This is a genomic window from Pseudomonas arsenicoxydans (genome assembly GCF_900103875.1).
Lineage (GTDB): Bacteria > Pseudomonadota > Gammaproteobacteria > Pseudomonadales > Pseudomonadaceae > Aquipseudomonas > Aquipseudomonas arsenicoxydans.
In genome coordinates this window covers 3978891-4036561 of sequence record NZ_LT629705.1, presented here as the reverse complement: position 1 = coordinate 4036561, position 57671 = coordinate 3978891, and the positions used below count along the sequence as shown (strand labels likewise).

The 57671-nt window shown below is 57.8% G+C and carries 49 protein-coding genes and 1 tRNA gene (1 of these 50 only partly in view); 25 read left to right on the top strand and 25 right to left on the bottom strand.

The window, feature by feature from the left end:
• Positions 1–7: 7 nt before the first annotated feature.
• On the bottom strand, positions 8–766 hold the full coding sequence (locus BLQ41_RS18970; RefSeq protein WP_090183231.1) for a class I SAM-dependent methyltransferase: 759 nt from the start codon (positions 764–766) through the stop codon (positions 8–10).
• Between the two features lie 65 nt (positions 767–831).
• Between BLQ41_RS18970 and gloB the strand changes: the two genes are divergently transcribed.
• From gloB to fabI, 8 genes are all read left to right on the top strand, one after another.
• Positions 832–1599 (top strand): hydroxyacylglutathione hydrolase, encoded by a 768-nt coding sequence (gene gloB, locus BLQ41_RS18965; protein ID WP_090183230.1) that lies wholly within the window; start codon positions 832–834, stop codon positions 1597–1599.
• Positions 1600–1698: 99 nt separating this feature from the next.
• Positions 1699–3153, top strand: a complete 1455-nt coding sequence (locus tag BLQ41_RS18960) for a transglycosylase SLT domain-containing protein (protein ID WP_090183228.1) — start codon at positions 1699–1701, stop codon at positions 3151–3153.
• Positions 3154–3368: 215 nt separating this feature from the next.
• Positions 3369–5183: an extracellular solute-binding protein gene (locus BLQ41_RS18955; protein WP_408003514.1), complete on the top strand. Its 1815-nt coding sequence runs from the start codon at positions 3369–3371 to the stop codon at positions 5181–5183.
• A complete protein-coding gene (locus BLQ41_RS18950; protein ID WP_090183225.1) occupies positions 5180–7021 on the top strand; it encodes an extracellular solute-binding protein in 1842 nt (613 codons plus the stop codon). Before BLQ41_RS18955 ends, BLQ41_RS18950 begins: the two co-directional genes overlap by 4 nt.
• A gap of 3 nt (positions 7022–7024) precedes the next feature.
• Positions 7025–8098 carry a microcin C ABC transporter permease YejB gene (locus tag BLQ41_RS18945; RefSeq protein ID WP_090183223.1) on the top strand — a complete coding sequence of 358 codons (1074 nt, stop codon included), beginning with the start codon at positions 7025–7027 and terminating at the stop codon, positions 8096–8098.
• Position 8099: 1 nt separating this feature from the next.
• A complete protein-coding gene (locus tag BLQ41_RS18940; RefSeq protein ID WP_090183221.1) occupies positions 8100–9119 on the top strand; it encodes an ABC transporter permease in 1020 nt (339 codons plus the stop codon).
• A 1-nt stretch (position 9120) separates the two neighbouring features.
• On the top strand, positions 9121–10731 hold the full coding sequence (locus BLQ41_RS18935) for an ABC transporter ATP-binding protein (protein ID WP_090183219.1): 1611 nt from the start codon (positions 9121–9123) through the stop codon (positions 10729–10731).
• Between the two features lie 21 nt (positions 10732–10752).
• Entirely contained in the window at positions 10753–11547 is a 795-nt protein-coding gene (gene fabI / locus BLQ41_RS18930; protein ID WP_008152082.1) for an enoyl-ACP reductase FabI, read from the top strand.
• 60 nt (positions 11548–11607) lie between these two features.
• Here fabI and BLQ41_RS18925 read toward each other — a convergent pair whose 3' ends face one another.
• Entirely contained in the window at positions 11608–12279 is a 672-nt protein-coding gene (locus BLQ41_RS18925; protein ID WP_090183217.1) for a Bax inhibitor-1/YccA family protein, read from the bottom strand.
• Positions 12280–12402: 123 nt separating this feature from the next.
• Here BLQ41_RS18925 and BLQ41_RS18920 point away from each other — a divergent pair.
• Positions 12403–12490: transfer RNA gene (locus BLQ41_RS18920), tRNA-Ser, on the top strand.
• Between the two features lie 375 nt (positions 12491–12865).
• A complete protein-coding gene (locus tag BLQ41_RS18915; RefSeq protein ID WP_090183216.1) occupies positions 12866–14161 on the top strand; it encodes an NRAMP family divalent metal transporter in 1296 nt (431 codons plus the stop codon).
• Positions 14162–14285: 124 nt separating this feature from the next.
• Here the strand turns inward: BLQ41_RS18915 and BLQ41_RS18910 are convergent, their stop codons facing one another.
• From BLQ41_RS18910 to BLQ41_RS18835, 16 genes are all read right to left on the bottom strand, one after another.
• Entirely contained in the window at positions 14286–14501 is a 216-nt protein-coding gene (locus BLQ41_RS18910; RefSeq protein ID WP_090183215.1) for a hypothetical protein, read from the bottom strand.
• Positions 14502–14717: 216 nt separating this feature from the next.
• Positions 14718–16037, bottom strand: coding sequence for an outer membrane protein transport protein (locus tag BLQ41_RS18905; protein WP_090183214.1), 1320 nt, complete (start codon positions 16035–16037; stop codon positions 14718–14720).
• A 163-nt stretch (positions 16038–16200) separates the two neighbouring features.
• Positions 16201–18102, bottom strand: a complete 1902-nt coding sequence (locus BLQ41_RS18900) for an acyl-CoA synthetase (protein ID WP_090183212.1) — start codon at positions 18100–18102, stop codon at positions 16201–16203.
• Positions 18102–19058, bottom strand: coding sequence for a fumarylacetoacetate hydrolase family protein (locus BLQ41_RS18895; RefSeq protein ID WP_090183210.1), 957 nt, complete (start codon positions 19056–19058; stop codon positions 18102–18104). The genes BLQ41_RS18900 and BLQ41_RS18895 overlap by 1 nt, the downstream gene beginning before the upstream one ends.
• 91 nt (positions 19059–19149) lie before the next feature.
• The gene (locus tag BLQ41_RS18890; protein WP_090183208.1) at positions 19150–20241 is read right to left on the bottom strand and encodes a VOC family protein; all 1092 of its coding nucleotides are present in this window, start codon (positions 20239–20241) and stop codon (positions 19150–19152) included.
• Between the two features lie 85 nt (positions 20242–20326).
• Positions 20327–20941, bottom strand: coding sequence for a TetR/AcrR family transcriptional regulator (locus tag BLQ41_RS18885; protein ID WP_090183206.1), 615 nt, complete (start codon positions 20939–20941; stop codon positions 20327–20329).
• A gap of 343 nt (positions 20942–21284) precedes the next feature.
• Positions 21285–21932, bottom strand: coding sequence for a TetR/AcrR family transcriptional regulator (locus BLQ41_RS18880; RefSeq protein WP_090183205.1), 648 nt, complete (start codon positions 21930–21932; stop codon positions 21285–21287).
• Between the two features lie 2 nt (positions 21933–21934).
• Positions 21935–23593 carry a bifunctional 3-(3-hydroxy-phenyl)propionate/3-hydroxycinnamic acid hydroxylase MhpA gene (gene mhpA, locus BLQ41_RS18875; RefSeq protein ID WP_090183203.1) on the bottom strand — a complete coding sequence of 553 codons (1659 nt, stop codon included), beginning with the start codon at positions 23591–23593 and terminating at the stop codon, positions 21935–21937.
• Positions 23594–23898: 305 nt separating this feature from the next.
• Entirely contained in the window at positions 23899–24834 is a 936-nt protein-coding gene (locus tag BLQ41_RS18870; protein ID WP_090183201.1) for a Ppx/GppA family phosphatase, read from the bottom strand.
• Positions 24835–25015: 181 nt separating this feature from the next.
• Complete coding sequence (locus BLQ41_RS18865) at positions 25016–26434, bottom strand: aldehyde dehydrogenase family protein (protein WP_090183200.1); 1419 nt, start codon at positions 26432–26434, stop codon at positions 25016–25018.
• Between the two features lie 13 nt (positions 26435–26447).
• Positions 26448–27488: a homoserine dehydrogenase gene (locus tag BLQ41_RS18860; RefSeq protein ID WP_090183198.1), complete on the bottom strand. Its 1041-nt coding sequence runs from the start codon at positions 27486–27488 to the stop codon at positions 26448–26450.
• A gap of 113 nt (positions 27489–27601) precedes the next feature.
• Positions 27602–28039 carry an Lrp/AsnC family transcriptional regulator gene (locus BLQ41_RS18855; RefSeq protein ID WP_090183197.1) on the bottom strand — a complete coding sequence of 146 codons (438 nt, stop codon included), beginning with the start codon at positions 28037–28039 and terminating at the stop codon, positions 27602–27604.
• Positions 28036–29424 carry a threonine synthase gene (gene thrC, locus BLQ41_RS18850; protein ID WP_090183195.1) on the bottom strand — a complete coding sequence of 463 codons (1389 nt, stop codon included), beginning with the start codon at positions 29422–29424 and terminating at the stop codon, positions 28036–28038. Before thrC ends, BLQ41_RS18855 begins: the two co-directional genes overlap by 4 nt.
• An 18-nt stretch (positions 29425–29442) precedes the next feature.
• Entirely contained in the window at positions 29443–30333 is an 891-nt protein-coding gene (locus BLQ41_RS18845) for a LysR substrate-binding domain-containing protein (RefSeq protein ID WP_090183194.1), read from the bottom strand.
• A 50-nt stretch (positions 30334–30383) separates the two neighbouring features.
• A complete protein-coding gene (locus BLQ41_RS18840) occupies positions 30384–31823 on the bottom strand; it encodes an amino acid permease (RefSeq protein WP_090183192.1) in 1440 nt (479 codons plus the stop codon).
• A gap of 140 nt (positions 31824–31963) precedes the next feature.
• Positions 31964–33232 carry a cystathionine gamma-synthase family protein gene (locus tag BLQ41_RS18835; protein WP_090183191.1) on the bottom strand — a complete coding sequence of 423 codons (1269 nt, stop codon included), beginning with the start codon at positions 33230–33232 and terminating at the stop codon, positions 31964–31966.
• Between the two features lie 456 nt (positions 33233–33688).
• Between BLQ41_RS18835 and BLQ41_RS18830 the strand changes: the two genes are divergently transcribed.
• Complete coding sequence (locus tag BLQ41_RS18830) at positions 33689–35548, top strand: ABC transporter ATP-binding protein (RefSeq protein ID WP_090183189.1); 1860 nt, start codon at positions 33689–33691, stop codon at positions 35546–35548.
• 33 nt (positions 35549–35581) lie between these two features.
• On the opposite strand, the gene BLQ41_RS18825 is transcribed toward BLQ41_RS18830, so the two are convergent.
• Positions 35582–35911, bottom strand: coding sequence for a DHCW motif cupin fold protein (locus BLQ41_RS18825; protein ID WP_090183188.1), 330 nt, complete (start codon positions 35909–35911; stop codon positions 35582–35584).
• Positions 35912–36308: 397 nt separating this feature from the next.
• Between BLQ41_RS18825 and BLQ41_RS18820 the strand changes: the two genes are divergently transcribed.
• Entirely contained in the window at positions 36309–36743 is a 435-nt protein-coding gene (locus tag BLQ41_RS18820; RefSeq protein WP_090183186.1) for a DUF2721 domain-containing protein, read from the top strand.
• Between the two features lie 95 nt (positions 36744–36838).
• Here the strand turns inward: BLQ41_RS18820 and BLQ41_RS18815 are convergent, their stop codons facing one another.
• The 4 genes from BLQ41_RS18815 to BLQ41_RS18800 form a co-directional block, all read right to left on the bottom strand.
• Positions 36839–38428: a DHA2 family efflux MFS transporter permease subunit gene (locus tag BLQ41_RS18815; protein ID WP_090183185.1), complete on the bottom strand. Its 1590-nt coding sequence runs from the start codon at positions 38426–38428 to the stop codon at positions 36839–36841.
• Positions 38425–39522: an HlyD family secretion protein gene (locus tag BLQ41_RS18810; RefSeq protein ID WP_090183183.1), complete on the bottom strand. Its 1098-nt coding sequence runs from the start codon at positions 39520–39522 to the stop codon at positions 38425–38427. Before BLQ41_RS18810 ends, BLQ41_RS18815 begins: the two co-directional genes overlap by 4 nt.
• A 96-nt stretch (positions 39523–39618) precedes the next feature.
• Positions 39619–40032, bottom strand: coding sequence for a cupin domain-containing protein (locus tag BLQ41_RS18805; protein WP_090183182.1), 414 nt, complete (start codon positions 40030–40032; stop codon positions 39619–39621).
• A gap of 82 nt (positions 40033–40114) precedes the next feature.
• Positions 40115–40876, bottom strand: a complete 762-nt coding sequence (locus BLQ41_RS18800; protein WP_090183180.1) for an SDR family oxidoreductase — start codon at positions 40874–40876, stop codon at positions 40115–40117.
• Between the two features lie 257 nt (positions 40877–41133).
• Between BLQ41_RS18800 and BLQ41_RS18795 the strand changes: the two genes are divergently transcribed.
• A complete protein-coding gene (locus BLQ41_RS18795; RefSeq protein ID WP_090183178.1) occupies positions 41134–42729 on the top strand; it encodes a winged helix-turn-helix domain-containing tetratricopeptide repeat protein in 1596 nt (531 codons plus the stop codon).
• 43 nt (positions 42730–42772) lie between these two features.
• Here the strand turns inward: BLQ41_RS18795 and BLQ41_RS18790 are convergent, their stop codons facing one another.
• Complete coding sequence (locus BLQ41_RS18790) at positions 42773–43948, bottom strand: XylR family transcriptional regulator (protein WP_090183176.1); 1176 nt, start codon at positions 43946–43948, stop codon at positions 42773–42775.
• Between the two features lie 176 nt (positions 43949–44124).
• On the opposite strand from BLQ41_RS18790, the gene xylA reads away from it, so the two are divergent.
• The 4 genes from xylA to BLQ41_RS18770 all read left to right on the top strand — a co-directional run bounded on the left by xylA (position 44125) and on the right by BLQ41_RS18770 (position 49388).
• Complete coding sequence (gene xylA, locus BLQ41_RS18785) at positions 44125–45441, top strand: xylose isomerase (RefSeq protein ID WP_090183175.1); 1317 nt, start codon at positions 44125–44127, stop codon at positions 45439–45441.
• Positions 45442–45590: 149 nt separating this feature from the next.
• Positions 45591–46592, top strand: a complete 1002-nt coding sequence (xylF, locus tag BLQ41_RS18780; RefSeq protein WP_090183173.1) for a D-xylose ABC transporter substrate-binding protein — start codon at positions 45591–45593, stop codon at positions 46590–46592.
• A gap of 102 nt (positions 46593–46694) precedes the next feature.
• Positions 46695–48251 carry a D-xylose ABC transporter ATP-binding protein gene (gene xylG, locus BLQ41_RS18775; RefSeq protein WP_090183171.1) on the top strand — a complete coding sequence of 519 codons (1557 nt, stop codon included), beginning with the start codon at positions 46695–46697 and terminating at the stop codon, positions 48249–48251.
• Complete coding sequence (locus BLQ41_RS18770; protein WP_090183169.1) at positions 48252–49388, top strand: sugar ABC transporter permease; 1137 nt, start codon at positions 48252–48254, stop codon at positions 49386–49388.
• Between the two features lie 186 nt (positions 49389–49574).
• Here BLQ41_RS18770 and BLQ41_RS18765 read toward each other — a convergent pair whose 3' ends face one another.
• Positions 49575–50477 (bottom strand): LysR family transcriptional regulator, encoded by a 903-nt coding sequence (locus tag BLQ41_RS18765; RefSeq protein WP_090183167.1) that lies wholly within the window; start codon positions 50475–50477, stop codon positions 49575–49577.
• Between the two features lie 140 nt (positions 50478–50617).
• Here BLQ41_RS18765 and BLQ41_RS18760 point away from each other — a divergent pair, with 140 nt between their 5' ends.
• From BLQ41_RS18760 to BLQ41_RS18725, 8 genes are all read left to right on the top strand, one after another.
• Positions 50618–51235: an FMN-dependent NADH-azoreductase gene (locus BLQ41_RS18760; protein WP_090183166.1), complete on the top strand. Its 618-nt coding sequence runs from the start codon at positions 50618–50620 to the stop codon at positions 51233–51235.
• A 220-nt stretch (positions 51236–51455) separates the two neighbouring features.
• Positions 51456–51896 (top strand): tryptophan-rich sensory protein TspO, encoded by a 441-nt coding sequence (gene tspO / locus BLQ41_RS18755; RefSeq protein ID WP_090183164.1) that lies wholly within the window; start codon positions 51456–51458, stop codon positions 51894–51896.
• 496 nt (positions 51897–52392) lie between these two features.
• Positions 52393–53244 carry a sugar phosphate isomerase/epimerase family protein gene (locus BLQ41_RS18750; protein ID WP_090183163.1) on the top strand — a complete coding sequence of 284 codons (852 nt, stop codon included), beginning with the start codon at positions 52393–52395 and terminating at the stop codon, positions 53242–53244.
• 14 nt (positions 53245–53258) lie between these two features.
• Positions 53259–54329, top strand: coding sequence for an isopenicillin N synthase family dioxygenase (locus BLQ41_RS18745; RefSeq protein ID WP_090183161.1), 1071 nt, complete (start codon positions 53259–53261; stop codon positions 54327–54329).
• A 47-nt stretch (positions 54330–54376) separates the two neighbouring features.
• Entirely contained in the window at positions 54377–55168 is a 792-nt protein-coding gene (locus BLQ41_RS18740; RefSeq protein ID WP_090183160.1) for an ABC transporter substrate-binding protein, read from the top strand.
• A 64-nt stretch (positions 55169–55232) separates the two neighbouring features.
• Positions 55233–56780, top strand: a complete 1548-nt coding sequence (locus BLQ41_RS18735; RefSeq protein WP_090183158.1) for an amino acid ABC transporter permease/ATP-binding protein — start codon at positions 55233–55235, stop codon at positions 56778–56780.
• A gap of 45 nt (positions 56781–56825) precedes the next feature.
• Entirely contained in the window at positions 56826–57614 is a 789-nt protein-coding gene (locus tag BLQ41_RS18730; RefSeq protein ID WP_090183156.1) for an SDR family oxidoreductase, read from the top strand.
• A 48-nt stretch (positions 57615–57662) separates the two neighbouring features.
• Positions 57663–57671: the start of a Mut7-C RNAse domain-containing protein gene (locus BLQ41_RS18725; protein WP_090183155.1), read on the top strand. It continues 732 nt past the right edge of the window; 9 of the gene's 741 nt are visible here — the first part of the coding sequence; the start codon lies at positions 57663–57665; the stop codon falls past the right edge of the window.

Below are 57671 nucleotides of genomic sequence, written 5' to 3'. Positions count from 1 at the left end.
GTGTGTATTACGGGTCGATGCGGCGGCGATTGACCTTGGCCATCGGCAACGGAATCAGCTTGCCCATCGGTTCGCGCCGTTCCTGACGCAGCGGCCGCAAGCCCACCACGATCTTGCGCGCAACCAATAAATAGAAGCCGCCACCCGACAGTTGCCAGTCACCGGCCTTGCGCTCCCAGCCAGCCAGACGAGCCTGCCAGGCGGGTGACGCAAGCGGCGGACGATAGCACCCGAAGCGGCGTTTCTCCAGCGCGAAGCCCAGCAGGTTCAACCAGTCACCGACCCGCGACGGCGAGATGCAGCGAGCCTTGCGCAAACCATCGTGAGCGAACACATGGCGCAGGCCCCACGTGCTCCAGGGATTGATTCCGATGATCAGCAAATGCCCGCCGGGCCGCACGCTGCTGGCCGCTTCACGCAGAAGGCCGTGGGGCGACAGACAGAAATCCAGCCCGTGCTGCAACACCACCACGTCAGCGGCATGCTCGCTCAATGGCCAGGCCTGCTCTTCGCAGACGATCTCGACGCCCGGCAATGGTGCGCCAAGCCGCACATTGCGCTGCACCTGAGGCGCCGACGGCGGCGTCTGGGCCGACGGACCGTAATGCACCAGGTAGCCGCCGAAGAAGCGCCCCAACTCGTCTTCGAGCATGCGCCGCTCTTCGTCCAGCAGAAATTGCCCAATGGGGCCGGACAGCCATTCACGGGCCGCGCTGATCAATGTCAGCCACTCAGGATCGGCCTGAGCGAACGCTTTATCGGTCATTGCATTCTCCAACGCGCCAGGAAGTTCTAAGATGCGCCATTGTTTTCCGCTTGGCGAATCCGACGATGATACAGATCAGTGCCCTGCCCGCCTTCACCGACAACTACATCTGGTTGTTACAAGACCATCGCACCCAGCGCTGTGCGGTGGTCGATCCCGGCGATGCCGCGCCCGTGCAAGCCTGGCTGGCGGCGCATCCGGGATGGGTATTGAGCGATATTCTGATCACTCATCACCATCATGATCATGTCGGCGGTGTCGAGCAGCTGAAAAAAGCGACAGACGCGACCGTCTATGGCCCCGCCAGCGAAACCATCCCGGCGCGGGACGTGGCGCTCAAGGACAATGACCGCGTCAGCGTGCTCGGCCTGGACTTCGACATCTTCGCCGTGCCCGGCCACACGTTGGGACATATTGCCTATTACCATCACGGGCTGCTGTTCTGCGGCGATACCTTGTTTGCCGCCGGTTGCGGGCGCCTGTTCGAAGGCACGCCTGAGCAAATGCACACCTCGCTGTCGCGCCTTGCCGCGCTGCCGGAGGATACGCTGGTCTACTGCACCCACGAATACACCCTGAGCAATCTGAAATTCGCCGCAGCGGTCGAACCGGGTAATCCGGACACCACCGCACGTCTGGAAAAAGTCACCGCACAACGTGAAGCCGGAATCATGACGCTGCCCTCTACTCTGGCGCTTGAAAAGCTTACCAATCCGTTTTTGCGAGTCGACGAAACATCCGTTAAAGAAAAAGTGGACGAACGGAATGGAACCGATAACCGGGCTCCGAGTGCGGTTTTTGCTGCCTTGCGGGCGTGGAAAGATAAGTTCTAAGCAGGCTATCTATTGGTACAAAAATTCTGAATGGTTGACCGCAGGGGGTACGCTTTCTAGAATCGCCCGACATTTTTGCCCGGAACTTACTTCCAGCCAATGTCGTCATCTATTCGTAAAGCCATCAATTCAGACGCATTGACCCGCTTGGCTCAAGCCATAGCGGTGGCTGTGTCCGCCACTCTGGCGGGCTGTTCCAGCCATGTGCCGCAGACCGAAGCGACACACACTCCGAATATCGCCGCGCGAGCCAAGCAGAAACCCATCTGGCTCAGCGAAAAACCAACACCGCAAGTACCACAGGACGTCTGGGAGCGCATGCGCCAGGGCTTCCAGTTGCAGGACGGCCTGGGCGTCAACCCGCGTATCGAGCAACAGCGCCTGTGGTTCGCCAGTAATCCGTCCTTCCTCGAAAACGCCGGTGAACGCGGCAGCCTCTACATTCACTACATCATCGAACGCCTTGAAGAACGCAACATGCCGCTGGAACTGGCGCTGCTGCCCGTGATTGAAAGCGCCTACAACCCGATGGCCTATTCCCGGGCCGACGCGGTGGGTCTTTGGCAATTCATCCCGTCCACCGGGCGTTACTACAACCTGCGTCAAACCCGTTTCTACGATGGCCGCCGCGACATTACCGCCTCAACGACAGCGGCCATGGATTACCTGACCCGCCTGCACGACATGTTCAACGGTGACTGGTTGCTCGCCCTCGCCGCCTACAATGCCGGTGAAGGCACTGTCAGCCGCGCCATCGAGCGCAACGAAAAGCTCGGCTTGCCAACCGATTACTGGAACCTGCCACTGCCAGCCGAAACCCAGGCCTATGTGCCGAAGCTGCTCGCCCTGTCGCAGGTCGTACTGGCTCCCGAAGCCTACGGCGTGAATCTCAACCCGATCGCCAACGCACCGTATTTCCAGGTCGTCGAAATCAATCAGCGCATGGACCTGTCCAAGGTTGCCGCGGTGGCCAACATCGACGAGGACGAACTGTTTCAGCTCAACCCGGCGTTCAAGCAACGTACGACCATCGACGGCCCCCAGCATTTGCTGGTGCCGACGTCCAAGGCACAGTTGCTGACCGCCAGCCTGTCGACCATGCGTCCTGAAGAGCTGATCAGCAAGAAATCGTTCAAGCCGGTCTTTGAAGGCGCCGACGAGTCCGAAGTCGCCAGCCTCAAGCGCGCCTACCGGGTCAAACGTGGCGACAACCTCGCGGCCATCGCCAAGGCCAACAAGGTCGACGTCAAGGACCTGCAGCGCTGGAACAAGATGAGCGGCAAGGACCTCAAGGTGGGTCAGACACTGGTGATGCAGGACACCACCAAGCGCAGCGGCGGTCGTGTCAACACGGTCGTGGCGGCGAACAGCAAAAACGGCAGCAAGGCCGCCAAGGCAAAACCGCCGACCCAATACAAGGTTCAGCAAGGCGACTCGCTGTATATGGTTGCCAAACGTTTCAACGTTGAAATGCAACACCTCAAGCGCTGGAACCCTCGGGTCGGCCAGGCGCTGAAGCCGGGGCAGATGCTGACGGTTGCGTCGCCACGCTAAGAATGGGCCCCTGATTTCAGGGGTTTTTTATGCCTGCTGATCGGGTTTTCAGGAAAGTCCGCTCCCACAGGATCTGCGATCCGCACGGCTGTCCAGTCCACCATTAACAGCGCATTAACCCCCTGTCTTTTTCCTGTCGATACAAGCTGTTACTGTACGGCCCACAAAGCCCAAGCCGCCTGGATCGGATCTCTGACTTGAAGCGTCCCCTCCTCCTGCTCCTGATCAGCCTGGCCTTGAGCTCCACCGCAAGCGCGACGATCAGCGAAAGCCACGGTTATGCGCAGTTCGGCACGCTCAAGTACCCGGCCAGATTTACCCACTTCGACTGGGTCAACCCGCAAGCGCCCAAGGGCGGTACGTTGCGGGTGATGGCGTTTGGCACCTTCGATACGCTCAATCCCTACACGTTCAAGGGTTCAAGCCCGGTTTCCACCCCCAATTTCCTGCAATACGGCATCAACGAGCTCAACGAACCGTTGATGGTCGGCACCGGCCAGTACGCACCGTCCGGCGACGAGCCGACCTCCAGTTATGGCCTGATTGCCCAATCGGTGGAATACAGCGAAGACCGCAGCTGGGTGGTGTTCAACCTGCGCCCCGAGGCACGGTTCCACGATGGCACACCGATTACTGCCTACGACGTGGCGTTCTCCTACCGTTTGCTGCTCAAGGAAGGTCATCCGCAATACCGCACCAGCCTTCAGGAAGTATCGCGGGTCGACATCCTCAATCCGCAGCGCATCCGTTTTGTTTTCAAGCGCGCCGGCAATCCGTTGCAGATCCTGCGCATGGGCGAGTTACCGGTGCTGCCCCAGCATTACTGGAAAGGTCGCGATTTCAAGGCCACCACCTTCGAACCGCCACTGGGCAGCGGCCCGTACCGCATCACCTCGGTCACGCCTGGACGTCAAATCGTTTTCGAACGGGTCAAGGATTACTGGGGCAAGGACCTGGCGGTCAATCGTGGCAAGTACAACGTCGATCGCATGGAAGTCGAGTTCTACCGCGACAGCGATGTGGCCTTCGAAGCTTTCAAGGCTGGCGAATTCGACATCTACATCGAGCACCAGGCCAAGAATTGGGATAACGGTTACAACTTTCCGGCCATCACTCGCGGGGACGTGATCAAGGCGCAGATCCCGCACCAGATCCCGACCCAGACCCAAGGCCTGTTCATGAACAGCCGCCGCCCGACCTTTGCCGATAGCAAGGTCCGTGAAGCGCTGGGGCTGATGTTCGATTTCGAGTGGACCAACCGCACGCTGTTCAGCGGTGCTTACAAGCGCGCCTTGAGTTATTACCCCAACAGTGAATTCTCTGCCTCCGGGCTTCCGATCGGGCACGAATGGCTGATGCTCAAGCCCTATCGCGATCAATTGCCCGCCAAGCTTTTCACCGAGCCGTTCAGCCTGCCTGAGACCGAAGGGCGCGGCATCCCCCGGGAAACTATGCGAAAGGCCCTGGCGCTACTCGCAGAGGCCGGCTGGAAACTCAATGGCCAACGGATCGAGAACGCCAAGGGTCAGCCACTCAGGCTCGAGATACTGCTGGTCAACCCGAACCTGGAACGCATCCTTCAGCCTTATGTCGAGAACCTCGCCAGCATAGGCGTCGACGCGCGGCTGCGCACGGTCGACCGCGCCCAGTACAAACAACGCCTGGATCAGTTCGATTTCGACATGATCCTCATGACCTTGAACCAGACCCTCAGCCCGGGGCTGGAACAATGGCAGTATTTCCATTCCAGCCAGGTCGGGGTCAAGGGCAGTAAAAACTATGCCGGTATCGCCAACCCGGTGGTCGATCACTTGCTCGAACAGTTGCTCGCCGCCCAAACACGCGATGAGCAAGTCGCCGCCGGCAAAGCCCTGGACCGTGTACTGCTGTGGCAGCACTACATGATTCCCAACTGGTACCTCAATTATCACCGCCTGGCCTACCGCAACCGGTTCGCCTTCGTCACCACGCCGCCCTACACTCTGGGGCTGTCCGCGTGGTGGCTGAAATCTTCGGAGAAAGATCGATGAAACCCGTCAGCGCCCTGCTCTTGCAGGCCAGCGGTCTGCTGTTTGCCGGGCTGGCCTGCGCCGCCCCGCAACATGCCGTGACCCTGTACAACGAGCCGCCGAAATACCCGGCCGACTTCAAGCATTTCGATTACGTGAACCCGGACGCGCCCAAGGGCGGGATCTTTCGCCAGGCCGGATTCGGCGGCTTCGACAGCCTCAACCCGTTCATCAGTAAAGGCGTGCCGGCCGACGACATCGGCATGATCTACGACACCTTGGCCAAACAGGGCCTGGACGAGCCTTTCACTGAATACGGGCTGGTCGCCGCCAAGATCGAGAAAGCCCCAGACAACAGCTGGGTGCGTTTTTACCTGCGACCCGAAGCACGTTTCCACGACGGTCATCCGATCCGCGCCGAAGACGTGGTGTTCAGCTTCCAGACGCTGACCAAGGACGGCGCCCCGCTCTATCGCGGTTACTACAACGACGTCGACGAAGCGGTCGCCGAAGACCCGCTCACCGTGCTGTTCAAGTTCAAGCACAGCAACAACCGCGAACTGCCGCTGATTCTCGGTCAGTTGCCCGTCTTGCCGAAACACTGGTGGGCGAACCGCGATTTCAACAAGGGCAACCTTGAAATGCCGTTGGGCAGCGGCCCGTACAAAGTCAGCGAAGTGAAAGCCGGGCGCTCGGTGCGCTATGAACGGGTCAAGGATTATTGGGGCAAGGACCTGCCGGTCAACCGTGGGTTCTACAACTTCGACGTGATGACCACCGACTACTACCGCGACAACACCGTGGCCCTGGAAGCGCTCAAGGCCGGGCAGTTCGATTACTGGCTGGAAATGACCGCCAAGAACTGGGCCAATGCCTACAATATCCCGGCCGTTACCGAGGGTCGGTTGATCAAGGAACAGATCCCCAACGGCAACCCTACCGGCATGCAGGGGTTTGTGTTCAACCTGCGTCGCCCGGTGTTCCAGGACGTGCGCGTGCGTCAGGCGCTGACGCTGTTGCTGGATTTTGAATGGACCAACAAGCAGCTGTTCAATGGCGCCTATGTGCGCACCCGCAGCTTCTTCGAAAACTCGGAAATGGCCGCCACTGGCCTGCCCGACGCCGATCAGTTGGCGATCCTCGACCCGTTTCGCGGCAAGATTCCCGAGCAGGTGTTCAGCGAGGCGTTCCAGAACCCGGTGACCGACGCCAGCGGCATGATCCGCACGCAGCAGCGTAAGGCCTATCAGCTGTTGCAGGAGGCTGGCTGGCGGATCGTCGACGACAAGATGGTCGATACCAACGGCAAACCGGTGACCATCGAGTTCCTGCTAGCCCAGACCGAATTCGAACGCGTGCTGCTGCCGTTCAAGCGCAACCTCAGCGACCTCGGGATCGACCTGGTGATCCGCCGGGTCGATGTGTCGCAATACATCAACCGCGTGCGTTCACGGGACTTCGACATGATCGTCGGCAGCTTCCCGCAGTCCAACTCGCCGGGTAACGAACAGCGTGAATTCTGGATGTCCGCCGCCGCCGACAAACCCGGTAGCCGCAATTCCATGGGTTTGAAAGATCCGGTCGTGGACCAACTGGTCGAGCAGCTGATCAACGCTGATTCGCGTAAAAGCCTGGTGGCTCACGCCCGGGCGCTGGACCGCGTGTTGCAATGGGGTTATTACGTGATCCCCAACTGGCACATCAAGACCTGGCGCGTGGCTTACTGGAACCACATCGGTCATCCAAAAATCTCACCCAAGTACGACATTGGCATCAACACCTGGTGGGTCAAGCCCGACGCTAAACCGGCGGTAGAAGTCGAAACCAAACTGCAAGCCGACCCTGCGGGCACGGAGTAATAGATGCTGGCGTATATTTTTCGGCGACTGCTGCTGATCATCCCGACCTTGCTCGGCATTTTGCTGATCAACTTCGTGATCATCCAGGCCGCCCCGGGCGGCCCCGTAGAACAGATGATCGCCAAGCTCGAAGGCTTCGAGGGCGCCACCAGCCGCATTGCCGGCGGCGGTGCCGAAGTGTCGGTGGCCGGATCGGCGTACCGCGGTGCGCAAGGCCTGGACCCGGCGCTGGTCAAGGAAATCGAGCACATGTACGGCTTCGACAAATCGGCGCCGGAACGCTTGTGGATCATGATCAAGAACTACGCCACCCTGGATTTCGGCGACAGCTTCTTCCGCGACGCCAAGGTCATCGACCTGATCAAGGAAAAGATGCCGGTGTCGATCTCGCTCGGGCTGTGGAGCACCCTGATCATGTACCTGGTGTCGATCCCGCTGGGGATCGCCAAGGCTACGCGGCACGGCAGCCACTTCGACGTCTGGACCAGTTCGGCAATCATCGTCGGCTACGCGATCCCGGCGTTCCTGTTCGCCATCCTGCTGATCGTGGTGTTCGCCGGCGGCAGCTATCTGGACTGGTTCCCGCTACGGGGCCTGACCTCGAACAACTTTGCTGACCTGAGTACTGGCGGCAAGATCCTCGATTACTTTTGGCACCTGGCGCTGCCGGTGACGGCGCTGGTCATCGGCAACTTCGCGACCATGACGCTGTTGACCAAGAACAGCTTCCTCGACGAAATCAACAAGCAATACGTCGTCACGGCCAAGGCCAAGGGCCTGACCAATCACCGCGTGCTGTACGGCCATGTGTTCCGCAATGCCATGCTGCTGGTGATCGCGGGCTTCCCCTCGGCGTTTATCGGGATTTTCTTCACCGGTTCGTTGCTGGTCGAGGTGATCTTCTCGCTTGATGGCCTCGGCTTGATGAGTTTTGAAGCGGCGATCAACCGCGATTACCCGGTGGTGTTCGGCACGCTGTTTATCTTTACCTTGCTGGGGCTGGTGGTGAAATTGATCGGCGACCTCACCTACACCTTTGTCGATCCACGCATCGACTTCGAAAGCCGGGAGCATTGAGATGAATCTGTCCCCGCTCAATCGCCGGCGTTTCGAACTGTTCAAGGCCAACAAGCGCGGCTGGTGGTCGCTGTGGCTGTTTTTGGTGCTGTTCGGCCTGAGCCTCGGCGCCGAGCTGATCGCCAACGACAAGCCGCTGGTGGTTCATTACGACAATGGCTGGTACTTCCCGGCGCTCAAGCGCTACCCGGAAACCGCGTTCGGCGGCGAATTCCCGCTGGAAGCGAACTACAAGAGCCCTTACATCCGCGAACTGCTCAAGGCCAAGGACGCCTTTGTCCTGTGGGCGCCGATTCCCTACAGCTACCAGAGCATCAACTACGACCTGAAAGTCCCGGCACCAGCGCCGCCATCCGCCGACAATCTTCTGGGCACTGACGATCAGGGCCGTGATGTATTGGCACGGGTGATCTACGGTTTCCGCATTTCGGTGCTGTTTGCCCTGACACTGACGATTCTCAGCTCGATCATCGGCGTTATCGCCGGGGCCTTGCAGGGCTTCTATGGCGGCTGGGTGGATCTGGCCGGACAGCGTTTCCTGGAAATCTGGTCCGGGTTGCCGGTGCTGTACCTGCTGATCATCCTCGCCAGCTTCGTCCAGCCCAACTTCTGGTGGCTGCTGGGGATCATGCTGCTGTTTTCGTGGATGAGCCTGGTGGACGTCGTGCGCGCGGAGTTCCTGCGTGGGCGTAACCTCGAATACGTGCGAGCGGCACGGGCACTGGGGATGCAAAACGGTGCGATCATGTTCCGTCACATTCTGCCCAACGCCATGGTTTCGACGATGACGTTCATGCCGTTCATCCTCACCGGCGCCATCGGCACCCTGACCGCGCTCGACTTCCTGGGCTTCGGCCTGCCACCGGGCGCACCGTCGCTGGGTGAGCTGGTGGCCCAGGGCAAATCCAACCTGCAAGCGCCGTGGCTGGGCATGAGCGCGTTTGCGGTACTGGCGTTGATGTTGAGTCTGCTGGTGTTCATCGGCGAGTCCGCTCGCGATGCCTTCGACCCGAGGAAGTGAAATGAATCAGGACAATCTGATCGAAGTGCGCGACCTGGCCGTCGAATTCGTCGTTGGTGATCGCATTCAGCGCGTCGTCGAAGGCGTGAGCTTCGACATCAAGCGCGGGGAAACCCTGGCGCTGGTAGGCGAAAGCGGGTCCGGCAAATCGGTCACCGCGCACTCGATCCTGCGGCTGCTGCCCTACCCGCTCGCCCGTCATCCGTCCGGGACCATTGAGTATTCCGGGCAGAATTTGCTGAGTCTGAAAGAGAAAACCATCCGCCATATCCGTGGCAACCGGATCGCGATGATCTTCCAGGAGCCGATGACCTCGCTCAATCCGCTGCACTCGATCGAGAAACAGATCAACGAGGTGTTGGGCATTCACAAGGGCCTGATCGGCAAAGTGGCGACCAAGCGCACGCTGGAGTTGCTGGAAATGGTCGGCATTCCCGAGCCGCACAAACGTCTCAAGGCCCTGCCCCACGAATTGTCCGGCGGGCAGCGCCAGCGGGTGATGATCGCCATGGCCCTGGCCAACGAGCCGGAACTACTGATCGCCGATGAGCCGACCACTGCACTGGACGTGACCGTTCAGCTTAAAATCCTCGAATTGCTCAAGGAATTGCAGGCCCGTCTGGGCATGGCGCTGTTACTGATCAGTCACGATTTGAACCTTGTGCGAAGAATTGCGCATCGCGTATGTGTCATGCAGCGCGGTTGCATCGTCGAACAGGCATCGTGCGAAGAGCTGTTCCGCGCGCCGCAGCATCCGTACACTCGGGAACTGCTGGCAGCGGAGCCCAGCGGCAAGCCGGCAACCAATGTCATTGGCCCGCCGCTGCTGCAGGTCGAGGACCTGAAAGTCTGGTTTCCGATCAAGAAAGGCTTGCTGAAAAAGACCGTCGACCACATCAAGGCGGTGGACGGCGTCAATTTCAGCCTGCCCCAGGGTCAGACCCTGGGGATTGTGGGAGAAAGCGGTTCAGGCAAGTCGACGCTGGGTTTGGCGATTTTGCGACTGATTGCCAGCAAAGGCGCGATCCGTTTTGAAGGCAAGCAGCTAGACTGCCTGACGCAGCAACAGGTTCGGCCATTGCGTCGGGAGATGCAGGTGGTGTTCCAGGACCCGTTCGGAAGCCTGAGCCCGCGGATGTGCGTGAGCCAGATCGTCGGCGAAGGCCTGCGGATCCACAAGATGGGCACCGAGGCGGAACAGGAACAAGCGATTATTGCGGCATTGAAGGAGGTAGGCCTGGACCCGGAAACCCGGAACCGCTACCCCCACGAATTTTCCGGAGGGCAACGGCAGAGAATCGCCATTGCCCGGGCATTAGTGCTAAAACCGGCGTTGATTCTGCTGGACGAGCCGACTTCGGCCCTCGACCGCACCGTGCAACGCCAAGTGGTGGAGCTGCTACGTTCACTGCAAACCAAGTACAACCTGACGTATCTGTTTATCAGCCATGACCTGGCTGTCGTCAAGGCGCTGAGCCACCAGCTGATGGTGGTCAAGCATGGCCAAGTGGTCGAACAGGGAGACGCGCAAAGTATCTTTGCCGCCCCCCAACATCCGTATACACAGCAGTTGCTGGAAGCCGCTTTCCTGGCACCAGCCACTGCGCAATAACCTGAAAGAGAGGAGCAACACATGGGTTTTCTCGCCGGTAAGCGCGTACTGATCGTCGGTGTCGCCAGCAAGCTGTCCATCGCATCCGGCATCGCTGCCGCCATGCATCGCGAGGGCGCTGAGCTTGCCTTCACTTATCAGAACGACAAACTCAAGGGTCGTGTCGAAGAGTTCGCACAAAGCTGGGGTTCCAACCCTGACCTGTGCTTCCCGTGCGACGTGGCCAGCGATGAAGAAATCGCCAAGGTTTTCGTTGAACTGGGCAAGAAGTGGGACGGCTTGGACTGCATCGTGCACTCCGTCGGCTTCGCCCCGGGCGACCAACTGGACGGCGACTTCACCGAAGCCACCACCCGTGAAGGTTTCCGCATCGCTCACGACATCAGCGCCTACAGCTTCGTGGCCCTGGCCAAAGCTGGTCGCGAAATGATGAAAGGCCGCAACGGCAGCCTGCTGACCCTGTCGTACCTGGGTGCAGAGCGCACCATGCCGAACTACAACGTGATGGGCATGGCCAAGGCTTCGCTGGAAGCTGGCGTCCGTTACCTGGCCGGCTCCCTGGGCCCGGACGGCACCCGCGTCAACTGTGTATCGGCTGGCCCGATCCGCACCCTCGCGGCTTCCGGCATCAAGAACTTCCGCAAAATGCTGGCGGCCAACGAAGCGCAAACCCCGCTGCGTCGTAACGTCACCATCGACGAAGTCGGCAACGCCGGCGCCTTCCTGTGCTCGGACCTGGCGTCCGGCATCAGCGGCGAAATCATGTACGTAGACGGTGGCTTCAACACCACTGCGATGGGTAGCCTGGAAGAGTGATCTTTCGCTAGCCAAAAAAAACCCGCCTAGGCGGGTTTTTTTATTACTCAAAGCTGGCGATTAATCATCGCGGCTCATGATGCCGAACAGCTGCAACAAGCTGATGAACAGGTTGTAGATCGATACATACAGGCTGATGGTCGCCATGATGTAGTTGCGCTCGCCGCCCTGAATGATGGCACTGGTCTGGAACAGAATGCAGACCGAGGAGAACAGCACAAAACCTGCGCTGATCGCCAGTTGCAGGCCGCTGATCTTGAAGAAGAAGCTTGCCAGCGTCGCACCCAGCAACACGAAGAAGCCAGCCGTGATGAAACCACCGAGGAAGCTCATGTCCTTGCGGGTAATCAGCACGTAAGCCGACAGGCCGCCAAACACCAGCGCGGTCATCGCGAAGGCCGAACTGACCACTTCAGCGCCGCCCTGCATGCCCAGGTAGCGGTTGAGGATCGGGCCAAGCAGGAAACCCATGAAACCGGTCAAGGCAAATGCCGACACCAGGCCCCAGGCCGAATCACGGAGTTTGTTGGTGAGGAAGAAAAGGCCGTAGAAGCCGATCAGCACCACGAAAACGTTCGGGTAACCGACATGCATCTGCTGAGCGACGAACGCCATCACGCCGCTGAATGCGAGGGTGAGAGCAAGCAAGCCGTATGTGTTGCGCAGGACGCGGCTAACCTCTAGCTGCTCAGCCTGCACGCTGTTATTAACTGCGTAATCCTGTTCGCGCATGGCGACACTCCTGTTGGTTTGAAACGTTCAGTCGCAAAGATCATAACAGACGCTCTGTAACAAGCCATGCAGAGAGTTTGACAGTGTGTTTCATTCAGGTATTATGGCGCCCGCAACGCAAACGGAGGTGTGGCCGAGTGGTTTAAGGCAACGGTCTTGAAAACCGTCGACTGTAACAGGTCCATGAGTTCGAATCCCATCGCCTCCGCCATCTTTATACGACAAAGCCCTGATTATTCAGGGCTTTGTCGTTTCTGGGGTTTGGCTGGCAACGCTTCTTTTTGGAGGCGTTACAAAATCATTAGGTTACCGTCACAAAAACTTCCGGTTTTCCCCATCCCGCGGCGTCCTGCCGATCGTTAAACATCCTTCATGTAACGCGATCCTACGCTGTCCTCCAACAGAGGATTTGCGATGCCCAATCCAGACCTGCTCCCTTCCCTGCTTTTCAAAATCAACAAAAACCAACTCCCCTCAAGGCAGCGGTAGGACTAACCTACATAGGTAACAAAACAGTCCGGAAGTCCCGTTAAAGGCCCTAAGTCAAAACTTAGGTGCGGCACCCAGTGCCCCTGAGAAATCAAAAATGAACAAGAAAGAACTCGCAGGCACGCCTTCGGTTGTTGCCCATCGCTCGTGGATAAGGAAACTGGGGCCTGGCCTTATCACGGGCGCGGCAGATGATGATCCAAGCGGTATAGCGACCTATTCGCAAGCTGGCGCGCAGTTTGGCTTGAATACACTCTGGACCTTGTTTTTCACCTTCCCCCTGATGGTCGGCATTCAGATCATCAGTGCCAAAATAGGCCGCGTCAGCGGGCACGGGCTCGCGACCAATATCCGCCATCATTACCCCAAGCCTTTTTTGTTCGTCATAGTCGCGCTGTTGATGCTTGCCAACACCATCAATATTGCCGCGGACATCGCCGCGATGGGCAGTGCATTGAAACTGCTGATCGGTGGCTCCGCACATCTCTACGCGGTCGGCTTTGGTGCGATTTCACTGCTGCTGCAAGTGTTCATTCCATACAAACGCTATGTGCGGGTACTTAAATGGCTGACACTCGTGTTGCTGGCGTATGTGGGCACTGTGTTCGCGGTGCATATCCCCTGGGGCCAGGTCGCTCGCCAGACCGTATGGCCGCAGCTGTCCTGGAAGCCGGAATACATAACCATGGTGGTGGCCATTTTTGGCACCACCATCAGCCCCTACCTTTTTTTCTGGCAGGCATCGCAGGAAGTTGAAGACATGGCTGCCTCCCCCAGCGCCCGGCCACTGATTGATGCGCCCGTCCAGGCACGAAGCAGCTTTAGTCGCATTCAAGTAGACACGATCGTGGGTATGGGCTTTTCTAACATCATCGCTTTTTTCATCATGTTGACCACGGCCGTCACACTCAATATGCATGGTGTCACAGACATTCAAACATCCTCCCAGGCGGCCAGTGCCTTGCGGCCGATTGCAGGGGAGTTCGCTTTTTGGTTGTTCAGTGGGGGCATCATTGGCACCGGCATGTTAGCGGTCCCTGTGCTGGCCGGCTCGGCCGCTTATGCAGTGTCCGGCGCATTCAAATGGGACAATAGCCTGGCAGCCAAGCCAAAAGCGGACAAGGCGTTTTACGGCATTATCAGCGCGGCAACCTTGGTGGGCGTGGTGATCTGCTTTGCGCCGATTGACCCCATTAAAGCGCTGTTATGGAGCGCCGTAATCAATTGTGTGATCGCGGTACCTATCATGTTCATCATGATGTTGATGGCGTCGCGCAAGGACATCATGGGCACGTTCGTCATTCACCCTGGGCTGCGAACATTGGGCTGGTGCTGTTCGATCGCAATGGCGCTTGTGGTGATCGCGATGTTCTGGGGCTTCATGGCGGTGTAGAGCATCTTTCTGGCGATACCCCATTCGCCGATTCAGGAGCCAGTCGAAGAAGCACACCAGATCACTATCAGCTTCCGTGAAATCGACTGTATGCATAAGGACCAAGAAACGTCACCGAGACCGGTCACGCGAGCTTTATGGCTCCGCCCTGGATATCGTCACGCGCCATTCGTAAGTCAATAGCGTCCTGGTTAAGTCGGTGAATCATGTTGAGCAACCGTTGGCGCAGCACTTCGTCTTGGAGTTGCTCTGCTGCGCGCATCATATCGAGCGCCGCTGCCTCATTGTTAGTGGCGACGGAGTCGAGCAGTTTGCGCAGGCTTCTTGATGGTCGGTTCATCTCCAACCTCCTGGATTTCAGTGAGGCGAATCATAAGGCCGGAATGTTTCGTAAGTATTTCAGCTGCACGAACAGGCTGGAATCATCGGCTCCGGCTCATTTGGCGTTAGCTGGAGGTACAACCTGGCGGTTGATACGCGTGCAGCAACCCGTCATTGATGCGCCCGTGGATTCGGTAAAAGACATCGGCGTCCCACGCAAGGTGTGCTTCATACGTTAGTACCGATAGGTAGCCTGCACTGAAACTCCATTCGCACTATTGTCGTAACTGGCACTGTATTCCGGTTGAACACCGGAATTGTTTGCCTGCTTTACCGAGACTTTGGAGTCCCAGAGATAACCATAAGCGAAGTCTATCGTCAGATCGGAACTCGGCGAATAAGCGCCACCCAAGGTCACGGCTTGGCGATTCCCGACCGGAATGCGTACGCTGCGATCGGCATTCCTGACTGGCGACGGATCATAGGCGTAGCCTGCGCGTAGCAGCCATTGTTGGTTCAATTGATAGGAGGCGCCCACTGCGGTGCTCCACGTGTCGCGCCAGTTCATTTCTTCAATCACATGCCCCAGACCCGCCGCCTCGCCGATGGGGGAAAGACCGCTGTTGACTGCCTCGACTTTCTGGATCCGGCTCCAGCGTTTCCAGGTGGTTCCCAGATAACCCGTCCAGCGACTGTCGAAATGATGGGTGATAGACGTGTCCACGGACTCGGGCATGGTGAGGTCTATCTTGCTGTCATACTTTCCGTTCAGAGGAATGGCGCTCGGGGAGCCAGAAATCTCGGTATGCCCTTCAAGTTCATAATCCACCTTCGAGTGATAGTTAATCCCCCAAGTGGTTGCCTCAGTAAAGTCAATCAACAGGCCGACGTTGTAGCCAAGTGCAGTGTCATCACCCTTGATGGTGACCAGCGTGTCCTCGCCGTTGTTCAGGGCGCCGGTCGCCAGGTAATTCTGAAGCTTTGCATTGAAATGATTTATGGTCGGGCCGCCACCAATGGACACGTAATCATTGATCCGCCAGGCAATGGTGGGTTGCAGGGTTACTTCCTTGGTCGTGCTATAGGAGCCATGGTAGCGCCCCTGAAAAGTGCTCTCGTAATCATTGATCAGACCACTGGGGGCATAGAGGCCCAGTCCCATCGAAAAACGATCATCAAGGGGCGTAGACAGGTAGACGAAGGGCACGACGCCCAAGGGTACCGAGTCCCCTTTATTGGTGCCGGTGGCACTGCTTCGCGCATCGCTGATGTCGTCGCTGACCGAGACGACCGCGGCCCCACCGGAAATCTCACTGCGCTTCAACTTGGTCAAGCCTGCGGGATTTCCAAAGATAGTGCTCGCGTCCAGCGCCGAAGACGACCTTCCCGCATAAGCAGTCCCCGCACTGCTTGCACTTTGTTCGTTTAGAGCAATGCCGTTTGCGCTGACAATGGTAGAGGCGCCAAGTAGTGCGATGGCACTGCCGAATTCAATCCAGACAGCACACTTGCGCTGAGTAGAGACACACGAGATCACGCGGCTATTGAGTTTCATTTTCCACCTCTTGTTTATTGTTTTTGTTGTTTGCACGCAGGCAAGGCTTCGCCGCCCCGTGCACTTATCAGTGCCGGCTGGAATTGATCCAAGTTGTGTCATAGGCCTTGGCGGAACAGCGCCAAGGCTTGACTGCTGGACTTACAGATTGCGAATCAGGAACTCAATTAATCCACTCGACTTGAAAGCTATAACGGCCCAACAACGGAGCCAGGACTTGCTGGTCAGTACCGGCCTTGACGCAGGCAACCTGCCCACGACGATTGTCCTGAACGACTTCAACGGCAATATCCAAAAGCCCCAGACGCCCCACTTCCTGCTGGATTACTTTGGCAATTTCCCTCTGCTGCAAAGCGGGCTTGAATATCTTGCCCACCGCCGTCAGCGGCAATGCCTCGAGGATTTCAATGCGCTTTGGAACGGCTGCCCGCTCGCTGATGTTCTGATGAGCGAACGCTTCAAGTTCTTCAACATCGCAAGTTTGCCCAGGGCGTAGTTGGACGTAGGCAACGGGCACCTCGCCCAAGTAAGCATCGGGGCTGCCAATTGCAGCGGCCAAGGCGACAGCAGGATGCGCCTGAAGCGCCTCCTCGATTTGCTTTGGATCGATGTTGTGACCACCGCGAATGATCAACTCCTTCTTGCGCCCGGTCAGCCAGAAATAACCCTGCGCATCCTGGCGCCCCAAGTCGCCCGTATTCAGCCAGCGCTGACCGTCGATATCGATCCAGAGGCCCTGGTTATGACGCTCCTCCAGATAACCCTCGAAGAGGTTCGGCCCACTGATCGTGATGAGGCCGATCTCATCCAGGTTGGCGTCGCGCAGATACGCTCCAGAATCATTGAGCACGACCGCGCGCATATTCTGGTAGGCGAGCCGAATCCCGATGGAGCCGATACGGCGCTCGCCATGGGGTGGATTGATTGACGAGACGCAGGCGCCCTCGGTCAGGCCGTAACCTTCAAGGATCTTCACTCCGGTGCGGCGCTCGAATTCCCGGAAAAGCTCAGCCGGCATGGGGGCGGCGCCACAGATTGCATAGCGAAGACTGGAGAGGTCGCGGCCCTGCCATTCATTTTGCAAAAGCGCGGCATAGACAGTTGGCACGCCGGAAAAGAGGTTGATACCGAAGTGCTCGACCATCTCCCAGAATCGAGGAATCACGCCCTCGCCACGATACCCCTGAGGCGTCCCGAGGATCACATGGTCGCCTTGAGTCCAAGGCATCAGTCCAGTCACCAGTTGGCCATTGACATGAAACAGCGGTAGGCCACAGAACAGAACCTGGACATTACTGCGGGGCTGCATGTGAGCGTCGATGGCCCAGGCGTCGAATACTTCAGAGCCATGGGTACGCGCGGCAATTTTGGGGAGCCCGGTGGTGCCGCCCGTACAGATGTAGGAGGAGCACTCATCCTCGCGGATTTGCCGACCGCTCTTGAGGTGCGTGTGGGGCTGGGTATTCATCAGCGATTGCCAATCGTGAATCGCGATACCGCTGTGCAAGTCGCGCTCTTTCAGGGCCATGGATTTCAGAGCCCCTCGCACCGGTTCGTCGACATAGGGTTCCATGCTGACCCAGACAACAGACCTGACCATAGGTAGCTGATCCAGTTGCGAAGCCAGCTTGGGCCACAGATCGCTGCCCGGAGTCGGCGCGAGCGTCACCACCACTGACACCTTTGCCGCATTCAGCAAGCCCGCCATCTGCTTGGCCTCAAGCAGAGGATTGATCGCCATGACGATCCCCGCCGCCTCCCCGCCCCATAGAGTGAAGTGGGTTTCCGGCAGGTTGGGCAGGATGAAGGCAATCACCTCCCCCGGTTTTATGCCCAGGTCATCGAAGGCATTCGCCGCGCGGGTAATATCCCCAAAGAGCTGGGAGTAGTTCCACTCGTGGGTGCGCTTGAAGTCGGCGGCATCGGCGAAGAAACTCAGCGCCGGTGCCCGGGGGGTGCGCTCGGCCGCCACACGCAGCGCTTCATAAGTGCTGCAAGCCAGCCCACGCTCCGACAAGGGCACTTGCTCAAGACTTTCGATGTCATTCAGGCTCCGAACAACCATTAAACTTCTCCCACAACCCGGTTGCGTTGCACGCCGAGGTCGACCACACCATCGGCGCTGCGAATACGCGCCTCGACCACGTCACCGGCCTTGAGGTACTGCGTCCGGCCCTCTTGTGCCTTGAGGAACAGCTTCCACTTGGTGGCTTCTGGCAAAAGGGCTGCAATGCGCATTTTGCCAGGCGAAGGAATCGTTAGGGCGCAGCCAGCAGGTGTCCCCGTGGCAATCAAGTCTCCAACAGCGAGATCTTGCAACGCGCTGAGTTCGGTCAGGGTTTCAGCGGGGCCGTAAACGAGATTGGCCGTGCTGTCGTTCTGTCGTACCTGGTCGTTGACGGTCAGGCGCAGCTGCAGCGCTTTCAGGTAATGCATGCTCTTGGCATCCAGAAGGCACAGGTACGGGCCGACCGGACCGAAAGTGCGGTAGCTCTTGCCCTTGTAGAACTGCATCTGGGGAATCTGAATGTCACGGGCCGAGTAGTCGTTGACAATGACGACGCCGGCAATGAATTCATGCAGGTTGGCGTCGGTGACAGCAATAGCGCCGTTGATCGAGCGCTTCATCACCAGGCCCAGTTCGATCTCGTAGTCAAGGAAGCGCACGTGGCGCGGTTTGATAAGGTCGCTGTCAGCCGCCACCAGGCAACTGGTCGCCTTGGTGAAGATCATGTTGAATTTCTTCGCATCAGGGTCCATGCCTGACTCGATCATGTGCTGACGGTAATTGGCACCCTGGCAGACAAACTGCTGGTTACGGGTCACCGGCGACAGCAGTTTTACGTCGCCCTCCTCCAACTCCGGACCTTTCAGTTGAGCAAGGTCGTCGAGACTGTTCTGGCTAATGAAGTCACCGGTAGTTTCAAAAACACCTGGGACAACTGTGATACGGCCCTGGCGAAGCACGCCCCAGTGGATACCGTTCTGAAATTCAAAGCGGACTACGTGTACAGCAGACATTGAAGGTACTCCTGGAGCGGCGTTTGTCCCGCGTTCAGTGGCGCGGGAACTGTTGTGTTGTTCTGGAACGGGGGCTGGCAACGGTGTAGCTCTACCCGAACATCCGCATGAGTGTTATCAGCTTGCGAATGGTCAGGTCGGGGCTGCGTCGCAGGTTGCGGATCAGCAGCAGAAAATTGGCCAGGTTCATTTTGGGTTTGGTAAAACTCCTGGGCATGCGCTGCCCCCACTGCGCCATTGCCTCGGGACTCACTGGATGAATGCCCGTAGGCCGAGTGGCCGTGAAAATATCCCCGTCGCAGTAATGCTCGTGCTTGTCGCCCCAAGGGTCTTGCCAGTAATCGAAGATCTGACTGCCAAGAATGTGCCGGCCGATGCCCCATGAGTGCGCCCAACCGCGCTCGCGCAGGACGCGCTGCCCCATACCCACGGCGTCTGTATCGACGACTTCATAGGCGCTATGGCTGTAGGTCGCCATGAACCCTTGCGCAATCGCGAGCGTATGGTGATCCGCGGGAATGTCACCGAGATCAAGGCGCATGAAAGTGACGATAGGCGTGCCGTCGGGGAGTACCTGCACATCGCTAGGAATAAACCCGAAATGCTGCGTGTACCAGGCACAGGTTGCTTGATAGTCGGCCACTTCAATGACGATGTGGCCCAGCTTGAGGACTTCAGGAGGAGTAATCGGCGGACGCTGCGTCGCGTTGATTCGCTGTTGTTCCTGCGCCAGATTCCAGTTCAGAGGAGCTCTATGTGCCAGCGCCTTGCCTGGCGTCTGGTCGCACACTGCTTCCACGATGAAACCGGAAGGATCCGTCAGTCTGACGTAATACCCTTTACCCGGATGCTCCGATTTCTCGACCGATGACGCACCCGGGATTCGAGTGAGCTTTTTAAGCTCTTCCAGGGACCGCACGGCAAGCCCGAACCCGATAAAACGGGCCTGTTCGGCCCATTCGACTCGATAACAATACGCAGCGGCGTCGGTGGCCCGCATATAGAGCGTCTCGGCGTCCTGCCGAGCGACCGTCAGGCCGAAGTCCGTCAGGAAACGCGCGGCCTCATTCAAGTCAGGCCGCTGGAAGATCAGGTGAGTCAAAACCTGGGCCTTTACCGTCGGCTGCGGATGCCGCGCGGGGTGTGGTGTCGCCAACCGGTGCAGTTCGTTTTTGTCGTTCATTGTTGTTGTTTTCCGGGTTTTTAGGGCAAAGCGGTCCCGTACCCCTGAAAACTCAGGGGTTTATTCAGTCAAATCAATTACGCGCTCAGTCGAGAGAGGGAAGTGCCGGCAACGCTTGGGTCGCCAACGCACGAGCCTCTTGTGGCGGCACACCCAATGCCCGCAATACCAGCTCGGCGGTATCAGAGCCCGATTCGCGCCATGTTCGGTGACCTTCCAGTACCAGGAAAATCGAGCCGAGCACGCTGCTCGATATCAGCGTCAGTACCGAGAGCAATTGCTCCTGCGCAAACGTATAGCGCCCACTGGCAAGCCCGCTCAGAAGATCCTTGGCTGCCTGGCTGCTGAACATTTCGCGCAACGCCGAATTGCTCATGGCGAATTTATGGATGAATGCGCCCCACTGGGAGTCTTCGTGCGCTCGGCGAATGAAGAATCGAATGCCATTGGCCAAGCGATGAGCGGGATCCGAGAGGGAATTGAAGCTCTTGTTGACGCGCTCATGCATCTCCCTCGCGAGATGGCTGGCGACCGCCTCGAACAGGTTTTCCATGCTGTCGATGTTGCTATAGACCGTTCCGCGCGCCACACCGGCCTCTTGGGCGAGGTCGAGGATGTTCACTTGCGAGGTGCCTCTCTCGGCAAACAGGCGAAAGGCAGCTTGATGGATGCGGCGCTGTGTTGGGTTCAGGGATTCCACGGTTCTTTCTCCAAGATTACCTCATGGACCAATTGAACACTCGTGTTCATTTTGCGTCAATACTATTTTTAAGCCTGCCGGATTGAACGTTCGTAAAAGCAGGCTTAGGCCCAATATTTCGGATGAAAGGATCGATCTAGCCTGTTAAAAAACAGCAAAGCGCGCCGACGAAACTGAACACACATGTTCAGTTTCGGTGGCTGAATTTCTAATGACTGAGGGAGAGAACAGGGGAAATGGACAAAACCCGGGGCATTGCCACTCATGGCATTGATCGGCAATCAACCGAAGGCTCGTCGCCAAGCGAAGTGATCAAACCAGGTAGAGCACCGACGAAATCGGATCAGGCCGGCAGCGGCTTGCCGGCGATTTTCCTGGCTTTGGCAGAAGTGACGCCCAAGGCCTGGAGAACCATTTCGGCGACCCGCAGATCATGCTCCTCCACTGCACGCCCCTCGACAACCGAGCGCATGGCTCCGGTTGTGCACGACAGGACGATGTCCAGGGCGACCCCTTCGTCTACGTAAGCAAACGTGCCCGCAAGCAGTCCTTCACGCAGATCGCCCAGTACATGGTCAGCCAGACGCGAGCGCATGGCCTTGTCGAAATGGATAATACGCAGCAGCGCATTCGCCCATTGGTGGTCGGCTGCCGCCCGGCACACAAACATGCGCACGCCGATCGAAAGCCGCTGGGCACCACAATGCACGTCCCTGCTCTTGGCGGAAATGGCGTCGGAGAACTCGGCAGCCATGGCGATGCCCACCGCCTCCAGCACCTCGTCGCGAGTTCGAAAATAGTTATAGATGGTGCCGTTGGATACCGCGGCTTCCGCGGCGACCTCGAGCAGTGCGATCTCCCCCACTTCCTTGCGTGCGATAAGACGCAATGCGGCGTCCACCAGGCCGCGACGGGTGCGCTCACGTTTCTTGTGACCTCTCGTGAGAGGTTCTGGCGCATCAGCTTCTGAAGGAAGAGTGGGGGAATGCATGATCAAGCTCGTAATCTAATGGGCTCGTTGATGGTAATGGAAACGCCGTCAGGCGTGGCGTCTTTGCTGGCCAGCAGCCCCCTGCAGTCTCGAAGAAGGCTGCCTGCGTCTGCGCCAGGGGCGTGGTGCATGATGATACGGTCGGGGCGAACCGCGACGAGCGTTCCCTTGGCAGCCAGCGGCAGGATCTCATGGTTCATGTCTTCGATGAAGTCACAGCTGCCACCGGAGCGTTGGCCGCGTGCTCTGACCTCTAGAAAGTGGCCTCCCAATTTTTCCCAGGAAACGATCTGATCAGGGGTTAGCAGTGACAACGGATCAACACCGAATCCAACCAGGGTCAGGTTATCTCCCAGAGTATCGTCGCTCAGCTTGATCTGCTTTTGCATGTTGCGAGTCCAGGCCTGGGGAAACAAGCTGCCACGTACCAGTTTGTCGCCCCGGCGATGGTGCACGAACAGGCCATGTTTGAAGGTGTTCTTCGGCTTGATGTCCAACTGTTCAAAGTACCTTCTGGTCGTGGGCGTCAACGCCAGCGTGCGCATCAGACCGTGGACGAAAAAAGCGGCGATCTTGTTCTTGGGCATCACCAGACGGCCCATGAGTTTCGCCAGATGGATCATTGCCCGGGCATGGGGGCGGCGCTCTTCGTCATAGGTATCGAGTATTGCAGGCGCGGCATGGCCGCGAAGGACCCAAGCCAGTTTCCAGGCAAGGTTGGCGCCATCTCGAAGTCCCGCAACGAGGCCCTGCCCGACAAAAGGAGGCGTGATATGCGCTGCATCGCCGGCGAGAAAGACGCGCCCCTTGCTGAATCTGTTGCAGCAGCGTGCGTGGAATCGATACACCGCCTTGCGCTCGATTTCCAGCTCTTGCGGGTTGATCCATGGCGCGATCAGTCGGGCGATGCTTTCTGGGCTTTCCAGCTCTTCCCGGGACTCGCCGGATTGCAGCATGAACTCCCAACGCTCCCTGCCGCCGGGGGCAGGCATGTGCGGTGTCGGGCGCCGCGGATCACAGACAAACTCGATGTGATCAATCGCTGACTTATGGCGGTTTTTCACATCGACAATCAACCAATCTTCCGCATAGGTCTCCCCTTCAAACTCCTGGCCAATCAACGCTCTGACCCTGGAGCTGGCGCCATCCGCTCCGATCAGGTACTGGGCGCGAACGGAATGCGACTGCCCATGTTCATCCCGTACAGAAGCAACAACGCCATCCGACATTTCGACCAGGCTCTCAAGCTCGAAGCCACCCAGGCTGGTGACGGTTTTAAGCCGGGCAACCTGGCTGCGCATCGCGTGTTCGAGGTCGGGTTGGTAGAACGTCACAAGTTTCGGATGGCCGTCGATGCACCCCTCGGTATTGGCTCGACCGAACTGCCCGAGTACCGGGGAGTGCATTTTCACTTCAGGGATAACGATCTTCTCGAAAGCGTCTTCCGACAAACCGGCCTGTTGCAGGATGCGCAGCGCCTCGTTGTCCAGAGCAATGGCACGCGGCATCAGGACGACGTCATGGACCTTGTCCAATACAAGGGTCGTGACGCCATAGCGGCCCAGAAGCGCAGCGATGGTCGCACCTACCGGACCATAACCGATCACCAGCACATCGACGGCGGCTGGAGGCAATTGGCAATCTTTCTTGTTGTTGTTCATCTCAAGCCCTTGCTGTGATTGAAGTCGTGAGACGCGAGGTCTCCTTGTCAGGCAAGGTGAAGGTATTCAATATTGAGAGATATTTCAATATTGATGTTTTCGTCATTATTTTTTGAGATCATGCTCAAACCGCGATGGGCCAAGGGGCGAGCCGAATTGCGCGGCGAGGACCGAGTTTGCGCGCGTGCCAGTTTCCGACCGGCGACGCTTGGGCGCCGCGACCACAATCTGGCAATCACGGTGCGTGCCGACATGAAGGATGGCGAATATTTGGCCTTGATCGAAGCAAGGTTGCTAAGGGCTGATCAGTGTTTACTCATCAGACCATGCAGAACGCCGAACCTCAGTCCCGGTTCGGAAGGCGTCATGTGGGAGACACCAAACACCTTGAATGCCGCCAGCATAAGCACCAGGCCTCCAGGCAAGATGCTCTGGCGATGAGTTTGCAAGCCCGCCAGGCCGAGCTGTTTGACATGCCCCACTTCAAGCAGGCGCAACGACAGGCGCAACAAGCCACTGTAGGTGATGCCGACTTCGTCATAGTCGTTCAACCCGTTGGCCTTGAGGACTTTGGCCAGCATCCGTGCGGTGCCTGAAGAGCCAATCACCTGCTGCCAACCCAGCGCGCGATAACGCTGCGCTACTTTTTCAAACTGAACAGTGGCTGCACGCTCAGCCTCCAGAAGCGCCTGAGCAGTGATACAACCTCCCTTAAAGTAGCGGGCGCCGAACGTGCCGCTGCCGATGGCAATACTCTCGGTCATCAGGGGCTGAGCGCCCTGCCCCAGAATCAATTCAGTGGAACCGCCGCCTATATCCACGACCAGTCGCCTGTTTTCGGTACCGGGCACCGTATGGGCAACACCGGCGTAAACCAGCCTTGCCTCTTCATGTCCAGAGATCACGTCAATCCGAAACCCAAGGTGGCGCTCGGCGCTGGCCAAAAACAGCTGGGCATTGTCGGCTTCGCGCACGGCACTGGTCGCCACTGCCCGCACTCGACCGGCCTCGAAGCCGCGTAACTTTTTGCCAAATCGCGCGAGCGCTTGCCATCCCCGATCCAAAGCCAACGCGTCCAGCGCTCCACCTTCAAACCCCTCCGCCAAACGGACAGGTTCACGCAAGGTTTTCACTTCCTGGATCACGAACCCCTGACGCCGTCTGACTGACTGGCCGATGATCATGCGAAACGCATTAGAACCAAGATCTATGGCTGCAAATAGAGAAGCGTCTCCTTTCATGGGGATTCCTTGCAGGCTAAGCGCTCTAGGCGGTTTGCGAGGATCTTGCCATGGGGTCGATGACGCCAAGATGACACCCGCGACCCTTTACGGACGAGCAGTGTCGAGAAAAAACATCCGGGTGTCACGGGACGAGCGACTTCACCCGATGTAAAGGTCGATGGTAATTATTTATGAAGGCTCAACCCATTTCGTTGATGCAGACCACTTTGGGTTGCGTCATGTCCTCATAGGCGAACCGAACACCTTCTCGCCCCAGACTTCCGTACTTGAAGCCACCGAAAGGCATGGCATCAAAACGATAATCGGAAGAGTCATTGATCATCACCCCACCGGCTTCAATTTGCCGCGCCAATTTCAAGGCCTTGGATAGATCACGTGTGAACAGTCCCGCATGCAGGCTGTACTCCGTCTCGTTGGCCAGTGCAACGGCATCTTCCAGATGATCAAAAGACTCCAGGATGACCACCGGCGCGAAGACTTCCTGCTGCCAAATCCGACTGTTATGGCTTACACGCTCCAGCACGGTCGGCGAATAGCTCCCCCCTTGACGATGGTGTCCGCATAGGAGAAGAGCACCCTCGGCCAGCGCTTCATTCACCAATTGTTCGGTGCGACGAGCCGCTTGCTCCGTAATCATCGGGCCAACATCCGTTGCTCGCTGATCAGGATCGCCAGTTACCAATGCACACGCTTGGCTGACAAAACGCTCACGAAAATCTTCGTAGATTGAACTATGTACGAGGATACGCTGCGTGCCGATGCAGTTCTGTCCTGCTGCCCAGAAGGCACCCGATACACAAGACTCTACGGTCGGTTCAAGGTCACAGTCTTCGAGCACGAGCACCGGCGCATTCCCGCCTAGATCCATGGCCAGCTTCTTCAAGCCTGCACTTCGAGCAATGGACTCTCCAGTGGCAAAACCACCCGTAAAGGAAATCATCCGTACTTCTCGCAGCTCGACCAATGCCTTACCCAGATCGACGCCCCCGGTGGCCGGAGTTACCACACACGGAGGCAGACCCGCTTCCACCAGGCACTCAACCAGCTTAAGAGCAGACAACGGTGCCAGCTCTGAAGGTTTCAGGATTACAGCATTGCCACCGGCGATGGCCGGGCCCAGTTTATGGGCGACCAAGTTCAGCGGATCGTTGTATGGGGTGATCGCGACAATAAGCCCCAATGGTTCGCGAGTGAACCAGCCTTGCCGCGATTCGGAGCCTTCATATGCCTCAAATGGAATCACTTCCCCAGCGTTACGACGAGCCTCTTCCGCCGAGAGCTTCAGCGTGTTCACACAACGCTTCACTTCCTTCTCTGCTTGTCGCAGCGTTTTTCCCGCCTCTGCAACAATGAGTTTGGCAAACTCTTCAGTCTTGAGCTCCACACGCCGGGCGGTTTCCTCAAGGATACGTGCACGAAGGTGACGAGGCATTGCCGCGCTCTCACGCACGCCAATTCGCGCACGCTCCAGCAGGCCAGGAACAGCGGTTGCATCGAGGCAAGGTACGCTTCCCACCAGGCGACCATCGAATGGGCTGAACACATCAATCTGTTTGGCATCAACAAGCTGGATACTGGCCATGCTGGATACGCTCATGACTACTCTCCTATTACTTGCCGTGGGTGGTATGGATGGCGACGATGTCTGACAGCAACGCAAAGGCAGTCTCGATACGTCCTGCTCCAGGGCCGGATACAGTGACGGCACCCAGCAGACCAGTGTTGAACGACACCGCGTTCGTGGCACCGGGAATTCCTGCAAGAGGATGCGAATTCGGCAGCAGTCGAGCCTCCACACTCGCTCGAACCGAGCCATCAACTTCGCGATTTGCAGATCCGATCAGCTTCCAACTTGCACCGTTGGCACTTGCTTGAGCGATGTCTTCTGGACTGATGCGGCTAATACCTGAACAAGCCACATCGCTGACGCTCAATCGCGCATCGAGCAGTTCGTTGGCGAGAATCACCACCTTGAGGCGGACGTCAAACCCCTCCACATCGGCAGTAGGGTCGGCCTCGGCATAGCCGAGCTGTTGAGCCTGAGCGACTGCGTCGTTGAAATCCAGGCCGTCCTTCATGCGGGTCAGCACGTAATTGGAAGTCCCGTTCAGGATGCCTTCAAAGCCTTTAACCCCTACACCTGCCAGAGCCTGTCTTGCCAGACGAATCACAGGTGTACCGCTCATAACCGAACCCTCGTACTCGAAGGCAACACTGTTACGACGGGCCAAATCCGTTAGCTCAGCGCCGTGCAGTGCAATCGGCCCCTTATTGGTGGTTACAACATGGATACCGCTTTCCAGTGCCCAGCGGCAAAACGTAGTAGCGGGCTCACCATCGACAGGGTTGGTGAAGGTGGCTTCAGCAATCATGTCAGCACCTGAATGCTTGATCACGGTTTCATTGAAGGCCTCAGCATTGCCGCCAGGCAGTTGAGCGAAAGCACCTTTTTCAACGGGCAGGGCAACCAACTGCTTTGCATCCAGACCGTCTTTAGCAATGATGGAGCCGAGGAACAGATCGGTAACACCGACAATTTTGATAGTGAAACCCAGGGACTCTTTCCACTCGGCATTACGATCGGCGACCAATTGGGCGAAGCCACGGTTCACGCCACCAAACCCTACCAAGGCAATTTTGTACTCAGTCATAAAGCTGTTCCTTTTATTGATGTTGTTCGACAGGAACATCCTAAGAGCCGAGCTTTGGCAGTTGAATATGGCAGTCTGCTGTATTAGTTGGGCATTTTGCCCAAGCACGATTTTTAAAACACTGCTGAAAGGACGAACGATGTCAGGGTGTTTTCCACCCCCGGCATGGCCGCGATTTCCTTCCACACGAGATGGACACGTTCCGGTGTAGCTGCATTCACGCGCAGCATTAAATCGAACTCACCACTGAGTACTTCACACTGCACGACTTCGGGAATGGAGCGCAGCGCAGCCAGTACTTCTTCGCCACGCATGCGGTCGTAGCGGTAGACAAAAATCACCGCGCTGATAAGCGACGTAGGCCGCCGCGACTCACCAAGAATTACCGTATAACCCGTGATCGCACCGTCGCGCTCAAGACGCTCGATGCGCTGGCGCACAGCATTACGCGACAAGTTGATCTTGGCACCCAGTTCGATATGGGCTATTCGCGCATTAGCGGTAAGTTCGGCCAGTATGCGTTCGTCCAACGGATCCAGAATGCGCTTCATGAAAGCCTCTGCTGCGCCACACGAAGAGCCTGGCACAGCCCCTCAAGATCGTCCTTGGCCAAGTAAGGTGGTTGCGCGCGCACCTCGACAGTGCTCGGAACGCTTGCCTGCCAGACGCCCAGCTCTGCCAAAAGCGCCGCCGATTTGGCCGGCGCAATTTGCCCGAAGGTGACCATTGGCGCCCCCAGGCTGCGTCGATGAAGCCGGCCAGCCAGTACACCGACAGCGGTGTGAGGATCGATGACCGAGCCTGTCTCTCGGAATAACTCGACCACCTCATCGCGCACTTGGGATTCGTCTACCGCATAGGAATCGAAGAGTACTCGGGCATGCAGCCATTGCTGATTGCCGATGCTCATTTCTCCGCAACTTTCAAAATGCTCCATCAGAGCTTTTGTTGAGCAGCCATCGTGCTCGTAAATCTCCCAAATAAACCGCTCCAGGTTGGAAAACAACGAGAAGTCCATCGCCGGCGATACTGTTCGATTAGTCATTCGGGTGGAGTAGCGATTGCAATGAAAAAACTGGTGCAGGGCATCATTGCTGTTGGTGGAGATGATCACCTGATTGATGGGCAATCCCATTTTCTGCGCAATGTAGCCGGCGTAGATCTCGGCCGAGCTGGCAGCTGGAATGCTAAAGCCAACGGGGCGCGAGCCACCTCCCAGTTGTAACGCCGCGTGGAAGTAAAAAACTATCTGGGCTAGGACGCCAATCCAGTTGGTCGAGTTGAAACAGATCGGAATCACTCCGTCCAACGGCCACTCACGCAAGAGTCGGGAGACCAGCGTCTGGCAATCATCGAAATTACCGTCAACCGGAAACAGCTGAACCCGCTGAGAGTCGGCTGCCTGCAAGGCACTGAGTTGCTCAGGCGCAAGCCCGTCGCGCGGATAAAGTATCGCCATGCGGACGGCCTGTCCGTTAGCAAAGGCTTCAAGCGCAGCGAGGCCGGTATCACCATTAGTTGCACCGACCACCAACGCTTCTTTACCAACCTCCCCCAGAAAATGCTCGACCAGGCGCGACTGCAACTGCGCGGCGAAATCCTTAGAAGAATGAGTCGGCCCATGAAACAGCTGGAGTATCCACTCGTTATGCCCGATCTGCTCAAGCGGCGTAATAGCGCGGTGCTTGAATTGTTGATAACTGTCGCTGAGCAAGGCACGGAGGGTGCTTTCGTCCATGGACGAGCCAACAAAGGGCGAGATTACCCGCCATACCAGCTCATCAAACGGCAGCCATGACCAGCTGGTGATTTGTTGCTCAGTGAATACCGGCAAACGGGTTGGGACATACAGGCCACCATTTTCGGCGAGCCCCGACAAAACCACACTGCGAAAATCCGCCCGCACGTCACCGCCGCGTGTGCTTACGTAATGCATGATGACTCCAAATCAGAATTACAAAAGGCGGTGAGCTTGAGCCACCAACCAAGTAGAAAAAGTCGCTGCATCAGTCGAAAGCTCTTCGGCTTGCTCACGCACTAGATAAAAAGACTCGCTGGCTTCGATTCGGTGACTGAATGGAGCAATCAGGTGCCCACTCTTGAGTAAATTTTCCACTACTGAAGACCGTGCCAAGGCAACGCCCTGACCTAGTTCTGCCATGCGGATTGTGGAAATCAGTGTGTCGAACTGAAGACCACGGGAATAATCGACTTCGTCTGCTCCAACCCGCTTCAACCAGTAACCCCAACCTTCCTCATACCCCAACACATGAAGCAGAGAATGGTTCATCAAATCGCGAGGCTCACGTATCGGTGAGCTGGCCATAAGCTCTGGCGAGCAAACGGGTTGGAGGATGTCCCACGTTAATCGCTGAGAGTGCAATCCCGACCACTCCCCGCATCCCCAACGAATCTCCAGGTCATCCTCTCCGTCCGGCTCCTTCACCCAAATGTTGCTGATATATCGGATGTCGATTTGGGGATACTCTCGACAAAAATCTGCAAGCCGAGGGGCCAACCAATAGTGAAGGAAGGAAAGGCTGCCACGCACTTTCACATGCCTTCGATTACGCTGACCGAAGATCTCGTTGGTACCCACCGCCAGACGACTGATTGCGTCCTGTACAACTGGCAAGTACGACTGCCCTTCCTCAGTCAAGCCAAGCCCTCGGGGTAGGCGCTTGAATAGCGCCACCCCGAGGTGGCCTTCTAACTGACGGATCTGCTGACTTACTGCACCTTGAGTCAGGTGCAGTTCCTCTGCTGCATGGGTGAAATTCAAATACCGCGCCGACACTTCGAATGCCCTCAGCCAATTCAAGGGCGGTAGTGATTTTTGACTCATCGGCGCAACCTCATCGGGACTTATCTGTGCTCAATCATCGCCTGAGCTAATCATGCAGCACCAGCGGAATGATGTGCAGCCGCCGCTAATGCCAACCGCTCTTCCCGCTTCTTGCGAGTGATCCAATAAACGAAGTAACACCACGCGATAAATGGAAGACCGAAGTAAAGCGCCACTCGCTGCTCAGGATCAAAAGCGATGCCGACACAGGCGAGCAAGCAACACAACAGAGCACCAATTGGAACCCACGGGTAGCCACGCACCCGGAAATGCAGATCTTCAACTCGCCCGCCATTGGCGACGTATTGGCGTCGGAAGGCGATTTGGCTCGCGGCGATGCTCATCCACACGACCACCACTGCAAGACCAGAAATCGACACCAGGGCCAAATAAACCGTATCAGGGGCAAGCACACTGCTCAGCAGAGACGCCGCGGCACCCGCCATACTTAAAACGATTGCGTTAACCGGTGTACCCCGGCGCGATAGCCTGGCGTAACGCTTAGGCATATGACCTTGATCACTCAGCGTCCAAAGCATGCGCGAGGCCGCATACAACCCTGAGTTAGCCGCAGAAATCAGCGCGGTAAGAATGACGAAGTTCATGATGTCAGCTGAGTACGGGATACCAATCAGCTCGAACACCATGACGAAGGGACTTTCGATGACGCCTGCCTGCTCACGGGGCAGCAAGGTCGCAAGGACAAAAATCGTACCCACGAAGAACAGCGCCAAACGTACTACCGTCGTGCGGATCGCCTTGGGGACGCTTGTCTGAGGATCCTGCGCTTCACCTGCCGCAATCCCGATAAGTTCAGTCCCGGAAAATGCGAAGGAGACAGCCAGAAGTGTCATCGCAATGGGTAAAAGACCTGTAGGGAATAGCCCTTCGCGGGTAAAGTTGGAGAGTCCAGCGCCCTGCAAATGCTGTACTTGGAAGAGACCGCAAATAGCCCCCCCGCCAATCACGATAAACGTGATAACAGTCAGAACTTTAATGAGCGAAAGCCAGAACTCAGTCTCCGCAAAAAGACGAACAGATACTACGTTACTTAAAAAGACCGCAATGGCAAAAAACGCGCTCCAAATCCAGACCGGTGTATCAGGGAACCACCGAACCATCAGGATTCCAGCAGCCGTAAATTCAGATCCAATAGCGACTGCCCAAGTGAGCCAGTACAGCCAGGCCACCGTATAGCCCGTACCTGGGCCCAGGTATCGAGTTGCGTAGGTACTGAACGACCCGGTTTCTGGCATCTGTACCGCCAACTCACCGAGACAGACCATTACCAGATACACCATCACCGCACCGATGATGTAGGCGATAACCGCGCCGAGCGGCCCTGCTTGATTAACGGTGTAGCCGGAGGTCAGGAATAATCCCGTACCAATTACACCGCCCAACGCCAACATAACAATGTGGCGGGTTTGCATTTCTTTCTTGAAATTTAACCCTGGATCGGACTGATCATTTTTTGTTTGTATGGTCATAGCTATGCTCTCATGAAGTGCTCGGACAAAATTTCTCGTAACCGACTACTCGGCAGCACAATTAAATTGTCGCTAGTTGTTATTGTTTTCACTATTCATGAAGGACTATCCGATCGTTAAATCGGAAGTCTTACCCGAGTTCAGGTTCCCACCTCGGTGAAACGCTCGGTGTTTCCAGCGTGGAGGCTTGAATGACTTTGTTTACTGCGAACCAACTCAAATGCTTGTTTAAGATCAGCCAACAAGTCGGCCGTATCTTCAATACCTACAGAGACCCTGACCAAGCCCTCAGAAATCCCAAGTGCCTCGCGTTCCTTCAAGGTGTTTTCCACGTGGCTGGTTGTCCTTGCCGGCCCGTAGATGGTTTCAACCGCTCCTAAGTTACCCGCCCGATGGGCATACTTAAGCAGCGGTAGCAAACGAGTCACTGTGTCCATTCCCCCCACCAGCACGAAGCTGACGATTGCGCCAAATCCACGCATCTGCGAACGAGCAATGGTATGACCTCGATGTTGAGGCAGTCCCGGATAGTTCACTGACTCAACCAGCGGCTCGGTGCAGAGATACTCAGCCAGTGCTTGCGCGCTTACCTGTTGCTGGCGCAGACGCAAAGCCAAAGTCTTGATGCCCCGGATGATGAGATAAGCGGAGAACGGATCCAGCGAGGCCCCATTAATTTCGCGGTAATGGCGAACTTGAGACATAAGATGCTCATTGCCACAGACCACACCGCCAAGCACATCGCCATGACCCGACAGGAACTTGGTAGCACTGTGCACTACCACATCCACCCCGAGAGCAAGGGGATTCTGATTCAAGGGCGTTGCGAACGTGTTGTCTGCTATGACCAACGCCCCAACACGCTTCGCCGCCGCCACCAGGCGTCGTATATCCAGAACCTTCAGTGTCGGGTTCGTCGGGGTTTCGAGGTAAAGGACATTGCAGCCTTTGGCGATCTCATGCTCGATAGATTCAGTGTCGAGGGTATCGCAAAGCGCAACTTCGACTCCCATGCGCGGGAGAAACTCTTCAAAGATCTTGTTTGTACCACCGTAGCTGTCGCGGGTAGAAACCACACGCTGCCCATGGGACAGGAAGGTATGCAGCACACCACTGATTGCAGCCATCCCGGTACTGAAAGCGACAGCCGACTCCGCGCTTTCAAGCTCGCAAAGTTTGTCTTCCAAGACACAGACAGTCGGGTTGCTCATGCGGCTGTAAATGAAGCCAGGCTCTTTACCCAATGCCACGTCATACCATTCATCAATGTCATGGTAACCGTAGGCGGCACTGACTACGATGGGCGTTTGGGTAGCGTTGTAGGGATGCTGAACTTGCTCCCCTCCCCAAACCACTCGCGTCCCCAAACCAGCAGCCTGGCTCTGGTGAGGTTTTATCTTGTCGTCCATAAATTTATCTCGCATCGATGAAACACAGATGTGTTCCGATTGGGCTTGCGATGACTATATGGAAGGCTTGAGCGGGTGAAAAATCATGTTATCTGGGGCTAAGGGGCGCTTTTTTTAATGGATGATTGATGTTAACGAGCCATGGGCCTGCTATTGATTCGGCACTCCTTTGGGAATCGTCAGTTCAAGAAAATCTAACCCGTCCCTGACTTATGCAGCACAGCCTGAACCCGAACGAAAAGTAAGTGGAAGGCTGCCGAGCCCGGGTGAAAGTCGCAACCAGCGTGGTGGATGCTGGCACCTTCATCCCCAGGAGGTATTCGTTCTAACGGTGGCTGAGGCAGTATCTGCCCGGGAATCTACAACCCTCCACGGCGTCATACCCTTAACCTGCCAACCCTCAAAGCACTCATTAAGTGGCAGAATCCCCTCACATTGATTTTTTCGGAGGCCACAATGCTTCGCGTGTTTGAACAAAGGCTCGACCCATTTCCTCCCGACGAAGCACCACCACCGCCTGTCGGCCTGATGCGGTTTCTGTGGGCCTGCACGCGAGGAGCACGGGGCTATATTCTTGCGCTTGCTCTGCTGAGTGCCAGTGTGTCGATTTACGAAGCCTGGTTGTTTTCCTTTCTTGGGCAGGTCGTGGATCTGCTCTCGACATGGCAAGCCGGTAGTGATGCAAACGGGCAAGAAAGTCGAGTGCTGTGGGGTATCGGGATAGTGTTGCTCACCAGCGTTGGGCTGGTGGCGCTTCGCACCATGGTTCAGCACCAGGTATTGGCGATTAATCTGCCGCTGCGGCTGCGCTGGGACTTCCACCGTTTAATGCTGCGGCAAAGCCTTTCATTCTTCTCCGATGAGTTCTCCGGCCGGGTAACGACCAAGGTGATGCAGACGGCATTGGCCGTGCGCGAAGTGCTGTTCACGCTCATCGAAATCGCACCCGGCATCGGCGTTTATTTCATTGCGATCATCGCACTGGCCGGCGGCTTCGCCCTGAAACTCATGCTGCCTTTTATTGCGTGGGTCACGTTGTTCGGTCTGGCCATGTTGTATTTTGTGCCACGCTTGGGGCACGTCGGCCAGGAACAGGCCAATGCGCGATCTTCGATGACGGGGCGCATTTCCGACGCCTATACCAACATCACCACCGTGAAGCTGTTCTCGCACTCCAAACGTGAAGCGCACTTCGCGCGCGCGGCGATGGAGGATTTCAAGGACACCGGTTTCCGCCAGATGCGCCTGGTCAGCCAGTTTGAGATCGTCAATCAGGCGCTGGTGGTCGGGCTGATCCTCGGCGCCGGTGGCTATGCGTTGTGGCTGTGGCACCAAGGTGAAGTCGGCACGGGGGCCGTGGCGGCGATTACTGCCATGGCGTTGCGCATCAATGGCATGTCGCACTGGATCATGTGGCAAATGACTTCACTGTTCGAAAACATCGGCACCGTGCAGGATGGCATGGCCACCCTGACCCGTGGCCCCAAGGTGCAGGATGCGCCGAACGCCGGTGTGCTGGTGCCCTCTGGCGGTGCGGTGACGTTTGACAATGTGAGCTTCAGCTACAACGGTGAACGCCACGTGCTCGATGGCTTGAACCTAAACATCCGCGCAGGCGAAAAGATCGGCCTGGTGGGCCGTTCCGGTGCGGGTAAATCGACGCTGATTAATCTGCTGCTGCGTTTCTATGACATCGACAGCGGTGAGATTCGCATCGACGGGCAAAACATCGCCCAGGTGACACAAGACAGTCTGCGCAGCGCTATCGGCATGGTCACTCAGGACACGTCCCTGCTGCACCGTTCGATTCGCGACAACATCGCCTACGGCCGCCCGGACGCAACCGAGGCGCAGATCCGCAGCGCGGCAGCCAATGCGCAAGCCGACGGTTTCATAAGCCAACTGAGCGACCGGCAAGGCCATAACGGCTATGACACCTTGGTGGGTGAGCGCGGTATCAAGCTCTCGGGCGGCCAGCGCCAACGCATAGCCATTGCCCGGGTGATGCTCAAGAACGCCCCGATCCTGTTACTCGACGAGGCGACTAGCGCCCTGGACTCGGAAGTCGAAGTCGCCATTCAGGAAAACCTCTATGAAATGATGGAGGGCAAGACCGTCATCGCCATCGCCCATCGGTTGTCGACGATTGCGGCCATGGATCGACTCATTGTCATGGATGAAGGACGCATCATCGAACAAGGCACCCACGCTGAATTGCTGGGAAGAAACGGCACCTACGCGCGGCTCTGGCAGCATCAAAGCGGTGGCTTTCTCGGTGAGGATGAGGGGTTGGCTGAGGCGATGGATCAGGCATGAGCGTGGGCGCGGTATGCAGGACCGCCCCCACGGCTAATCCACAATGAACAACTTCGCCCCGTGGGTGGTGAATGATCGATGTCCCTCCGCATCATTACCCACCTGATAGCTCATGCCAGGCGTCAGTGTGAACTGACGACCATCTTCCAGCTCCGTATGCAACTGACCCTCCAGGCACAACAGGATGTGTCCCCGCCAACACCAGTGATCGGCCAGATAGCCAGGGCTGTACTCGACCATCCGCACACGCGCTGAACCAAACTGGCAGGTACGCCAATAGGCTGTGCCTGTCTGACCGGCATGCGCCACCGGCTCTATCGTTGACCAATCGGTGGTACCGAACGGGATTGCAGTGAGCTCCATTGTTGCCTCATCGAAATACGATAAATGCAGACCGTATCAATCTGGCGATGGTGTCGATAGATACAGACGTGGCGCATTTATGGGATACAGGCGCTGCGCCAGCCCGGGAGTTTCATATCACCTGACCGTCGATCATGTTTATTTTCCTCAGTGTCACAGAATAAAACGCTTGTTCACCGTGGAAAGTCTCCTGAGCTGCTCTACGCTCTACGACAGGGCAGCCCGACCAACTTGCAGACTTGGCCCGATGTTGGTGCCCAGTTGTCAGCAAAAACTCAGCCCCCAAGACTGTACTGAGCCCCAACCGATAACAGGGTGCGCCATGCCTTTTGACCGCGAACTATGTCAAACGGAGAATTGCAAATCCTCGGCCTATTACTATTAGGGGGTCCCTAAATTGAACGAATTCATTCCTGACGCTGTGCGGTTGTCGCAGATCTTTTCGCAAGCAACAGCCCCGACGTTTTTCCTCGGTGCAATTGCTGCGTTCGTATCGTTAATGACTTCAAGGTTATCAGCCGTCATCGACCGTACACGGGCACTCAATGCGATCCCCGAAGACGACCAGATGCGTGCGCACCTCAGGGCTGATCTTGAGAGATTGAGACGGCGGGCTAACTTATTGAACGCTGGTATCCTTTCTTCTTTGCGCGGCGGACTTTGCGCCACCCTGCTGCTCGCTATCATCTTTTTGACTGAGTTCATGGGCTTCAAGTACGCCTATGGTGCCGGCCTTCTTTTTATCATCGCTACCTACTTCCTCGGTGTGGGTCTGTTTCGCTTCGCCCAGGAAGCTAAAATCAGTATAAGTGCGGCGGATGAACAACTTTGACCGATTCAAATTCTTGAAGTCCGGAGCCCCCGAGGCACTACCCCCTGACGCGATGAACACCTTCATCCAAAGCCCGACGGCTCGTGTTACCTGTCTCATGCGCCAGTTTGCGCAGCGCGCGCTTTCGCATGTCGAGAGAGCCCCTGCTTGATGCCGACCAGCAAGGGGGCCGCGAAGACAAACAACAGGGCCACCGCGTAGAACGCGGTATCGAACGCAATCACCGTGGCCTGACCCGAAACAGCCTTGCCCAGCAGGCTGGTCGCTGCCCTGCCAGCGGCTACTTGGTCCATGCCCTTCCCCACCAGTATCTGCGTGGTGATCGTCAGATGCTCAATGAGCGCATTTCTCCCGGGGGTCACGTTAGCGCCGAGGGCCGCGACATTGATGACGATGTGATGGTCGATCAGGGTCTGCAGCCCGGCGACCCCCATTAAGCCTCCCAATTGACGCCCCGTATTGAACAGGCCGATGCCGCTGGCAAGGTTGCGACTGTTGAGGTCGCTGAAGGCAATCAGTGTGATCGACAGAAACAGGAAGCCAAGGCCCAGGCCGCGCAACAGGATCGCCGCCATCATGTCGTCGGTGCCGCTTTCGCTGGTGGAAGCGGACAGCATCCACATCGCACCCATGATCAGCAGAATGCCAACAGGCACTGTCGCAACCGGTGGAACGCGGCGGACTTTGATGAGAAAGGCAGCGATGAGCAGCGAGCCGACAAAAAAACCGCCACTGGGCAACAGCAGCAAGCCGGCATCGGTCGGGGTGAACGCAAGCACCGACAGGGCGAACGCCGGAATCAGAAACGCGCTGCCGAACAAGGCGGCACCGGCGACAAAACTGACGATAAAGGCGAAGGTAAAATCGCTCGATTTGAACACCGTGAAATCGAGCAACCCCTGACCTTTGGCTAAGACTTGCTGGCCGAGAAAGGCCAGCAAAGCGGCGGCGCCGAGCATCGTCAGCATCAGGATGCGAGGTTCCTCGAACCAGTCCCATCGGCTGCCCTGACTGAAAACGTAGGTGAAACAGAACAGGCTGACCGAGATCAGCGAAAAGCCGAGCCAGTCAAAGCGGCGCTGTCGGACCTTGGCAGGTATCGGGTGGTCTGCGATGAGCAAAAGGCCGGTCGCTGTCAGGGCCAGCGGCACCACGCTGAAGAAAATCCAGGTCCAGGACTGGCTGTCGATCAACCACCCTTGAAGGGCCGGGGCGATAGTCGCCGGCGCCACCACGGAGCCCATGGCAAACAGGGCTTGGAGAATCGGCTGAAGGGTACGCGACCAGGCACGAAAAACCATCGCCTGACCCGCTACCAGCAGGGTGCCGCCGGCGAAGCCTTGAATGATGCGAAGCGCGATCAGCAGGTCCAGCCGAGCGGTAATGGCGGCGATGCAGCATGCCAGGCCCATGGCCAGGGTTGAACCGATGATCAGGTTCCGCGCAGAAAAACGCTGCATCAGCCATGGGCCCATGATGAACCCGATCAGTTTGAACGCGGTGTAGCCGACATCCAGCCAGGCGAACTCATCAGGTGTCGCATAGGTGTCGCCGATGATATCGCCGCGACCGATCGATAGAACGGTGCCGGCGATCGCTTCCGTCAGCGTGGCCAGCATGATCGCCACAATCAGCAAGGCGCCAATCCTGGCCTTGCTCGGCGTGACGCTCGTAAAGTTGTTCATGAGCCTTTCCCTTGCCTCACCTCCACCCGCGCGGACAAGCCAGGCACGATGCGCCCCGGCAGTGGATTGTCGGCCAGACGGATCTTGACCGGAACCCGCTGCACGACACGGACAAAGTTTCCGGTCGCGTTGTCGGGCGGCAGCAAACTGAACGCCGCCCCACTCCCCGGTGCGAAGCTGTCGACCGCGCCTTGAAGTACCACGTCAGGGTAGCCATCGACCGTGATGCGCACGTGCTGACCGGTGCGGATATGTTCGAGCTGGGTTTCCTTGAAGTTCGCCACGACCCACACATCATTGACCGGGACGATATCGAGCAAGGAGACGCCCGGGGTCACGAACCGGCCGATACGAACCTGGCGATTTCCGACGACGCCCCCCACAGGCGCACGAACCACAGTGTGGTCGAGATCGATCTGGGCGAGATCGCGTGCAGCCTGTGCTTGCGACACGGCAGCCACGGCAGCCTCTCTCTCGGCCGCATAGACGGCGATGTGTTGCTGTTGCGCCTCAACCGTTGCCGAAGCGGCCGATACCGATGCCTCGGCCCTGGACCGCGCAGTGTCGGTTTCATCGACCAAGGCTTGGCTCACCGCGTTGCTGACGATCAGTTTGCGGCTGCGATCCTGGGTCTTGGTCGCCAGATTCATGTCGGCGGTGGCCGAACGCCTTTGGGCTTCGGCCTGCCGTATCAATGCACGCTGAAGCTGGGTCTGCGCATCGACATGGGCCAGGCGAGCCTGGGCCGCGCTGACATTAGCCGCCGCTTGCGCAAGCCTGGCGCGATAGTCGCGGTCATCGATACGGAACAGGACGTCACCCGCCTGGACGGTTTGGTTGTCCTTGACCTCTACCGCAGTGACGTAGCCGGCCACCTTGGCGGCGAGTGAGGTCACGTCTCCACGAACATAGGCGTTATCGGTCGAGGTTGAGCCGCTCGAAACAGCCATGGCCCCCCAGATAGCCAAGACCAGCACGGCGCCAACGCACAGCACTAGGCCGATTATTTTGCGCTTGTTTTGCCGAGCCACGACGGCGGAGGTCTCGGCGCTTGCACCGGAGGCAACGGCGGCCTTGTCCTGGAGCGAGATCATTTCTTCATTCCTGTTCAATGCCCTGCTCGACAGCAGTACCAGGGAGGCAGTGGCCTGCCGCCCGGCTGTCGAGCAATTATGAGCGCGTAGATCGGCTCACTTTTTGATAGGTGTGACGAGCGTTTTTTCGCCGGTGTCGAGGACGAACACGGCCAACAGGCGTGCAGGCTCGGTGTCGCTGGCATTGGCGCTGACTTCGTGCACGGAACCCGGTTCCTCTACGAAGTTTTCGCCGACGTGGTAGATCTTTTCCGGCTGGCCTTTGACCTTGATGCGAAACGCGCCCTCCAGGACCGTTGCGTAGATGAAGGCCGTTTTCGGATGGGTGTGGGACGGCGACGCGGCACCCGGCCCATATTCGACGACCACCCCCTTCATGCTCTTGCCAGGGATGTTGGGAATGGGACGGTCAAACACGACTGTCACCTTGCCGGGGGGCGGCTCGGCGGCCGACGCTGCGCTGATCGACAGTGCTGCGAAAGCAGCGGCCAAGAGAAGTCGGGTAACCATGGCAATACTCCTTCGTGGATAGGTGTTATGACGGCGCGCCCCATGACCGGGGCGGCGCCTTCCTGAGTTGTTCCTGGCAGACTCAGCGGCCTGCTTCGGCCATTGACTGGCTGAGCCAGTCTTCGAAACGGATCGCGCCCAGGCGCGGGTTCTTGCCGGGTGTCAGCGATTGATCGTCAAGCACGGCGCCGTAGTAGCGCGCGTGTACGTCCGGTACGACCTGGCGAGTATCCTGAGTAGCCCGCAGAAAGCGCCTGATCAGCTCGTCGATAGGCAGGGCCTCGGGCCCCGCGACTTCGACCGTGCCATTGAGCGGTGCTGCCAGCACGACGTCGGTGAGCGCCGCCACCACGTCGTCGGACGCCAACGGCTGGATCAGCGCCGGCGAAACGCACAGCTCGTCGCCGACGGCAAACGAATCGGCAATACCGCCGACAAATTCGAAGAACTGCGTGGCACGCAAGATGGAGTAAGGAACGCCGGAGGCCTTGATCAGGTTTTCCTGCGCGACCTTGGCCCGGAAATAGCCGTTCTCGGGAAGCCGTTCGCTCCCGACAATCGACAGGGCAACGTGATGGCGAACCCCGGCGGCGGCTTCGGCGGCCAGCAGGTTACGGCTCGACGTTTCGAAAAACTCGAGGACAGCCTGATCCTCCCACGACGGCGCGTTCGCCACGTCGACGACGATGTCAGCACCATCCATCGCCTGGGCCAAGCCCTCGCGGGTGATGCTGTTTACGCCCGTGCTGGGGCTGGCAGCGAGCACGTCATGGCCGCGCTCGCGGAGGTTCTTCACAAGTTTCGATCCAATGAGGCCGGAGCCTCCAATAACGACGATCTTCATGGGCTTTCTCCACGTGTCGACTGCAACCATTGCGTCGGTAGATGAAGATTGCCTGCGCGCATGAACGAAGTCCTTGTGCCTGCTGTGGGTTTCCCTCCACGAAAGCTTGGTTTTACGTCCAAAGAGGCCGCTGAACGACCTCGTCACTGCTGCGGACGGTGCGGCGTGATTAGCGCTGCCGTATCATTAATTTCAAATACCAATCGCCAGCCGCCTGGGACACGGAGTTGAGGGCGCGTCGTCAGGGGAACCTCACTTTGCCTTTCGTGTTTGAAGACTACGTGCTCGATGACAAGCGCCGGGAACTCACCTTGCGCGGGCAAGTCGTGGCCGTCGGGCCGCAGGTGTTCGATCTATTGCTGCTGTTCGTCAACAACCCCGATCGCGTCATCAGCAAAGACGACCTGCTCAAGGCAGTGTGGAACGGCCGGATCGTCTCGGAATCGACGATCACCAGCCACATTAATGCGGTGCGCAAGGCCATCGGCGATACCGGCGAGGAACAGCGCCTGGTGCGCACCGTCGCCCGCAAGGGCTACCGCTTCGTCGGCCAGATCAAGGTCGACGAGATCGGCGAAACGCAACAGCCTGACCGGCCTGACATCGACGAACGCGCGTCCACCGACCCGCATGAGATGCCCTCCTCGCTCGTCCTTCCGGACAAACCCTCGATTACCGTCTTGCCCTTCCAGAATTTGAGCGGCGATCCGGAGCAGGAGTATTTCGCTGACGGCATCGTGGAAGACATCATCGCTGCCCTGTCGCGTATCCGCTGGCTGTTCGTCATCTCGCGCAATTCGAGCTTCACTTACAAGGGCCGAACGGTGGACGCCAAGGGTGTCAGCCAGGAGCTGGGCGTTCGCTACGTGCTGGAAGGCAGCGTGCGCAAGTGCGGGAACAAGGTACGCATCACCGGGCAGCTCATCGACGCGACGAGCGGGACGCATATCTGGGCGGAGCGCTTCGAAGGCGCGCTCAACGATATCTTCGAGCTGCAGGATCAAATCACCCAAAGCGTCGTCGGTGCCATTGCGCCGCAACTCGAACGGGCAGAAATCGAACGCGCCAAACGCAAACCGACGGAGAGCCTGGACGCCTACGACTACTATCTGCGCGCAATGGCAAAGCTGCACAACGGCCCCCGGGAATCCCTCGACGAGGCGCTGCCGTTGTTCTACAAGGCCATCGAGCTCGATCCGGAATTTGCATCGGCCTATGGCATGGCAGCCTGGTGCTACTTTTGGCGCAAGCTCAATGGCTGGATGACCGATCGGACACTAGAGATCGCTGAAGGCGTACGGCTTGCGCGTCTGGCGGTGACGTTTGGCCGGGATGATGCGGTCGCGTTGACGCGAGGCGGACATGCATTGAGCCACCTCGCCGGCGAGGTTGACGGCGGCATTGCCTTGCTCGACAGGGCACGCCTGCTCAATCCCAACCTCGCCCCCGCCTGGTTCCTGGGCGGGATCCTGCGTGCACTGCGCGGTGAAACGGACGCCGCCATCGAGCATCTGACCCATGCCGTTCGCTTGAGTCCGCTGGATCCGGAAATGTTCAGGATGCAGGTCGGTATGGCGCTCGCGCATTTCTTCGCCGGGCGTTTCGATTCCACGACGCAATGGGCGGAAAAAGCGCTGGGCAACCTGCCCAGTTTCCTCGCTCCGGTGGCCCTGGTGGCGGCCAGTCACGCCCTCAGCGGACGGATGGATAAAGCGCAGTTGGCAATGCAGCGTCTACGCGAGCTGGATCCCTCGTTGCGCCTCTCCAACCTGAAAGACTGGCTGCCCATCCAAAGGCCCGAGGATTTCATGCGTTTCGCCGATGGACTGCGGTTGGCCGGGTTACCCGAATAAACGTGGGACGGCGCGCCGCTGATTGCATTAGCAATCCGCGTCTCTACCGGACGCCCTGCTGATATTCACGGGGCGTACATCCAAACTCTCGACGGAACACTGTGTGTAGATATTGTGCGGATTTGAAGCCGCAAACGCGGGCAACGTCCGCGATTGCTGAATCGGCATTCTCCAGCCCGCTGGTGGCGGCCGCCAGTTTGAAACGCAGAATCTCGTCGTGCACGCTGCAGCCTCGCACGGTGCGAAAGTGCGACTCCAGCGATGAGCGCGAAATGCCGACATAAGCCGCCACCTGCGCCGTCTTGATACCCTGGCAGGCATATTGGCGGATAAACAGCAGTGCTTGCATGACGTAGGGGTTGCCCAACGGTTGGTGCAAACTCGACACCTGCACGTTGATCGCATCAGGAGGGATCAGAATGTGCGTGCCAGTGGACGGCATGCCGTGCAGCATCTGGTGGAGCAGTTGGGCGGCGGTGCGGCCCATGGTTTCGGTGCCCTGAATGACGGAGCTTAACGGGACTCGGGTCAGGCTGCGTGTCAGGGGGTCGTTGTCGATGCCAATCAACGCCACCTGCTCCGGCACGGCAATTCCGGCAGTCAGGCAGGCTTGCAGCAACTGCCGGGCGCGGGCGTCACTGACGGCGATGATGCCAATGGGTTTGGGCAGTTTTTGCAGCCAGGCAATCAGTTGTTCGACAGCACTATCCCAAAGCGGTGCGCTGGTGCCCATGCCGCGATAGACCTCGGCATGCAAGCCGTCACGTTGCATCAGTCGTCGAAAGGATTTTTCACGTTCCTGAGCCCAACGATTAGCCTGCGCTTCAGGCAGGCTAAAGCAGGCAAAACGTTGCAACCCCGCTTCAATCAAGTGCTCGTAAGCCAGCGTGATCAGCGCGTTATTATCGGTAGCGACATACGGAATCCCTTTGGGATAGGCCCCCTCATCCTGATAAGACCCCCCCACCGCCACCACGGGCAACTTGATGTCGGCCAGCGCCTCGCCAATCAGTGGGTCGTCGAAATCGGCAATGATCCCATCGCCTTGCCAGCGCTCGATCCCTTTTAACCGACAGAGAAAATCCTCTTCCAGGAACAGGTCCCAGGACGCGCGGGTGCTGCTCAGGTAGTTGCCGATGCCGCTGATGATGCCGCGGTCATAGATCTTGCTCCCGTTGAACAACAGTGCGATGCGATGAACAGGCGGTACTGTTTTCATTGTTTTTATGCTTGTTCCGAAGCCCCTTGTCACGGAGGCGATTTACGCAGACTAGGCGCGCGGACGACAAATCTCAATACGCAAAATCGCACCCTGTGTTGGTGATTTTCATAATCAGCAGGCATGGAGCCGTTGTTAGTATCCAGACACCGCCAAAAACAAAAAGGACATTGCCAATGCTGTACTTCCCCGATGTCGACCACATTCGCTATGAAGGTCCTGCCAGCGATTCCCCCCTCGCCTTCCGCCACTACGACGCCGACAAAATCATCCTCGGCAAACCCATGCGCGAACACCTGCGCATGGCCGCCTGTTATTGGCACACCTTCGTCTGGCCGGGTTCTGATGTGTTCGGTGCAGGTACTTTCAAGCGCCCGTGGCAACGCGCCGGCGACCCGATGGAGCTGGCCATTGGCAAGGCGGCAGCCGCGTTCGAGTTCTTCTCCAAGTTGGGTATCGACTATTACTGCCTCCACGACACGGACGTCGCCCCGGAAGGCAATTCGCTGAAGGAGTACCGCAACCACTTCGCGCAAATGATTGATCACCTGGAGCGACATCAGGAAGAAAGCGGGATCAAGCTGCTGTGGGGCACCGCCAACTGCTTCAGTAATCCGCGCTTTGCCGCAGGCGCCGCCAGCAATCCAGACCCCGAAGTGTTCGCCTACGCCGCCGCACAGGTGTTCAGCGCCATGAACGCGACCCAACGCCTGAAAGGGTCCAACTACGTGTTGTGGGGCGGTCGCGAAGGTTACGAAACCCTCCTCAACACCGACTTGAAACATGAGCGCGAACAACTGGGCCGCTTCATGCGCATGGTAGTCGAGCACAAGCACAAGATCGGTTTCAAAGGCGACCTGCTGATCGAACCCAAACCGCAGGAACCGACCAAGCACCAATACGATTACGACAGCGCCACCGTTTTTGGCTTTCTCCAGCAGTTCGGCCTGGAAAAGGAGATCAAGGTGAACATCGAGGCCAACCACGCGACCCTGGCCGGTCATAGCTTTCATCACGAGATCGCAACGGCCGTCTCGCTGGGGATTTTCGGCAGCATCGACGCCAATCGCGGTGATCCGCAAAACGGCTGGGATACCGATCAGTTCCCCAACAGCGTCGAAGAAATGACCTTGGCCACCTATGAAATTCTCAAGGCCGGCGGGTTCAAGAATGGCGGATTCAACTTCGACTCCAAGGTTCGCCGCCAGAGCCTCAATGAGATGGATCTGTTCCATGGCCACGTTGGTGCAATGGACGTCCTCGCCCTGTCCCTGGAACGGGCAGCCGCCATGGTGCAGAACGATCAGCTTCAGCAATTCAAGGATCAACGCTACGCCGGCTGGCAGCAGCCGTTTGGGCAGGCAGTGCTGGCGGGTGAGTTCAACCTCCAGTCACTGGCCGAACACGCATTCGCCAACGAACTAAATCCACAAGCCGTCAGCGGCCGGCAGGAGATGCTCGAAAACGTCGTCAACCGGTTTATCTATCGCTGATCGCCAACGACGTCCGCAGACGCAATAACGCTGTGACATTCGCACGACAAATCTGTGTCCGCAGCGTCTGCCGATTCTCTAGAGTTCTACCAGCCCGATACTCATCGTCAGGCAGTGTCTTTCAAACAACAATAAAAGGACGCACCACCATGAAGAAAGTAAAACGCGCGCTATTGGCCGGAGCCCTGACTCTGCTGTCACTGCCGGTGATGGCCGATGCTGCCCACCCGAAAATCGGTTTCTCCATTGATGATCTGCGGCTGGAGCGCTGGTCACGTGACCGCGATTACTTCGTTGCGGCAGCGGAAAAAATGGACGCCAAGGTCTTCGTACAGTCGGCCGATGCCAATGAGCAAAAGCAGATTTCGCAAATCGAAAACCTCATTTCCCGTGGCGTCGATGTGATCGTCATCGTGCCGTTCAACGCTACAGTACTGACCAACGCAGTGGCAGAAGCGAAGAAAGCCGGAATCAAGGTCGTGTCCTATGATCGTCTGATCCTCAACGCCGATATCGACGCCTATATTTCCTTCGATAACGAAAAAGTCGGCGAGATGCAGGCCAGCGGTGTGCTGCACGCAGCACCCAAGGGCAATTACTTTCTGCTCGGCGGTGCGCCCACCGACAACAATGCAAAAGTCCTGCGTGAAGGTCAGATGAAAGTGCTGCAACCGGCCATCGACAAGGGGGATATCAAGATCGTCGGTCAACAGTGGGTGAAGGAATGGAACCCTACAGAAGCACTGAGCATTGTTGAAAACGCCTTGACCCGCAACGCCAACAAAATCGACGGCATCGTCGCCTCCAACGATGCCACGGCAGGCGGTGCCATCCAGGCACTGGCTGCTCAGCAACTGGCCGGCAAGGTGCCGATTTCGGGGCAGGACGCGGACCTCGCAGCGGTCAAGCGAGTGATCGCTGGCACTCAAACCATGACCGTGTACAAGCCGCTGAAACTCATCGCCTCCGAAGCCGCCAAGCTCTCGGTGCAACTGGCGCGTAACGAGAAACCCGCCTACAGCTCGCAGTACGACAACGGCAGCAAAAAAGTCGACACCATCCTGCTCACTCCGACTCCATTGACCAAGGACAACATCGACCTGCTGGAACAGGACGGGTTCTATACCAAAGCGCAGATCGCCGGACAGTGATCAGCGGCGCGTAACGTCTCAACGGCCCTCTGCAGGAGCGATAGGGGCGCCCCCTCGCTCCCGCAGTAGAAGCCTCATACCTGCCGCTTGTGAGTCTTAAAAATGTCCGACTATCTGCTGCAAATGAACGGTATCGTCAAAACCTTCGGCGGTGTCAAAGCGCTCAATGGCATCGACATCAAAGTCAGGTCGGGTGAGTGCGTCGGGCTGTGCGGCGAGAATGGCGCCGGCAAGTCCACGCTGATGAAGATCCTTTCCGCGGTGTACCCCCATGGCACCTGGGACGGCGAAATCCTCTGGGACGGCCAACCACTCAAGGCGCAATCGATCAGCGAAACGGAAGCCGCCGGTATCGTCATCATTCACCAGGAACTGACGCTGGTTCCCGACCTGTCGGTGGCCGAAAACATTTTCATGGGCCATGAACTGACGTTGCCCGGTGGACGCATGAATTACCCGGCGATGATCCACCGTGCCGAAGCGCTGATGCGTGAGCTGAAAGTACCGGACATGAATGTATCGCTGCCGGTTTCGCAGTACGGCGGCGGCTATCAGCAACTGGTGGAAATCGCCAAGGCACTGAACAAGCAAGCACGCCTGCTGATCCTCGACGAACCTTCATCGGCCCTGACCCGTTCGGAAATCGAGGTGTTGCTGGACATCATCCGCGACCTTAAGGCCAAAGGTGTTGCCTGTGTCTACATCTCCCACAAGCTCGATGAAGTCGCCGCCGTGTGCGACACCATTTCGGTGATCCGTGACGGCAAACACATCGCCACGACCGCCATGGCGGACATGGACATTCCACAGATCATCACTCAGATGGTCGGACGGGAAATGAGCAACCTCTACCCCACCGAGCCACACGAGATTGGCGAAGTGATTTTCGAGGCCCGCCACATCACCTGCTACGACGTCGACAGCCCCAAACGCAAACGGGTCGACGATATTTCATTCGTGCTCAAACGCGGGGAAATCCTCGGCATCGCCGGGCTGGTCGGTGCAGGCCGCACCGAACTGGTGACAGCGCTGTTCGGCGCCTACCCCGGTCGCCACGAAGGCGAAGTCTGGCTCGACGGCCAACTCATCGACACTCGCACGCCGCTCAAGTCAATCCGTGCCGGCCTGTGCCTGGTGCCCGAGGACCGCAAGCGCCAGGGCATCATTCCAGACCTGGGAGTCGGCCAGAACATCACCCTGGCGGTGCTGGACAGTTACTCGAAACTGACCCGCATCGATGCCGAAGCCGAACTGGGCAGCATCGATCGAGAAATTTCGCGCCTGCACCTCAAGACCGCGAGCCCGTTCCTGCCGATCACCAGCCTCTCTGGCGGCAATCAACAAAAAGCAGTATTGGCGAAGATGCTGCTGACCAAACCCCGAGTCTTGATTCTCGATGAGCCCACCCGAGGTGTGGATGTCGGCGCCAAATACGAGATCTACAAGTTGATGGGGGCGCTGGCGGCCGAAGGCGTGTCGATCATCATGGTGTCTTCGGAACTGGCCGAAGTGCTCGGCGTTTCCGACCGCGTTCTGGTGATCGGTGAAGGCCAGTTGCGTGGCGACTTCATCAACCATCAACTCACTCAGGAACAGGTGCTCGCCGCCGCACTCAGCCAGCCTGATCGTCACAATAATAATGATCGGAAATCAGCGTAAATGAATCAGGTCAAACAACTCTTCACCCGCTACAAGATGCTCGCGCTGGTGTTTGCCGTAGCGTTTATCTGGTTGTTCTTCAGTTGGCAGACCGAGGGTGGATTCCTGACACCGCGTAACCTCTCCAATCTGCTGCGGCAGATGTCCATTACCGGGATTCTCGCCTGCGGTATGGTGCTAGTCATCATCAGCGGCGAGATCGATTTGTCAGTCGGTTCATTGCTGGGCTTGCTCGGTGGCGTCGCGGCTATTCTCGACGTGATCTACCACATACCGCTGCTGGCGAACCTGAGCCTGGTCGCCTTGTGCGGACTGCTGATTGGCCTCGCCAACGGCTACATGGCCGCCTACCTGCGCATCCCTTCTTTCATCGTGGGGCTGGGGGGCATGCTGGCTTTCCGGGGCATTTTGCTGGGGATTACCGGCGGCACGACCATCGCCCCGGTGTCGCCACAGCTTGTCTACATCGGCCAGGGTTATTTGCCACACACGATCGGCACGGGCCTGGGCGTTTTGCTGTTTGCTCTGACATTGTTCCTGACCTGGAAACAACGGCGCAATCGCGCCCTTCACGGCCTGGCGGCACATTCGCTGGTACGTGACGTGTTGCGCGTGCTGTTGATCGGCGCGGTGTTGGCCGGCTTCGTCCAGACCCTTAACAGCTACGACGGTATTCCCGTGCCAGTCCTGCTTCTGCTTATTCTGCTGGGCGGGTTCAGCTACGTGACCAGTCAGACCGTCTTCGGTCGACGCGTTTATTCCGTCGGCAGCAACATGGAAGCCACGCGCCTGTCCGGTATCAATGTGCAGGCCGTGAAGTTGTGGATTTTCGGGATCATGGGCGTCATGTGCGCCCTCGCCGGCGTGGTCAACACCGCGCGCCTGGCTGCCGGTTCGCCCTCTGCCGGCAGCATGGGAGAACTCGACGCCATCGCCGCCTGTTTCATCGGCGGCACCTCAATGCGCGGCGGTTCCGGGACTGTCTACGGCGCCCTCCTCGGCGCGCTGGTCATCACGAGCCTGGATAACGGCATGTCGATGCTCGACGTCGACAGTTATTGGCAGATGATCGTCAAAGGCAGCATTCTGGTGTTGGCCGTGTGGGTGGATGTGAGCACCCGGACCGGACGACGCTGATCCGCTACGGATGAGGTCATCCTCGACCGAGATTGTGGTGAGAGGTGCCAGTCATTGTAACGGTCGTAACGTTGCCATCGATAGTAAGTGGCCGGAAGCGTTGGGGCGATGCAGTCCCATGACAACCAAGAGTGGCATGGCGGCCACCCGAGCTTCGGGAATCAACGCCGTGCGTTATGGAACTCATCACATGCACAAACGACGTGTCAGATCATCCAGTAGCCATCGTCCCGCTTTGCCTAAAGCGCGATCTTGCATATGCGCGGCGTAAATCGTCAGTGTGTCTGGTGTGCGCTGAAGCTCAGCGGTTAACTCAAGCGGCACGAGGCGTCCTGAAGCCAGATGATCCGCGATCAGATGCTCCGGCATTCGGCACCAACCGAACCCGGCGAGCAAAAAATCCAGCCGCCGTGCCAGATCTACGAACCGCCACTGGTGGCTGCCTGTCATCACCCCATAGCTGGGGCCTTCGGGAGCAACCGGATCGGAAAGTACCAGTTGCACAAAAGGCTTGAGGTCTGCACTTGTTGCCGGACGGTCTAACATGGCCAGCGGATGCCCACTGGCGACTACTGGCCTCAAGTCGACACTGAGCAGCGGCAATGCGATGACATCGTCGGGCACTGTCGGAATCAATGTGCAAAGCGCCAGCGCGGCATCGCCGTTGCGCAATCGGCGCTCTGCACCGCCCAAACCTTCTGTAGAAAAACTCACGGCCAGATGCGGAAAAGCCTCACGCAGAGCGCGCAGGCTTTCGATGAGCGGTGCGCTAGGGACTAAAGGGTCTATGGCGATAGCCAATTCGGGTTCAACCCCTGCTGCGGTACTTGCGGCCATTGCTTCAAACTGGGCAGCGCTTGCCAGCACTGCGCGCGCTTGAACCACCAGCACTCTTCCCACCTCAGTGAGCGTTGGACGATGGCCGCTGCGATCAAACAGCCTCACACCTTGAACTGACTCAAGGGTGGCAATCGACTGGCTAATGGCAGACTGAGCACGCCGCAGGTGACGTCCCGTTGCCGAGAAACTGCCTGTTTCAGCGATGGTGACAAGGATCCGCAACTGATCCAGGCTGAGATTTCCGATCATGACCCATCACTTAAACAGATGGACTCAATCATATTTACATCACTCCTGCGTAGAGATCGCATTGGGTAGAGTGTGTCCCACATCGCCCAGAGCGACAACGCAAAACATACCGCCGCGTCAAACGCGCAGGAGTTACTTCTATGTCCCGGCTTCTCACCATTGAAACCAGCCCACGTGGAGAGGCTTCAATCTCCCGGCAGCTCACTCGCCAATTTGTGGCCGCGTGGGAAACTGCACACCCTGAGGGCGTCGTCAAAATACGGGATCTAACGGACACTGCGCTTACGTTTGTGACGGCCCCCTGGCTACAGGCTTACTTCACCCCGCAGACCCAACATTCGCCTGAAATGAAAGCCACGTTGCAGCTATCCGATGAGCTGGTGGCCGAGTTGCTGGAAACCGATCACGTGGTTATTTCAACGCCGGTCTACAACTACAACGTCCCTGCGGCGCTCAAGGCGTGGGTGGATCACGTGGTACGTAAAGGCCTGACCTTAGGCTTTGATGGTAAAGGGCTGGTGACCGGTAAAAAGGCAACGGTGCTGATCGCCTCAGGCGGTGTGTACACCAACGACTCTCCGATTAGAGACCGTGACATTGCGACGCAATATTTGAAACTGATCCTGAACGTGCTGGGTATCACTGACGTCACCTTTATTGCGGCCGGCGGCGCTAAAGCTGTAGATCTCGGAGAAATCGGCATGCACGATTTTCTGGATACATTTGATCATCAAATTCAAAAGTCGCTGGTGGTTTAGCGCCGTATTCCTCCTGGTCACACGATTCTGCCCCCTCGACTTCGTTTGGTTAAACAGGCGTCCACTCTTGCGGCAACACCTGATCGATTGAATTTGCTCACGGTGAGCACAGAGATCCTTTCCTCCAAACCAAACTTTTCGCGTTCCAAGGCGTCATCTCTTAATACTGCCGACACGGCTTTATGACCCCCAGATAGCTGACATCAGCCAAGGACACGCGATGACCTTTTTTATTTTACTTCTGGCCTGCGCTGCGGCGGCAAGCACCGGCTTCCTGTTCAAACCGGGCCCATGGTACGAATCGCTCGCTAAACCGAGCTTTACACCACCCAACTGGATGTTTCCGGTCGCCTGGACTGTGATCTATCTGTTGCTGGCCTGGGCTGGATATCGGTTAACCCTGATACCTGGAAGCCAGGTGGTGCTGGCCTTATGGGCCGCGCAGATCGCGCTGAACACGCTGTGGACACCGGTGTTCTTCGGCGCGCACCACATTTTCGCCGGCATGGTGATCCTGATAGTGCTTTGGCTGGTGGTCGCGGCAATGGTGGTGATGGCGTTGCAGCTTGACGTGATCACGGGCTTGATCCTGTTTCCTTACCTGGCGTGGCTATGTGTAGCTGCGGCGTTGAATTTTTCCATCTTGTTCAAGAATCGCTGATGACGAACTTCTAAAGACGTCAAGAAGCCCCTTGGCCTGGAGTGGATTACAGCTCAAGTCGGCGCGGTGGGTCATTGAAGGGATGCTATTGGGGATGCCGCCAGGAGCCCCACCTCTTGGTGTATTCCGCCAACATGACGCTGGACAAACACAGCCTGTTTCCGTCTTTCAAAATAATGCCGTAACAGTGGCACCTCGCACTAATAGTCAACGTAAACACGTACTCGCCCGTAAAACCCCTCCTGGCAAGCGCGATAAGTAGCTAGCTATTTGTTGATGAAAGTCTGAAGTATTCATTTGAACTTTCAGATTCTTTCGCCACCCGCCCTGTGCCTAACATCGGCTCCACAGCGAACCCGCCCGGTATCGCTCAGTGGATCAGATTTGCGCAGAGATCCAGACCTGAAGTCCTCTGCCCCGCTGACCATTGATCGCTAAGTGGCTTGGCGCCGTCGAAGTGCTTTTGCAGTAGGCCCTGGATTTTTGAGGATCACCGATGAAGCTGGAAATTTTCCGCACGCTGTGGGGTTACACCGCTAGCAAGGCTCAGGCGCTTGAGGAGTTGCTGCAAGCGGGCTTTGATGGCATGGAAGCGCGCCTGCCACTGGACGCCCGTGAACGGGCCGAGTTTGGCGCCTTTCTCCAGGCCAATCGCCTGGGCTACATCAGCACCGTCTTCACCGCGTACGACGTGCTGCCGGACCAGTCGGCAACGCCGGCCGTGCACCTCAATGACCTGGATCAGAAACTGGCCTGGGCTGGCGAACTCGGCCCGCGTTTCGTCAACGTGCTGGCGGGCAACGACCGCTGGTCCTTGCCACAACAAGTGGAATTTTTCGGCCAGGCACTGGAACTGGGGCGCAAGCACGGACAGGTCTGCAGTTTCGAAACGCACCGCTCGCGTTCGCTGTTCAACCCTTGGGTGACCCTGGAGTTGATCCGGCAACTGCCTGATCTGCTGTTCACCAGTGACATCAGCCATTGGGTCGTGACCTGCGAGCGCCTGTTGAATGACCCGGCCGATGACCTGAGCGCTTTCGTCGAGCGGGTTCACCATATTCAGGCTCGTGTCGGCTACGACCAGGGCCCGCAGGTTCCGCATCCGGCGGCTCCCGAATACGCAAAAGAGCTGGCATTCCATCAACAGCATTGGGAAAGCATCTGGCAATCGCAGCAAGCTCGCGGTTACCAGGTCAGCACCCTGACCCCGGAATTCGGCGCGGACGGCTATCTGCACCATTTGCCCTTCACCAATGTCCCGGTCGCCGACCTGTGGTCATTGAACGTGTGGATGGGGCAGACCGAGCGCAAACACTTCGAGCGTTTCCACCACTCAAGCCATCCTTAGGGAGTCGATGCGTCATGCCTGACAACAAGAACAACAGCGCCAGCACTGACCCACAAAAAGCCAACTTCAATAGCATTCCGGTGGTCAACATCGCCGGTCTGTTCAGCGTGGAACTGGAACACCGTCTCGCCGTGGCCGAACAATTGGGGCGCGCCGCTAGCGAAGTCGGGTTCCTCTATATCACCGACCACGGTATCGACCCGCAACTGATCGCCAACCTGCGCCAGGCTGCCAAGGACTATTTCGACCAGCCCTTGGACACCAAGATGCAGCACTACATCGGCACCTCGCAAACCCACAAGGGCTTTGTGCCCGAAGGCGAAGAGGTCTATTCCAAAGGCAAGCCCGACCACAAGGAAGCCTTCGACGTCGGCTTCGAAGTCCCGGCCAATGACCCGCTGGTGCTGGCCAACACCCCGTTGCTGGGGCCCAACGACTGGCCACAGCTGCCAGGTTTCAAGCCGGCGGTGCAGGCCTACTACGAAGCGATCTTCGCCTTGGGCCGGCGCCTGTTCAGCGGCTTTGCCCTGACCCTGGGCCTGGAAGAAAACTACTTCGACAGCCTGGTCACCCGACCGCCGTCCAAGCTGCGCCTGATCCACTACCCCTTCGACGGTGCGGCCCATGACGCGCCGGGACTTGGCGCCCATACTGATTACGAGTGCTTCACCATTCTCCTGGCTGACAAACCCGGCCTTGAGGTGATGAACAACCTCGGACAATGGATCGATGCACCACCGATTGCCGATGCCTTTGTGGTCAACATCGGCGACATGCTGGAAGTGATGACCGCAGGCGCATTCGTTGCCACCGCGCACCGGGTACGCAGCGTGAAGGAGGAGCGTTACTCCTTCCCGCTGTTTTATGCCTGTGACTATCACACCCAGATCAAACCACTGCCCGGGTTCGCCCAGGCAGGCAACGACTACGAAGAGATCACGATCGGCGAACACATGTATGGCCAGGCGCTGCAGACCTATCAGTATCTGCGTCAAAGGGTGGCCAATGGGGAAGTTCAACTGCCAGGCAAGGCACGCAAGCCCGCCAGTTTCGGACATTTGAAAAATCAGGCTGAACCGTCCTGATTGAAGTTTTCAGCTACATCCCTTACCTACGCCGGAGTCAGTGAAAAATGAAAAACAAAAAAAATCTGTTGAGCTTGGCTGTATTGGCAGCCGGTATGCTCGGGGCCTCCGTGAGCATGGCTGCGACAGACACGTTCAAGGTCGGCATGGAAATCACTTACCCGCCTTTCGAGTCCTATGACAAGGACAAGAATGTGGTGGGTTCGGACCCTGAGCTGGCAACGGCATTGGCCAAGCACATGAACGCCAAGGTGGAGTTCGTCGACACCAAGTTCCCGAGCCTGATCCTGGGCTTGAACTCCGGCAAATACGACGCGGTCATTTCCGGCATGTACATCACGCCGGAGCGCCAGACTCAGGCCCAGACCATCGCCTATGCCAATACCGGTGCTGCGGTCATGGTGCCCAAGGGCAGCGAGATCAATGCGAAGAAACCTGAAGACCTGTGCGGCTTGAAACTGGGCCTGGAACAGGGCACTACCTGGGTCAAGGAATTCAGGAAGCTGTCCGATGACTACTGCGTGCCGAACAACAAAGGCGCGATCACCGTCAGCGAATATCCTTCGGCGCCCGAAGTGACCCAGGCCCTGTTGTCCAAGAACATTCAGGCCCAGGTTGAAATCGCCGGTGCCGCAAAAATGATCGCGGAAAAAACCAATGGACGCGTGGTGATTACCACCGATCACCCGATTTATCAGCAAACCCTGGGCATCTTCGTCAAGAAAGGTAACGACGAGACCTTCAAGGCCGTGCAAAAGGCCTTCGAGGAGAGCAAAAAGAGCGGTGAATACGCCGCTATTCTTAAAAAATATGGCTTGGAAGAACCGACTGCCAACTAAGAATCTGCCCTTATAGATTGGTCATCTGCCTCCCCGGCACCGGGGCGGCAGATCGAGGTGCCCCATGCAATTCGATTGGTCGTATTTTCTCTCCCTGTTCTCCCTGCCGGACTTCTGGAATGCCTGCATAACAGTCATCCAACTCAGTGCCCTGGCCTGGTTCATCGGCATGCTGCTGGGTTTCGTCCTGGCCACGGCCAAGCTGTCCCATTCGCCCCTGCTGCGCATTCCCGCAGCGGTCTACATCTGGTTCTTTCGCAGCATCCCGTTGCTGGTGCTGGTGGTGTTCGTCTACAACTTGCCGCAATTGTTTCCCGGCAGTGGACCGATTCTGTCCAACCCCTTCTACTCCGGCTTGCTGGCCCTGGTGGTCACCGAAGCGGCGTACATGGCGGAGATCCATCGTGGTGGTCTGATTTCCGTGGCCAAGGGCCAGAAAGAAGCCGGGCGCGCACTGGGCGTCGGCATGCTCGGCATGCAACGCTTGATCGTGATTCCCCAGGCATTTCGTATTTCGCTGCCCACCTTGATCAATGAATACATCACGGTGGTCAAGCTGACATCGCTGGTCTCGGTCATCTCCCTGACCGAAATCCTCACCGTCGGGCAACGCCTCTATGCCACTAACTTCCTGGTCATGGAAACCCTGGCGGCGGTAGGCGTGTACTACGTATTGATCGTCACTGTGTTTGGCTTCTTCCTGCAGCGTCTGGAGCGCTACCTGGACCTGAACTTCCGCAAGCCGCACACACTCGACGGGGCCGCCATCGCCAAGCTCAAGGCCTGTGCCGAAGCATTGCCCGACATCGCGCGCAAAGCCACCGGCAACAATGCGACGCCCATCCTGCAACTCAAGAACATCCAGAAGAGCTATGGAACGCACAAAGTGCTGTTGGGTATTGACCTGAATGTCCAATACGGCGAAGTGGTCTCGATCATCGGGCCATCCGGCTCTGGCAAAACGTCGCTGATCCGCACGGTCAACGGCCTGGAAAGTATCGATACGGGCGACATTCTGTTGTTTGGCGAAAAATTCATCGAAGCGTCGGACAAACCCAACAGCTCCCGCCTGCGCAAAGGTGTGCGACACATCGGTATGGTGTTCCAGAACTTCAACCTGTTCCCGCACCGCACCATTCTCGACAACGTTACGCTGGCACCGCGTTACCACGGCCAGCCGGGCGAGCTCAGTGAACATCGCGCTTATGCGCTTCTGGACAAGGTCGGCCTGCTGGCCCATGCCCACAAGTACCCGCACCAGCTTTCCGGCGGACAGCAACAGCGCGTGGCAATCGCCCGCGCCCTGGCCATGGAGCCGCAGATCATGCTGTTCGACGAGCCGACCTCGGCCCTCGACCCGGAACTGGTCAACGACGTGCTCAACGTGATCCGCGACCTGGCCAAAGAAGGCATGACCATGGTGATCGTGACCCACGAAATGGACTTTGCGATGTCGATTTCCGATCGGGTGATTTTCATGGAAAACGGCAATATTCAACTCGATGCCGCACCCGAAACCATACGCTGCGATGCCGAAGGAGAACGCGTGCGACGCTTTATGGGTATTGGTGTGCGAGCGCCAAACACGCCGGTCACAGCGGATCATGCATGAGCAGGCAACTCCTTTTATGAGCTTCGTTCTTTCAGGAAAACACGCATGAATCTTGGAATCGCAGGACGCTGGGCGCTGGTGTGCGCGGCCAGCAAAGGTCTGGGCAAAGCTTGCGCACAAGCACTCGTTCAAGAAGGCGTGAACGTGGTGCTCACGGCACGAGGCGAACAGACGCTGAATGAAACAGCCCGTCAGCTCAGAGCGATCAATCCTGAGGTGACGGTCATCGCCGTCGCCGGAGACATTTCGACGCCTGAGGGTCGGGCGGCAGCGCTCAACGCCCATGAGCATTTCGATATCTTGATCAACAACGCTGGCGGCCCTCCTCCCGGGGATTTTCGCGAATGGAACCGCGACGCCTGGCTCAAGGCGCTGGATGCCAACATGCTCACTCCGATCGAGTTGATCAAGGCAACCGTGGACGGTATGGCGGCTCGCGGATTTGGCCGAATCATCAACATCACCTCGAGTGCCGTGAAGTCCCCTATCGAAAGCCTGGGCCTGTCCAATGGCGCGCGCAGTGGTCTGACGGGATTTATCGCGGGGCTGGCCCGACAAGAAAACATTGCCAGTCGTAACGTGACGATCAACAACCTGCAACCGGGCTCCTTCGACACTGATCGACTGCGTGACAACCTGGTCGCCGCGGCCCAGGAGATGGGGCAAGACAGTGAGGCATTCCTCGACGAATGCCGCAGCGAAATCCCTGCCAAACGCTTCGGCACACCCGAGGAATTCGGAGCGCTGTGCGCCTTCGTTTGCAGCCGTCATGCAAGCTACCTGACCGGGCAGAACTTGCTGATCGATGGTGGAGCCATTCGCTCCAGCCAATAGTGACAGCAGGCGGGGCGGCTATTGAGCAGCCCTGCCATACTGTTGCGCATGACTCGT

Excerpts from the sequence above, each read along its gene's own strand:
- BLQ41_RS18900 (WP_090183212.1), bottom strand. The coding sequence starts at position 18,102 with ATGGTTGTTCGGAGCCTGAATGACATCGAAAGTCTTGAGCAAGTGCCC.
- BLQ41_RS18915 (WP_090183216.1), top strand. The coding sequence starts at position 12,866 with ATGAACAAGAAAGAACTCGCAGGCACGCCTTCGGTTGTTGCCCATCGC.
- BLQ41_RS18865 (WP_090183200.1), bottom strand. The coding sequence starts at position 26,434 with ATGAGCGTATCCAGCATGGCCAGTATCCAGCTTGTTGATGCCAAACAG.
- BLQ41_RS18765 (WP_090183167.1), bottom strand. The coding sequence starts at position 50,477 with ATGATCGGAAATCTCAGCCTGGATCAGTTGCGGATCCTTGTCACCATC.
- BLQ41_RS18750 (WP_090183163.1), top strand. The coding sequence starts at position 52,393 with ATGAAGCTGGAAATTTTCCGCACGCTGTGGGGTTACACCGCTAGCAAG.
- BLQ41_RS18970 (WP_090183231.1), bottom strand. The coding sequence starts at position 766 with ATGACCGATAAAGCGTTCGCTCAGGCCGATCCTGAGTGGCTGACATTG.
- thrC (WP_090183195.1), bottom strand. The coding sequence starts at position 29,424 with ATGCATTACGTAAGCACACGCGGCGGTGACGTGCGGGCGGATTTTCGC.
- tspO (WP_090183164.1), top strand. The coding sequence starts at position 51,456 with ATGACCTTTTTTATTTTACTTCTGGCCTGCGCTGCGGCGGCAAGCACC.
- BLQ41_RS18815 (WP_090183185.1), bottom strand. The coding sequence starts at position 38,428 with ATGAACAACTTTACGAGCGTCACGCCGAGCAAGGCCAGGATTGGCGCC.
- BLQ41_RS18950 (WP_090183225.1), top strand. The coding sequence starts at position 5,180 with ATGAAACCCGTCAGCGCCCTGCTCTTGCAGGCCAGCGGTCTGCTGTTT.
- gloB (WP_090183230.1), top strand. The coding sequence starts at position 832 with ATGATACAGATCAGTGCCCTGCCCGCCTTCACCGACAACTACATCTGG.
- BLQ41_RS18735 (WP_090183158.1), top strand. The coding sequence starts at position 55,233 with ATGCAATTCGATTGGTCGTATTTTCTCTCCCTGTTCTCCCTGCCGGAC.
- BLQ41_RS18810 (WP_090183183.1), bottom strand. The coding sequence starts at position 39,522 with ATGATCTCGCTCCAGGACAAGGCCGCCGTTGCCTCCGGTGCAAGCGCC.
- BLQ41_RS18800 (WP_090183180.1), bottom strand. The coding sequence starts at position 40,876 with ATGAAGATCGTCGTTATTGGAGGCTCCGGCCTCATTGGATCGAAACTT.
- BLQ41_RS18935 (WP_090183219.1), top strand. The coding sequence starts at position 9,121 with ATGAATCAGGACAATCTGATCGAAGTGCGCGACCTGGCCGTCGAATTC.
- xylG (WP_090183171.1), top strand. The coding sequence starts at position 46,695 with ATGTCCGACTATCTGCTGCAAATGAACGGTATCGTCAAAACCTTCGGC.
- BLQ41_RS18840 (WP_090183192.1), bottom strand. The coding sequence starts at position 31,823 with ATGACCATACAAACAAAAAATGATCAGTCCGATCCAGGGTTAAATTTC.
- BLQ41_RS18960 (WP_090183228.1), top strand. The coding sequence starts at position 1,699 with ATGTCGTCATCTATTCGTAAAGCCATCAATTCAGACGCATTGACCCGC.
- mhpA (WP_090183203.1), bottom strand. The coding sequence starts at position 23,593 with ATGAACAACAACAAGAAAGATTGCCAATTGCCTCCAGCCGCCGTCGAT.
- BLQ41_RS18770 (WP_090183169.1), top strand. The coding sequence starts at position 48,252 with ATGAATCAGGTCAAACAACTCTTCACCCGCTACAAGATGCTCGCGCTG.
- BLQ41_RS18940 (WP_090183221.1), top strand. The coding sequence starts at position 8,100 with ATGAATCTGTCCCCGCTCAATCGCCGGCGTTTCGAACTGTTCAAGGCC.
- BLQ41_RS18790 (WP_090183176.1), bottom strand. The coding sequence starts at position 43,948 with ATGAAAACAGTACCGCCTGTTCATCGCATCGCACTGTTGTTCAACGGG.
- BLQ41_RS18805 (WP_090183182.1), bottom strand. The coding sequence starts at position 40,032 with ATGGTTACCCGACTTCTCTTGGCCGCTGCTTTCGCAGCACTGTCGATC.
- xylA (WP_090183175.1), top strand. The coding sequence starts at position 44,125 with ATGCTGTACTTCCCCGATGTCGACCACATTCGCTATGAAGGTCCTGCC.
- BLQ41_RS18925 (WP_090183217.1), bottom strand. The coding sequence starts at position 12,279 with ATGCGCGAACAGGATTACGCAGTTAATAACAGCGTGCAGGCTGAGCAG.
- BLQ41_RS18845 (WP_090183194.1), bottom strand. The coding sequence starts at position 30,333 with ATGAGTCAAAAATCACTACCGCCCTTGAATTGGCTGAGGGCATTCGAA.
- BLQ41_RS18760 (WP_090183166.1), top strand. The coding sequence starts at position 50,618 with ATGTCCCGGCTTCTCACCATTGAAACCAGCCCACGTGGAGAGGCTTCA.
- BLQ41_RS18825 (WP_090183188.1), bottom strand. The coding sequence starts at position 35,911 with ATGGAGCTCACTGCAATCCCGTTCGGTACCACCGATTGGTCAACGATA.
- BLQ41_RS18855 (WP_090183197.1), bottom strand. The coding sequence starts at position 28,039 with ATGAAGCGCATTCTGGATCCGTTGGACGAACGCATACTGGCCGAACTT.
- BLQ41_RS18730 (WP_090183156.1), top strand. The coding sequence starts at position 56,826 with ATGAATCTTGGAATCGCAGGACGCTGGGCGCTGGTGTGCGCGGCCAGC.
- BLQ41_RS18745 (WP_090183161.1), top strand. The coding sequence starts at position 53,259 with ATGCCTGACAACAAGAACAACAGCGCCAGCACTGACCCACAAAAAGCC.
- fabI (WP_008152082.1), top strand. The coding sequence starts at position 10,753 with ATGGGTTTTCTCGCCGGTAAGCGCGTACTGATCGTCGGTGTCGCCAGC.
- BLQ41_RS18905 (WP_090183214.1), bottom strand. The coding sequence starts at position 16,037 with ATGAAACTCAATAGCCGCGTGATCTCGTGTGTCTCTACTCAGCGCAAG.
- BLQ41_RS18835 (WP_090183191.1), bottom strand. The coding sequence starts at position 33,232 with ATGGACGACAAGATAAAACCTCACCAGAGCCAGGCTGCTGGTTTGGGG.
- BLQ41_RS18830 (WP_090183189.1), top strand. The coding sequence starts at position 33,689 with ATGCTTCGCGTGTTTGAACAAAGGCTCGACCCATTTCCTCCCGACGAA.
- BLQ41_RS18860 (WP_090183198.1), bottom strand. The coding sequence starts at position 27,488 with ATGACTGAGTACAAAATTGCCTTGGTAGGGTTTGGTGGCGTGAACCGT.
- BLQ41_RS18870 (WP_090183201.1), bottom strand. The coding sequence starts at position 24,834 with ATGAAAGGAGACGCTTCTCTATTTGCAGCCATAGATCTTGGTTCTAAT.
- BLQ41_RS18890 (WP_090183208.1), bottom strand. The coding sequence starts at position 20,241 with ATGAACGACAAAAACGAACTGCACCGGTTGGCGACACCACACCCCGCG.
- xylF (WP_090183173.1), top strand. The coding sequence starts at position 45,591 with ATGAAGAAAGTAAAACGCGCGCTATTGGCCGGAGCCCTGACTCTGCTG.
- BLQ41_RS18910 (WP_090183215.1), bottom strand. The coding sequence starts at position 14,501 with ATGAACCGACCATCAAGAAGCCTGCGCAAACTGCTCGACTCCGTCGCC.
- BLQ41_RS18945 (WP_090183223.1), top strand. The coding sequence starts at position 7,025 with ATGCTGGCGTATATTTTTCGGCGACTGCTGCTGATCATCCCGACCTTG.
- BLQ41_RS18880 (WP_090183205.1), bottom strand. The coding sequence starts at position 21,932 with ATGCATTCCCCCACTCTTCCTTCAGAAGCTGATGCGCCAGAACCTCTC.
- BLQ41_RS18895 (WP_090183210.1), bottom strand. The coding sequence starts at position 19,058 with ATGTCTGCTGTACACGTAGTCCGCTTTGAATTTCAGAACGGTATCCAC.
- BLQ41_RS18740 (WP_090183160.1), top strand. The coding sequence starts at position 54,377 with ATGAAAAACAAAAAAAATCTGTTGAGCTTGGCTGTATTGGCAGCCGGT.